53 protein-coding genes and 1 pseudogene (1 of these 54 running past the window's edge) are annotated in these 57,671 nt (G+C 32.7%); 6 read left to right on the top strand and 48 right to left on the bottom strand.

Annotated features, from left to right (window positions below; genetic code table 11):
• From rsmH to RWM24_RS03520, 20 genes are all read right to left on the bottom strand, one after another.
• On the bottom strand, positions 1-202 hold the beginning of the coding sequence (rsmH, locus tag RWM24_RS03615; RefSeq protein ID WP_314111648.1) for a 16S rRNA (cytosine(1402)-N(4))-methyltransferase RsmH. 740 nt of this gene lie to the left of the window's left edge; 202 of the gene's 942 nt are visible here — the first part of the coding sequence; it begins with the start codon at positions 200-202; the stop codon falls past the left edge of the window.
• Between the two features lie 18 nt (positions 203-220).
• Positions 221-652 carry a division/cell wall cluster transcriptional repressor MraZ gene (gene mraZ, locus RWM24_RS03610; protein WP_314111646.1) on the bottom strand — a complete coding sequence of 144 codons (432 nt, stop codon included), beginning with the start codon at positions 650-652 and terminating at the stop codon, positions 221-223.
• A gap of 314 nt (positions 653-966) precedes the next feature.
• Positions 967-1,332, bottom strand: a complete 366-nt coding sequence (locus RWM24_RS03605) for a DUF3397 family protein (protein WP_314111643.1) — start codon at positions 1,330-1,332, stop codon at positions 967-969.
• Between the two features lie 188 nt (positions 1,333-1,520).
• Positions 1,521-11,981, bottom strand: a complete 10,461-nt coding sequence (locus tag RWM24_RS03600; protein WP_314111641.1) for a DUF1542 domain-containing protein — start codon at positions 11,979-11,981, stop codon at positions 1,521-1,523.
• 562 nt (positions 11,982-12,543) lie between these two features.
• Positions 12,544-12,723: a 50S ribosomal protein L32 gene (gene rpmF / locus RWM24_RS03595; protein ID WP_006703042.1), complete on the bottom strand. Its 180-nt coding sequence runs from the start codon at positions 12,721-12,723 to the stop codon at positions 12,544-12,546.
• A 42-nt stretch (positions 12,724-12,765) separates the two neighbouring features.
• Positions 12,766-13,320 (bottom strand): YceD family protein, encoded by a 555-nt coding sequence (locus RWM24_RS03590; protein WP_314111637.1) that lies wholly within the window; start codon positions 13,318-13,320, stop codon positions 12,766-12,768.
• 171 nt (positions 13,321-13,491) lie between these two features.
• The gene (locus RWM24_RS03585; RefSeq protein WP_314111635.1) at positions 13,492-14,667 is read right to left on the bottom strand and encodes a nucleotidyltransferase; all 1,176 of its coding nucleotides are present in this window, start codon (positions 14,665-14,667) and stop codon (positions 13,492-13,494) included.
• 8 nt (positions 14,668-14,675) lie between these two features.
• Complete coding sequence (locus tag RWM24_RS03580) at positions 14,676-15,431, bottom strand: class I SAM-dependent methyltransferase (RefSeq protein ID WP_314111632.1); 756 nt, start codon at positions 15,429-15,431, stop codon at positions 14,676-14,678.
• On the bottom strand, positions 15,428-15,790 hold the full coding sequence (rsfS, locus tag RWM24_RS03575) for a ribosome silencing factor (protein ID WP_314111629.1): 363 nt from the start codon (positions 15,788-15,790) through the stop codon (positions 15,428-15,430). The genes RWM24_RS03580 and rsfS overlap by 4 nt, the downstream gene beginning before the upstream one ends.
• Positions 15,787-16,389: a bis(5'-nucleosyl)-tetraphosphatase (symmetrical) YqeK gene (gene yqeK, locus RWM24_RS03570; RefSeq protein WP_314111626.1), complete on the bottom strand. Its 603-nt coding sequence runs from the start codon at positions 16,387-16,389 to the stop codon at positions 15,787-15,789. Before yqeK ends, rsfS begins: the two co-directional genes overlap by 4 nt.
• On the bottom strand, positions 16,386-17,012 hold the full coding sequence (locus RWM24_RS03565) for a nicotinate-nucleotide adenylyltransferase (protein WP_314111623.1): 627 nt from the start codon (positions 17,010-17,012) through the stop codon (positions 16,386-16,388). The genes yqeK and RWM24_RS03565 overlap by 4 nt, the downstream gene beginning before the upstream one ends.
• A 1-nt stretch (position 17,013) precedes the next feature.
• Positions 17,014-17,340 (bottom strand): ribosome assembly RNA-binding protein YhbY, encoded by a 327-nt coding sequence (gene yhbY / locus RWM24_RS03560; protein ID WP_006703050.1) that lies wholly within the window; start codon positions 17,338-17,340, stop codon positions 17,014-17,016.
• Positions 17,341-17,355: 15 nt separating this feature from the next.
• Complete coding sequence (gene yqeH / locus RWM24_RS03555) at positions 17,356-18,471, bottom strand: ribosome biogenesis GTPase YqeH (RefSeq protein WP_314111620.1); 1,116 nt, start codon at positions 18,469-18,471, stop codon at positions 17,356-17,358.
• Complete coding sequence (locus tag RWM24_RS03550) at positions 18,464-18,994, bottom strand: YqeG family HAD IIIA-type phosphatase (RefSeq protein WP_314111617.1); 531 nt, start codon at positions 18,992-18,994, stop codon at positions 18,464-18,466. Before RWM24_RS03550 ends, yqeH begins: the two co-directional genes overlap by 8 nt.
• A gap of 16 nt (positions 18,995-19,010) precedes the next feature.
• Positions 19,011-19,901, bottom strand: coding sequence for a homoserine kinase (thrB, locus tag RWM24_RS03545; RefSeq protein WP_314111615.1), 891 nt, complete (start codon positions 19,899-19,901; stop codon positions 19,011-19,013).
• 2 nt (positions 19,902-19,903) lie between these two features.
• On the bottom strand, positions 19,904-21,124 hold the full coding sequence (locus RWM24_RS03540) for a homoserine dehydrogenase (RefSeq protein WP_314111612.1): 1,221 nt from the start codon (positions 21,122-21,124) through the stop codon (positions 19,904-19,906).
• 84 nt (positions 21,125-21,208) lie between these two features.
• Positions 21,209-21,439, bottom strand: coding sequence for a YkuJ family protein (locus RWM24_RS03535; protein WP_006703055.1), 231 nt, complete (start codon positions 21,437-21,439; stop codon positions 21,209-21,211).
• Between the two features lie 98 nt (positions 21,440-21,537).
• Positions 21,538-22,410 carry an NAD(P)-dependent oxidoreductase gene (locus RWM24_RS03530; protein ID WP_314111609.1) on the bottom strand — a complete coding sequence of 291 codons (873 nt, stop codon included), beginning with the start codon at positions 22,408-22,410 and terminating at the stop codon, positions 21,538-21,540.
• Positions 22,407-23,633: a glycosyltransferase family 4 protein gene (locus tag RWM24_RS03525; protein WP_314111606.1), complete on the bottom strand. Its 1,227-nt coding sequence runs from the start codon at positions 23,631-23,633 to the stop codon at positions 22,407-22,409. Before RWM24_RS03525 ends, RWM24_RS03530 begins: the two co-directional genes overlap by 4 nt.
• 486 nt (positions 23,634-24,119) lie before the next feature.
• Entirely contained in the window at positions 24,120-24,728 is a 609-nt protein-coding gene (locus RWM24_RS03520; RefSeq protein WP_314111604.1) for a superoxide dismutase, read from the bottom strand.
• Between the two features lie 199 nt (positions 24,729-24,927).
• Here RWM24_RS03520 and RWM24_RS03515 point away from each other — a divergent pair, with 199 nt between their 5' ends.
• A complete protein-coding gene (locus RWM24_RS03515) occupies positions 24,928-26,259 on the top strand; it encodes a DEAD/DEAH box helicase (protein ID WP_314111601.1) in 1,332 nt (443 codons plus the stop codon).
• Positions 26,260-26,297: 38 nt separating this feature from the next.
• Here the strand turns inward: RWM24_RS03515 and RWM24_RS03510 are convergent, their stop codons facing one another.
• Positions 26,298-27,086: a DUF1189 family protein gene (locus RWM24_RS03510; RefSeq protein WP_314111598.1), complete on the bottom strand. Its 789-nt coding sequence runs from the start codon at positions 27,084-27,086 to the stop codon at positions 26,298-26,300.
• Between the two features lie 191 nt (positions 27,087-27,277).
• On the opposite strand from RWM24_RS03510, the gene zwf reads away from it, so the two are divergent.
• Positions 27,278-28,738, top strand: a complete 1,461-nt coding sequence (zwf, locus tag RWM24_RS03505; RefSeq protein WP_314111595.1) for a glucose-6-phosphate dehydrogenase — start codon at positions 27,278-27,280, stop codon at positions 28,736-28,738.
• A 292-nt stretch (positions 28,739-29,030) separates the two neighbouring features.
• Here zwf and pepF read toward each other — a convergent pair whose 3' ends face one another.
• The 7 genes from pepF to trpX form a co-directional block, all read right to left on the bottom strand.
• Positions 29,031-30,818, bottom strand: coding sequence for an oligoendopeptidase F (pepF, locus tag RWM24_RS03500; protein WP_314111592.1), 1,788 nt, complete (start codon positions 30,816-30,818; stop codon positions 29,031-29,033).
• 137 nt (positions 30,819-30,955) lie between these two features.
• Positions 30,956-31,156 (bottom strand): cold-shock protein, encoded by a 201-nt coding sequence (locus tag RWM24_RS03495; RefSeq protein WP_006703068.1) that lies wholly within the window; start codon positions 31,154-31,156, stop codon positions 30,956-30,958.
• A gap of 240 nt (positions 31,157-31,396) precedes the next feature.
• Positions 31,397-31,678, bottom strand: a complete 282-nt coding sequence (locus RWM24_RS03490; protein WP_314111589.1) for a hypothetical protein — start codon at positions 31,676-31,678, stop codon at positions 31,397-31,399.
• Between the two features lie 52 nt (positions 31,679-31,730).
• Positions 31,731-33,278, bottom strand: a complete 1,548-nt coding sequence (locus tag RWM24_RS03485; protein ID WP_314111586.1) for a ClC family H(+)/Cl(-) exchange transporter — start codon at positions 33,276-33,278, stop codon at positions 31,731-31,733.
• 137 nt (positions 33,279-33,415) lie between these two features.
• Positions 33,416-34,201: an ATP-binding cassette domain-containing protein gene (locus RWM24_RS03480; protein ID WP_314111584.1), complete on the bottom strand. Its 786-nt coding sequence runs from the start codon at positions 34,199-34,201 to the stop codon at positions 33,416-33,418.
• Positions 34,202-34,211: 10 nt separating this feature from the next.
• Positions 34,212-35,102 (bottom strand): ABC transporter permease subunit, encoded by an 891-nt coding sequence (locus RWM24_RS03475; protein WP_314111581.1) that lies wholly within the window; start codon positions 35,100-35,102, stop codon positions 34,212-34,214.
• A 179-nt stretch (positions 35,103-35,281) separates the two neighbouring features.
• A complete protein-coding gene (trpX, locus tag RWM24_RS03470) occupies positions 35,282-36,322 on the bottom strand; it encodes a tryptophan ABC transporter substrate-binding protein (RefSeq protein ID WP_314111579.1) in 1,041 nt (346 codons plus the stop codon).
• Positions 36,323-36,773: 451 nt separating this feature from the next.
• Here trpX and RWM24_RS03465 point away from each other — a divergent pair, with 451 nt between their 5' ends.
• Complete coding sequence (locus RWM24_RS03465) at positions 36,774-38,267, top strand: flavocytochrome c (RefSeq protein ID WP_314111576.1); 1,494 nt, start codon at positions 36,774-36,776, stop codon at positions 38,265-38,267.
• Here the strand turns inward: RWM24_RS03465 and RWM24_RS03460 are convergent.
• A pseudogene (locus RWM24_RS03460) lies at positions 38,259-38,433 on the bottom strand (FanG protein). The gene RWM24_RS03465 and the pseudogene RWM24_RS03460 overlap by 9 nt on opposite strands.
• A gap of 28 nt (positions 38,434-38,461) precedes the next feature.
• On the opposite strand from RWM24_RS03460, the gene RWM24_RS03455 reads away from it, so the two are divergent.
• Complete coding sequence (locus tag RWM24_RS03455; RefSeq protein WP_314111573.1) at positions 38,462-39,076, top strand: CadD family cadmium resistance transporter; 615 nt, start codon at positions 38,462-38,464, stop codon at positions 39,074-39,076.
• A gap of 11 nt (positions 39,077-39,087) precedes the next feature.
• Positions 39,088-39,426, top strand: coding sequence for a Cd(II)/Zn(II)-sensing metalloregulatory transcriptional regulator CadX (cadX, locus tag RWM24_RS03450; protein ID WP_314111571.1), 339 nt, complete (start codon positions 39,088-39,090; stop codon positions 39,424-39,426).
• 152 nt (positions 39,427-39,578) lie between these two features.
• Here the strand turns inward: cadX and RWM24_RS03445 are convergent, their stop codons facing one another.
• On the bottom strand, positions 39,579-39,809 hold the full coding sequence (locus RWM24_RS03445; RefSeq protein WP_314111568.1) for a hypothetical protein: 231 nt from the start codon (positions 39,807-39,809) through the stop codon (positions 39,579-39,581).
• A 56-nt stretch (positions 39,810-39,865) separates the two neighbouring features.
• Positions 39,866-40,312: a flavodoxin gene (locus RWM24_RS03440; RefSeq protein ID WP_006703079.1), complete on the bottom strand. Its 447-nt coding sequence runs from the start codon at positions 40,310-40,312 to the stop codon at positions 39,866-39,868.
• A 196-nt stretch (positions 40,313-40,508) separates the two neighbouring features.
• Between RWM24_RS03440 and RWM24_RS03435 the strand changes: the two genes are divergently transcribed.
• The gene (locus tag RWM24_RS03435; RefSeq protein WP_314111566.1) at positions 40,509-41,387 is read left to right on the top strand and encodes a cation diffusion facilitator family transporter; all 879 of its coding nucleotides are present in this window, start codon (positions 40,509-40,511) and stop codon (positions 41,385-41,387) included.
• A gap of 7 nt (positions 41,388-41,394) precedes the next feature.
• Here the strand turns inward: RWM24_RS03435 and RWM24_RS03430 are convergent, their stop codons facing one another.
• The 17 genes from RWM24_RS03430 to RWM24_RS03350 form a co-directional block, all read right to left on the bottom strand.
• The gene (locus tag RWM24_RS03430) at positions 41,395-42,381 is read right to left on the bottom strand and encodes a LacI family DNA-binding transcriptional regulator (RefSeq protein WP_314111563.1); all 987 of its coding nucleotides are present in this window, start codon (positions 42,379-42,381) and stop codon (positions 41,395-41,397) included.
• A 14-nt stretch (positions 42,382-42,395) separates the two neighbouring features.
• Complete coding sequence (locus RWM24_RS03425; RefSeq protein WP_314111560.1) at positions 42,396-43,139, bottom strand: class A sortase; 744 nt, start codon at positions 43,137-43,139, stop codon at positions 42,396-42,398.
• 11 nt (positions 43,140-43,150) lie between these two features.
• The gene (locus RWM24_RS03420; RefSeq protein WP_314111557.1) at positions 43,151-43,759 is read right to left on the bottom strand and encodes a class I SAM-dependent methyltransferase; all 609 of its coding nucleotides are present in this window, start codon (positions 43,757-43,759) and stop codon (positions 43,151-43,153) included.
• A gap of 292 nt (positions 43,760-44,051) precedes the next feature.
• Complete coding sequence (locus RWM24_RS03415) at positions 44,052-44,321, bottom strand: GNAT family N-acetyltransferase (protein WP_314111554.1); 270 nt, start codon at positions 44,319-44,321, stop codon at positions 44,052-44,054.
• A 29-nt stretch (positions 44,322-44,350) separates the two neighbouring features.
• Complete coding sequence (locus RWM24_RS03410) at positions 44,351-44,779, bottom strand: Rrf2 family transcriptional regulator (protein ID WP_314111551.1); 429 nt, start codon at positions 44,777-44,779, stop codon at positions 44,351-44,353.
• Positions 44,780-44,789: 10 nt separating this feature from the next.
• On the bottom strand, positions 44,790-46,154 hold the full coding sequence (locus RWM24_RS03405) for an FAD-dependent oxidoreductase (protein WP_314111549.1): 1,365 nt from the start codon (positions 46,152-46,154) through the stop codon (positions 44,790-44,792).
• A 122-nt stretch (positions 46,155-46,276) separates the two neighbouring features.
• Positions 46,277-47,233: an HD domain-containing protein gene (locus tag RWM24_RS03400; RefSeq protein WP_314111548.1), complete on the bottom strand. Its 957-nt coding sequence runs from the start codon at positions 47,231-47,233 to the stop codon at positions 46,277-46,279.
• Positions 47,234-47,248: 15 nt separating this feature from the next.
• Positions 47,249-49,939, bottom strand: a complete 2,691-nt coding sequence (locus RWM24_RS03395) for an AAA family ATPase (protein ID WP_314111546.1) — start codon at positions 49,937-49,939, stop codon at positions 47,249-47,251.
• The gene (locus RWM24_RS03390; protein ID WP_314111543.1) at positions 49,923-51,137 is read right to left on the bottom strand and encodes a DNA repair exonuclease; all 1,215 of its coding nucleotides are present in this window, start codon (positions 51,135-51,137) and stop codon (positions 49,923-49,925) included. Before RWM24_RS03390 ends, RWM24_RS03395 begins: the two co-directional genes overlap by 17 nt.
• A gap of 102 nt (positions 51,138-51,239) precedes the next feature.
• Positions 51,240-51,578 (bottom strand): YlbF family regulator, encoded by a 339-nt coding sequence (locus RWM24_RS03385; protein ID WP_314111540.1) that lies wholly within the window; start codon positions 51,576-51,578, stop codon positions 51,240-51,242.
• A gap of 108 nt (positions 51,579-51,686) precedes the next feature.
• On the bottom strand, positions 51,687-52,271 hold the full coding sequence (gene mreD, locus RWM24_RS03380) for a rod shape-determining protein MreD (RefSeq protein ID WP_314111538.1): 585 nt from the start codon (positions 52,269-52,271) through the stop codon (positions 51,687-51,689).
• Complete coding sequence (gene mreC / locus RWM24_RS03375; RefSeq protein ID WP_314111535.1) at positions 52,271-53,119, bottom strand: rod shape-determining protein MreC; 849 nt, start codon at positions 53,117-53,119, stop codon at positions 52,271-52,273. The genes mreD and mreC overlap by 1 nt, the downstream gene beginning before the upstream one ends.
• 18 nt (positions 53,120-53,137) lie before the next feature.
• On the bottom strand, positions 53,138-54,145 hold the full coding sequence (locus tag RWM24_RS03370) for a rod shape-determining protein (protein WP_006703093.1): 1,008 nt from the start codon (positions 54,143-54,145) through the stop codon (positions 53,138-53,140).
• 126 nt (positions 54,146-54,271) lie between these two features.
• Entirely contained in the window at positions 54,272-54,835 is a 564-nt protein-coding gene (locus tag RWM24_RS03365) for a sigma-70 family RNA polymerase sigma factor (protein ID WP_314111532.1), read from the bottom strand.
• A gap of 423 nt (positions 54,836-55,258) precedes the next feature.
• Positions 55,259-55,912 carry an NAD(P)H-dependent oxidoreductase gene (locus RWM24_RS03360; protein WP_314111529.1) on the bottom strand — a complete coding sequence of 218 codons (654 nt, stop codon included), beginning with the start codon at positions 55,910-55,912 and terminating at the stop codon, positions 55,259-55,261.
• A gap of 72 nt (positions 55,913-55,984) precedes the next feature.
• Complete coding sequence (locus RWM24_RS03355) at positions 55,985-56,692, bottom strand: methyltransferase domain-containing protein (RefSeq protein WP_314111527.1); 708 nt, start codon at positions 56,690-56,692, stop codon at positions 55,985-55,987.
• On the bottom strand, positions 56,692-57,597 hold the full coding sequence (locus tag RWM24_RS03350; protein WP_314111524.1) for an aminoglycoside phosphotransferase family protein: 906 nt from the start codon (positions 57,595-57,597) through the stop codon (positions 56,692-56,694). The genes RWM24_RS03355 and RWM24_RS03350 overlap by 1 nt, the downstream gene beginning before the upstream one ends.
• Between the last annotated feature and the right edge of the window lie 74 nt (positions 57,598-57,671).

Genomic DNA, 57,671 nt, shown 5'->3' with positions numbered 1-57,671 from the left:
TAAAATTTTTCAAACGGATTTTAGCATTATCAATAGCATTCATATCTTGGTCAAAACAATATAAATGTCCTGTTGTCAATTGACTTAATAAATATTCACTATGTCCTGCCCCACCTAATGTACAATCTACATAAATCCCATCTGGTTTTACCTCAAGGTTGTCTACTGTTTCATGTAGCAATACGGTTACATGTTTAAACATTCTCTATTAATACCCTTTCTAAAATCCAAAATCAGCCATTTGTTCTGCTAATTCTTCAAAATTCTCTTCAGTTTCAGCAACATATGCTTTCCAACGATCTTCATCCCAAATTTCAATTCGGTCATTCACACCAATGACACGACAATTTTTTACTAAACCTGCATGTTCTCGTAGAGTTGGTGTGATATTAATTCTTCCTTGTTTATCAAATTCCACTTCGCTTGCAGCAGAATTAAAGAAGCGGGCAAATGCACGAGTGTCTTTTTTTGATTGAGGTAATTCACTTAACTTTTGACGAAGCAATTGCCACTGTTCAAGAGGATAGCCGTATAAGCAGCCATCTAGTCCACGTGTTACAACAAAAGTAAATCCTAAATCTTCGCGAAACTTCGCTGGAACAATCATACGTCCCTTAGCATCTATTGTGTGTTGGTATTCACCGATTAACATGCAGACTCCTCCTATCATTCATTAATTATCCATAGTTTACCACACTCCCCCACTTTTCACCACTTTTTTATTAAAAAAGTTAAAAAATATTTTATTTTCACCCCAATTTTTATCAAATTAGGTTTATCTTTCTTAACACATCGAACTAGGAAATATAACTGACATCATAGATTCAATGAAAAATGGTGTCATTTCATAAGCAACCAGTTTATAATAATTTAATATTTCAGAAGAGTTATTTGAATCCTATTTATAACAAAAAAACTAAAAGAGCCCACCGTATCATACGGCGAGCTCTTTTTCTGTTAAAATCTTTATTTAAAAATCAAGAAATAAATAAATTGACCTGCTAATATCAGATGACCAATCACTAAAATTAAAAATTCAATTGAACAAAATTGATACACAAATTGACGGATATAAAACTCTGGATTTTTCTTTTTCACTAATAATAAAAGCATTCCTGCTATACTACTGAATACAATCACCCAAGGCATTAATGATATACCTAAAATAAACTGACTAAATATTTCATAGCTTACAAATAAAAGAGGAAGCATCACTTCTCTTATTGTTAAAAAAAATGATTCTGAAAAATAAATTCTTGTACCAAAATAAAATTGTAAAATGAAATAAGATGCAATCGTAATAGTGATTAATAATAGGGATAATACTAACATTATTTTCTTCTCCTTTTCTTCTCACATTGTACACTAGAAAATCATAATCGTCCAATAACCAAGTCTATTGAAAAAAGCTCTCCGCATGCCGGAGAGCTTTTTTCGTACAAGATATTCGTAGCAAGCTAAGTTTATATTTTGAAAATGTACAAACTCTTTTCTCACTTCCTTAATCTCTTGCTTAATGATTATTCATCTTCTTTTTTCTTTGTTGCAAATACGCCTACTCCTGATAATAGAGCCGCAATTGCTGGAAGAACTGTTCCTAATGTAGATGTACCTGTATTAGGAAGTTCTTTTTGTGATGAATCTGTTGAAGCTTTCGCTGTTGAAGATTGAGCAGTTGTTTGATGATCAGCTGTTCTTTCTCCGCTATTGTCGTTTGTTGACAATTTAGCTTTGAACGCTTCGATACGTTTCACCATTGCATCCACTTCTGCTTGAGTCGCTTTTGGATTATTAAATACATCTTTAGCTTCTGCAAGTAAAGTTTGAGCTTCTTTTGCTTGTGCAGCATCTAATTTATCTAATTGAGAAGTGATTAAAGTATCCAAGTTATGAATTTCTGATTCTAATTTAGATTTATCTACTTTAGCATCAGTATTTCCTGCATTACCATCATATTGTGGTACATAAGGACGTTGTTTAAATGCATCATCTCTTGAAATTGCTAATACTTTACCATCTTTTGTTACGATAGTTACATTTCCATCTTTGTTAATGTTAACTGCTAAATCAGTCTTACCATCTTTCGTAACTTTCATATTACCATCTTTGTCGATTGTAATTTTCACTTTAGAATCTTTAGATGTGTAAACTGTATTTCCTTGTTCGTCTGTTTCTTTCGTGAACTCATCAAGATTGAATGCATCTTTAGAATTAATAGCGCCTAACATCATGAATTGGAATTTCGCTTTTTCTTCTGGAGTAATATTAGCAAGGTCTGCTACCTCTACTTTACTCAAGTCGATATCAAGATTATCTCCACCATGTTTAGATTTAGACACAGCTTCTTTATCTTTTACTAGTTGTTCTTTAGAAATTGTTACTGTAGAACCATCTGGCATTGTTACTGTTGCGTTTCCTTTGTCGTCCACTACTACAGTTGCGCCTGGGTTTACTGTTTCAATTGCTTTCTTGACAGCTTCTTTTTCAGCATCTGTTAAGTTTTCTTTATCTCCAACTAATGTACGGAATGCTGGTGTTTTCACTTTAGCATTTGTTGCTTCATCAGCTAATTTTTCAGCTGGGATTACTAAGTCTAAAGCTGGAATATTTAGAACTGTTCCATCACCTTTCGTTACTGTTGCATTTCCTTTTTCATCAACTACTACAGTTGAACCTGGGTTTACTGCTTGAACTTTAGCGATGATTTCATCTTTCTCATCTTTTGTTAACGACTCTGGATCTCCTACTACAGTTTTCGCTGCTGGCGTGTTTGCATCGTTACCACCATTAGGTTTGTTAGCATCATCTTCGACTTTAACTAAGTCTGTTGATGGGATAACTGAAGCATTACCATCTTTCACTACAGTTGCATTTCCTTTATCGTCTACTACTACAGTTGCGCCTGGATTTACTGCTTTAACTTTGTCTTCGATTGCTTTCTTCTCAGCGTCAGTTAATTGTTCTGGATTTGCTACTTTTGTCTTAGAAGCTGGTGTCACTGCATTGTCTTTCGCTTTTCCATCGTTCACATCTTTTTCAGATTTTGTTAAATCTGATGCTGGGATGACTGCTGTATTACCATTTTCTAATGTTACTGTTGCGTTTCCTTTATCGTCTACTACTACAGTTGAACCTGGATTTACTGCTTTAACTTTAGCTGCGATTGCATCTTTCTCATCTTGTGTTAATGAGTCTGGATTTGCTACTTTTGTCTTAGAAGCTGGTTTAACAATTTCATTTCCTGCTTTTGGTGCATTTTCTGCATCTGCATTCTTCGTTAAGTCTGCCGCTGGAATTACCGCTGTCTTACCGTTTTCTAATGTAACTGTTGCGTTTCCTTTGTCATCTACTACAACTTCAGCACCTGGGTTTACTGCTTTAACTTTAGCTGCAATTGTATCTTTCTCATCTTGTGTTAATAAGTCTGGATTTGCTACTACAGTCTTATCTGCTGGTTTAACTACGTCGTTTCCTGCATTTGGCTCTTTAGCTTGTACTTCTGTCTTCGTTAAGTCTGCTGCTGGAATTACCGCTGTCTTACCATCTTTCGTTGTTACTGTTGCATTTCCTTTATCGTCTACTACTACAGTTGAACCTGGATTTACTGATTCTACAGCTTTCTTAACAGCTTCTTTCTCTGCGTCTGTAAGTTGTTCTGGGTTCGCTACTACAGCCTTATCTGCTGGTTTGTTCACATTGTTTCCTGCTTCTGGTTTAGCTGCATCTGATTCTGTTTTCACTAAATCTTTCGCTGGAATTGTTGCTACTGCTCCATCTTTCGTTGTTACTGTTGCATTTCCGTACTTATCAAATACTACTTTAGCTTCTGGATTCACTTCTTGAATTTTCTTAGTGATAGCTTCTTTATCCGCATCTGTTAAAGTATCTGGATCTTTTACAACAACTTTATCAGCTGGTGTATTTACTTTGTTTGTAGCATTTGGTTTAGTTGCATCTTCTGGTGATTTCACTAAATCAGTTGCTGGAATTGTTGCTGATTTACCATCTTTCAGTGTAACTGTTGCATTTCCTTTGTCATCTACGAATACTTCTGCTCCAGGATTTACTGCTTTAACTTTTTCAGCAATTGCTTTTTTATCATCTTCAGTTAATTGATCTTTATCTTTTACTGAAACTTTATCAGCTGGTTTGTTAATATTATTTCCAGCTTTTTCGTTAGCAGCTTCTGCTTCAGTTTTCACTAAATCATCTTTTGGAATAACTACAGTCTTACCATCTTTAGTTGTTACTGTTGCATTACCTTTATCATCTACGAATACAGTTGTTCCATCTGCTGGTGGGTTAACAGCTCTTACTTTAGCTTCGATTTCTTTCTTCTCTTCTGGAGTTAATGAATCTGGATTTTTCACTAAAGTTTTATCCGCTGGTTTCTTCACTGCATCTTGTTTAGCTGGATCTAGTAAATCTGCTTTTGGTTTAACTAAGTCAGATACTGGAATTGTTGCAATATTACCTTCTTTAGTCTTAACTGTAGCATTTCCTTTGTCGTCAAATACTACTTCAGCATCTGGATTTACTTCTTTGATTTTCTTCTCGATTTCTTCAACTTCTTTAGCAGTTAATTTAGCTGGATCTTTCACTAATACTTTATCTGCTGGAGTGTTTACTTTGTTACCAGCATTTGCTGTATTCTTATCAGCTTCTGTCTTCACTAAATCATTTACTGGAATTGTTGCAGTTTGTCCATCTTTCGTTGTAACTGTTGCATTCCCTTTGTCATCTACGAATACTGTTGAGCCTGGGTTAACTGCTGCAACTCTATCTTTGATTGCTTGAATATCTTCAGGAGTTAAGTGTTCTTTATCTGCCACTAATTCTCTATCAGCTGGTTTATTAATTACGTTACCTGCTTTTGGATCAGTTAACACTTCATCTGCAGTTTTCACTAAATCATCCGCTGGAATTACTGCTGTTTTTCCTTCTGGAGTTGTTACAGTCGCATTTCCTTTTTCATCAACTACTACAGTTGCGCCTGGGTTAACTTCTTGAACCTTAGCTTTAATCGCTTCTTTTTCAGGTCCTGTTAAAGCATCTTTAGCTGCAACTACTGTTTGATCGATAGGTTTCTTAATTGCATCTTGTTTAGCGGCATTTTCTAAGTCTTCTTTAGCATTTGATTTCACTAAATCTGAAGCTGGAATTGTTGCTGTAGTCTTAGTGCCATCTGGATTTGTTACAGTTACTGTCGCATTCCCTTTATCATCTACTACTACTGTTGCTCCTGGATTTACAGATTCTACAGCTTTTTGAATAGCATCTTTAACATCTTTTGGTAATGTTGCTTTTGGATCATTCAATACTGCTGGATCTACAAGTGCTTTTTCAGCTGGAGTATTTACTTTATTTCCTGCTGATGGAGTTTCTTTAGCTGCTGGATCTTTCAATAAGTCTTCCACTGAAATTGTTGCTGTCTTACCAGCTGGTGTTGTTACTGTTGCGTTTCCTTTATCATCTACGAATACAGTTGCACCTGGATTTACTGATTCTACAGCTTTTTGAATTTTAGCTTTAACTTCGTCTTTCTTATCTCCAGTTAAATCTGCTGGTGTTGCTGAAACTTTATCTGCCGGTTTGTTAATGTTGTTTCCTGCATTTGCACCTTCAGCTTCTTTTGCAGTTTTTACTAAGTCTGATGCTGGAATTACTTCAGTTTTACCGTCTGGTGTTGTTACTGTTGCATTTCCTTGTTCATCTACAACTACTGTTGTGTTTTCTGGATTTACTTTTGCTACAGCTACTTTAATAGCATCTTTTTCTTCTTGACTTAATTTAGCTGGGTTCTTAACAAGTGTTTTATCAGCTGGTTTCTTAACTGCATCTTGTTTAGCTGGATCTGTTAAGTCATTATTTGTTTTCACTAAGTCTGATGCTGGAATTGTTGCTACAGCTCCGTCTTTTGTTGTTACTGTTGCATTTCCTTTGTCGTCAAACACTACTTTAGCATCTGGATTTACTGCTTTAATTTTCTCAGCAATTTTTTCCTTATCTTCAGTTGTTAATTCAGCTGGATTTGCTACTACTACTTTATCTGCTGGTGTATTTACTTTATTTCCACCATTTACTTCATCTTTAGCAGTTGGAGCTTTTACTAAATCTTCAACAGGAATTGTCGCTGTTTTTCCATCTGGAGTAGATACTGTTGCATTTCCTTTGTCATCAACAAATACTTTCGTTCCTTCTGGATTTACTTTAAGAATTGCTTCTTTAATTTTATCTTTATCAGTTTGCTGTAAATTATCTTTATTAGCAGTTACTTTGTCGGCTGGTTTATTGACATTATTACCTGCTTTAGTATTTTCTGCATCAGCTGCTGTTTTCACTAAATCAGCCACTGGAATTGTTGCTGTTTTACCATCTGGTGTTGTCACTGTTGCATTACCATTTGCATCAACTACTACTGTTGCATCTGGATTTACTGCTTTAACTTTTTCTTCAATCGCTTTTTTAGCAGCTTCATCAATATTTGTTGGGTCTGTTACTAATACTCTATCCGCTGGTTTATTGATGTTATTTCCTGCTTTTGCAGTTTCTTTATCTGTTTCTTTTCTTACTAAGTCAGCTTTAGGAATAACTACAGTTTTACCTTCTGGTGTTGTTACTGTTGCATTTCCTTTATCGTCAACTACTACAGTAGAATCTGGGTTAACTGCTTCAACTGCTGCTTTAATCGCATCTTTAGCCGTTTGAGATAATGTTGCGTCTGCATTATCTACCAACTCTGGATCAACTACGACTTTGTCTGCTGGTTTGTTTACAGCATCTTGTTTCGTTGGATCTGCTAATTCAGTTTTAGCTTTCACTAAATCTGTTGCTGGAATTGTTGCTACAACGCCATCTTTATTTGTTACGGTAGCATTACCATTTGCATCAAATACTACTTCAGCACCTGGGTTTACTTTAAGGATTTCAGCTTTAATCTTTTCTTTATCTGTATCGTTTAATGCAGCTGGGTTTTCTACTACTACTCTATCTGCTGGAGTATTTACTTGATTTCCACCACTTACATTTTCTTTATCAGATGAAGTTTTCACTAAATCAGCTACTGGAATTGTTGCTGTTTTTCCTTCTGGTGTTGTTACAGTCGCATTTCCTTTATCGTCAACGACAACTGTTGAACCTGGGTTTACTGCTTCAACTGCTGCTTTAATTCTAGCAAGTTCAGGCTCTGTTAATTCAGCTTTATCTGCTACTTGAACTCTATCTGCTGGGTTATTGATATTATTACCAGCTTTTGCAGTTGATGTTTCGTTTGGTTTTTTAATTAAATCATCTGCATCGATTACTGCTGTTTTTCCTTCTGGTGTTGTTACAATTGCATTTCCTTTATCATCTACAACTACAACTGCACCTGGGTTTACTGCTTCAACTTTTGCCTTAATCGCGTCTTTTACTTTAGTACGTTCTTCTGGGCTTAATGTTGCCATATCAGCTACAACAGTTTGAGCATTCGGTTTATTGATATCATCTCCACCGTTTACTTTACTTGCATCTTCTGGTGTTTTAAATAAGTCTGCAGCTGGAATTGTTGCAATTGTACCATCTTTAAGAACTACTGTTGCATTTCCTTCAGAGTCATATTTAACTGTCGCATCTGCACCATTTAATTTTTTCAGTTTTGCAGTTGCTTTTTCTTGATCAGCTGAATTTGTTGCATTACCCACTACTTTATCTGCTGGTTTAAGAATTCCTGCATTACCCGAACCATCTTTTCCTGCATCAGCTAATGTACGTACTAATTCTTTAGCTGGGAAACCTGCTGTATGTCCATCTGATGTTGAAACTGTTACTGTTCCTGCAGCATCAATTGATACTACAGCATTAGGGTTAACATCACGAACTGCTTTTTTGATTTTTTCTTTATCTTCAGGAGTTAACTCATCAGGGTTATTAACAATTACTTTATCTGTTGGACGGTTAATATTATTTCCTCCACCAGCTGTTTCTAAAGCACTCGCATCTTTTGTTAAGTCAACTTGTTTTAATGGTTCTGTTTTACCATTTGGTAATGTAACACTAGCACTTCCATCTTGATTTACAGTTACAGTTGCGCCTGGGTTTACTGCTTCAATAGCTTTTTTAAGTTTCTCTTGTTCTTCAGCATCTAGATTTGTTGGATTTTTCGCAACTAATTTATTTCCTGGTAAACGTGCAGAGTTAATAGCAGCAATTGCTGTTTCAGCTGCTTTTTTAGCTTTATCAACATTGGCATTTTTCTTAGCACCATTAATCGCTTCTTCTGATGCCTTTTTAATTTCATCTACTTCATCTTGAAGTTTTTTCTTAGCTTCTGATGATAATGCGGTATCGTCTTGGATTGATTGCTTTTTAGCTTCTGCAGCGTTTGTCACAGCTGTATTTGCTTCTGGTTTTTTCGCTGGATCTTTTGCTAAAGCTGTAATAGCCGCTGCTCCATCAGTACCTGCTGTATTGATTTCACCTTGAACTGTTCCAGCTTCTGCTTCTGTATCTGCATTATTTTTCTTAGCATTAATTTCAGCTTTTTTAGTAGCTGCAATTTCCTTAGCTTTATCTTTAACTTCTTTTTTCTCTTCATCAGTTAAGTCAGTACGAGCATCGATTTCTTTTTCTTTTTCTTTTAATGCTTCATCGATTTTATCTAATGCTGCTTGTTTACCGATTGGATTAATTTTACCGATTGCAGTCGTACCATCAGCTTTTCCAGTATCAACTGCTGTTTGTGCTGTTGTTGCTTCTGCTGGAGTTGGTGCAGTATCTGGTTGTTCATTAATTTTAGCAATTGCTTTATCTGCTTCTACTTTAGCAGCTGCTTTTGCATCTTCTTTTTCTTTTTGAGTTAAATCTTCACGCTCATCAAGTGCATCATTTTTAGCTTTTAATGCATCTGTAACAGCTTGTTTAGCAGCTTCTTTCGCTACTGGGTTTACTTTTGATACTGCAGTATTCCCATCATTTTTAGCTGTTTCAATTGCTCCATTATTTGTAGCTTCATCAATTTTACCTAATGCTGCTGTTTTATCTTCATTTACTTTAGCAATAGCTTTTTCTTTTTCAGCTGGTGTTAATGCAGTATTATTATTAATCGCTGTAATTTGGTCAGTTGCTTTGTTATTTACTGCATCAATAGCTGGTTGTTTATCTAATTTTACAACTTTATCTACTGGGATTGTATCTTTAGAACCATCTTTATAAGTTACTTCTAAGTTATCTCCTTTTTGAACAAGTGTATCAACTACTTTTGCAGCAGCAGCTTTGTCTACTGCTGTTCCTTTTTTATCCGCTAAGTTTTTATCTTCATTTTTCTTAGAGTATTCTAAAGGAATGTTCTCTTTAATTTTAGCTAACTCATCTGCTGGGATATTAGTTGTATCAGATACTACAATTTTGTTAGCTTCATCTAATTCTTTAATATCATATTTCTTTGTTTGAGATTTTAATACAATTGTAAATGCACCTGGGTCTGTTGCGTATGAAGAACCAGTAGCGTTATTTACTATTTCTCGTCCATCTGTATCTGTTGCTGTTGCGTAACGAGTGACTAAACGATATTCATCATTATCTCCTTTAGGGAATTTATCCGCTTTAAGACCTGGTGTTTCTTTCGTTACTAATCCACGAATTTTAACAATTGCAGGATTTTCAGCTGTCGCTGGAGTCTCCGCAGAAATCTTTTCTTCTGTCATGTCAAACTCATTATTTAAAAGATTAGGATTATCCTCATTTATTACTTTTAACGGTTGATTTCCTCCACCGTTAACAACAGCTGAGGCAATTTTCCCTGAGTCATCTGTATATTTAATATCAATATTAACATCTTCATTTGCATATACATATACATCTTTCTTACCATCTACAGAGTAAGGGATTTTTACTTCTGGAGCATTGTTTACACGAACTAATTCTGATAAAGGTTTTTTATCTTTTGAACCATCGGCGTATGTTACAACTACATTATCATCAGCATCTCTAGTAATTGATTGAATACGTGAAGGTTGTTCTTGTACATCCACTAATGTACCTTTTTTATCCGCTAAACGCTCATCTGGGTTATTTTGAGAATATTCTAATTTAATTTTCTCTTTAACTCTTGCAAATTCAGCATCTGTTACATTTGAAGCATCTGTTACTGCTACTTTATCTGCTTCTGCTGGAGTTTGAATATCGTATTTTAAAGTTTGAGGTTTAAGGATTACATTAACTGCAGTTGGGTCAGTAGCATCTCTACCATTGCCTCGTGCGTCTGCACCATCTTTATCAACAGCTTTCACAAAACGCCATCCTAATGGAGTTCCTCCATTTTGAATCGCAGCTTCAAATCTTTCTTTTGTAAAATTCCCTTCAGGTGCTGGCGTTCCAGTGTATGTAATTACTGTTGGATTTTCTTCTGTTGCAGGTGTTTCAGAAGTGTATTTATTTGCAGTGAATCCATATTCTGTATTTTGCTTAGTTGCATCTCCTGCTACATCTTTAAACTCTTGGTTACTTCCTCTTCTTAACTCAGCACTTGCAAGTTTGCCACTATCATCTTTGATTTTAATATCAAATGTATTAACTTCTGATGCGTAAACATATACTTCTTTTTTATTTGGTGCTGGGTCAGAATATTTAATTTCTACAGTTGGTTTCTCATTTGTACGTACAACACTTGAAATTGTTGCTGTATCTGTAGAATCATCGTTGTATGTTACAGTAATATTTTGTCCATCTACTTCAATATTTTTAACAACATCAGCTTTATTCTCTAATGCAATACCTTTTTTAGAAGTTAATCTTGCATCAGTACTTGTTTTAGAATATTCGATATTAATTTGGTCTTTAATTTTTTGAATATCTGCTGCAGTTAAGTTGTTAATATCAGCTACACCAATTTTATCTCCATTTAATTCTGGCTGTTGGATGCTGTATTTGTATGTTTGAGATTTAACAACTAAATTAAAATAACCAGGTTGATTTGAGCCATTACTAGGTGCCTCTACCTTTCCTCCTGAAGTATCTGTGATTACTAAATATCTAGCTCCTAAAACCGAATTTTGATCCTCACGTCTGTTGGTAGGAGTAAGACCTAAAAATCTCTCATTAGTCTTACCAGTAATATTCATCGTTACTGGACCAGCTGTTTCAGTTACAGTTTGTGTATAACTCCATCCAAATCCATCAATTTGAACAGCGCTATCTTTAGTTGCTTCATCAAGAGGTCTGTTACCTCCACCTCTAACTTTTACTGAACTAATATTACCAGCTGTTGAATTTACAGTGATACCAACATTTGTATCTTCTTGGTTATAAAGATAAATTTCTTTATTAGCATCATCAGAAAACTCCATAGTGTAACTAATGTTCCCTACTTTGTTTGTTGTTGCTTCATGCGTCGCAGCAGTTGCTTCTGTTCTAAACGCATTCTCCTTATCCAGCTCTTTCCCATTACGTGGATCTTTAGACCCTGTATTTTCGATTGAGTTAGAATCAGATTTCTTTTCTGTGTTTTCTGCTTTTTTACCGACAGTTTCTTTCCCATTAGTAGTGTCTATTGCTGGAGTTTCTTTTTTCTCTGTTGGTTTAGATTTTAATTTTGAACTTACAGTTGTTGCTAAACTATTGTAAGCAGCATTTAATTCTTTTTGTGAAGTTGCATTTACTACAGTTGTTTTAGCTGATTCGACTGAAGATTTTAATACAGATAAACTTTCTTCTGTTTTATCATTGTATTTTCCATCTGATAATTTAGTTTCAATTTCAGCAATTAAACGAATTAAAGCTGACTTATCTAAAGTTTCAGATTTTTGCTCTTCTTTTGGAGTCACTACTTCCCCTGTTTTAGGTTCAGTTCCTTCTACTACTCCTTCTTGTGCAGCATATACTGCGCCATTTCCCATAAACATTAAGTACGTTGCAATGGCTACTGATGCAGCACCAAAACTATACTTACGAATTGAAAATCGTTGAATTCGATTAAATTCATTATTTTGATTCTTTTTCTTCATTATAATCTCCTCTTCTTTTTTATTTCCATTTTATCTGGCTAATATAAATTAACATATTTGATATAAAAATTCAAGAAATGCAACTTTTAATTTCACAATAAATAAACTTTATTTTTATATATTTTTCTTTATATTTAAAGCAATTTCAGCATTCTAAAAATATAAAAATTCACAATCAACTCTTCTTATTTATATAATTTTTCCTATTTTCATCATTTTAATTCTACTAGGTGCACGCTTTCATTACTGTTAAATTAATTAAATAGAAAATACCTAAAATTAATAAGGATTTTTTTCACAAAACTTAACACTATTTCCCATTTTTGTTTTGTACACTTTTGCTGAAAATGTCCATTTTTAAACATTGTGGTTATACTAAATTATAGAAATCCATTTAGATTGAAAAAAGAATTTATTAACAATAGTTATCACAAAAAAGATTCCCTACAAACTTCACCAACAAAAGCTATAAGGAATCCTTATCAATTTAATTTATCAATTTGATGCAAGAACTAATGCAAATAAAAAAACCCACACAAAAGTGTAGGCTTGATTGTTAATATTATGCTTCTTGAGAAACAACTTCTTTTCCATCGTATTGTCCACATGATGGGCAAACATGGTGGCTTTTTCTTAATGAACCACAGTTAGGGCATGCGTTTAACCCTGGTACTTCTAATTTGAAGTGAGTACGACGTTTAGCTTTTCTAGCTTTTGATGTTTTACGTTTTGGTACTGCCATTTTGTACACCTCCTAATCAATCTTCTTTACATAAAATGCTTTTTACTTTTCAGTCTCATCGGAATCGAAGAAAGACTGTAGAGCCGCTAACCTTGGATCAATTTGTTGTTCTTTTGCGACTGTACGTCTCAAAGCCAACTCATCTTGAGAAATGACTTCCCAATCTTGACCACTTGGCATTCGGTCTTCACTCAATTCCTCTGGCGATAAGACTTGTAAAGGAATTGAAAGTAAAATATGATCTTCCACAGCAGGTTGTAAATCTATCCAATCAGTTTCTAACGGAATTACAATTTCTGTTAATTCCTGTTCTTCAAATGAAGTTCCTTTTGGAATATATCGTTCAACAATTTCTATTGACAATGGCACAACCACTGGCTCTAGAGACCTGGATGAAGGAAGTGTGATATCGACAACACATGTAAATTGCGCAATAACTGTTTCATTTTGATAGACAAGAAAACCTTTTGCTACAGCAGGAGAAACTGCTATTATCGTATCATCACGACTCTTTAAGTTATCTTCTACTCGCATTTCTTCATCAAAATAAACAGGCATTCCTTGAGAATTTTCAAGTTGTTTTAATGATATTTTCACATTTTTCACCCCTAAAGCAACATAGAGAATTATACTAAGGAATCTCTTGTTTGTCAATGTTTTCTACTTGACAATTGTATATTTCTCCATCATTTTATTTTATAAGCTGATTCTACAGATTTCTGACTCAGATTGCAATCATTTTTCAAAAACTAGTTTTTCATTTATCAACTATTTCATTACAGGTTTCATCTGCCGAGCAGAATGATACCCAGATGGATTCATTATATCATAAATGTTATCAAATTTCTTTTGTAATTCCAACGAAGGATGAGCATAATTTGTAATAAATACTGTTTCTTCTTCTCGTAAAGTTTTTAAATATTTTCTTCCTATTTCGTTAAATCCTAAAACAGTCACTTGTTTTGGCTCCCGAATACTTTCAAAATGTTGTTTTACTTGTTCTTTCGTAATCCCTAATAACACACAGATGCATAAGCGTTGTAATCTTGCCCAAGTCCATCGTTTATTTTTCAATAATTGAATGAATTCATTAAAAGAATTAGCCTGATGTATGAATTTTTTGAAACGATATTCAATCCCTTCATCCATTTGATAAATCATTCTTAATTCTTCCACACTACTTCGTTCTAATTGGTATTTCAACAAAGTCCAATACAGTTCCCATTCATTACGATATTCATTTGAAGAAACTTCTGTTAAATAAGGTAATTGAGAATACAACTGGTGATTTCTATCAACCTTTAATAATTGTCTTCGTAATGCAGTTCCACTAGCGAACTGTTTATCTTGGATTTTCGCATCTAAATGACCATTTCCTTTTCGTTCAACCATTAAAAATTTCATTGGTAAATTTCTCGTTAAAATTTCTTTTACATAAGCAAAACCTAATTGTTGATTCGGTTGTTGCATTAATCGATAGAGTGGACTATTTTCTCCAAATATTTCCTTTGAAATCAACGAAAGTCGATTTGCATAAGTGAGAGATTTTATCTCGTCATTTGTGACGTGTTCTTTGATTTGTGTTTGTAAGGTAATCCATTCCTCAAATGCTAATTGATAATCAATCGTTTTATCTTCTACTCCAAAAGCAATTTCCCGGCATTTAGCAGCATGCAAAATACCAACGCCTCCAGCAGCAAACCAATCTGTGGCTTGCGTGCTTGAAAGTGTTGGTAATTCTAATATTAGATCGGCTCCATTTTCTAGAGCCATTTTTGCACGATGCCATTTATTTTCAATCGACGGTTCGCCTCTTTGAACGAAATTCCCGCTCATCGCAACAACAATGACATCTGCATCTGTTTGCCTTCTAATTTGTTCGATTTGATAATGGTGACCTTGATGAAATGGATTATATTCTGCAATAATTCCACAAGCTTTCATTTAATTCCTCATTTCAATGCAATAAAAAACCAACGTGGTGAAGTCTCTTCAACTTCTGACTCACCAAAATCAGATTTTACCCATACTTTTTTAAACCCTACCATTTCAAGAGCTTCTTGATACCATTCCATAGGGAAAGTTTGTTCCACATGCACTTCTTGAAAATGCTCAAATAAGGCTTTACTCGTTTGAGATTCGTCACGGACAAACATATCAATGACATGTTCCACACTTCCAGGTTCGTCTAATTCATAACTTTGCCATAAAAATGCTAAATTTTCACTTGTATAATGATATTGATATCCTGGAAATACTTCTTGCATTTGATAGAGAGAATGCACATCAAATAAAAACAAACCATCCTCTTCTAAATGCTCATAAACAGTTTTAAAGACTTTAATAGTATCTTCAAACTCCGTTAAATAACAAAGTGAATCAGAATATAATGTAACGGCATCATATGTCTCTAATCCATCTAAATCACGCATATCTTTTTGAACCCAATCAATACTTGGGTACTCTTGTTGATATTTTTCTTTGGCAATATCTAACATTTCGTCTGATAAATCCACACCAGTCACTTGATAGCCTGCCTCTGTTAGGAGCGAAGATACTTCACCCGTCCCACAAGCTAATTCCATGACTTTTTGAATATTTCTACTCGTATACGCTTTAAAAGAATCTTTTGTAAAATTCACCCATAATTGGTATTGTTCATGATCCATTACTTCATCATATACATGTGCAAAGGTTTGATAGGTCATTCTTTTTCACTCACAATATTAACGATTGGTGCGTCATTCCATAATTTTTCTAAATTATAATATTCACGGTCTTCATAGTAAAATACATGTACAATGACATCATTTAAGTCCATTAAAATCCAACGTGCGTTGTCTTTTCCTTCGATACTTTTCACTTCAAAGCCTTCTTTATGTACTTCTTCTTCAATTGCATCGACAATTGCTTGTACTTGTTTTTCATTTTTCCCATGAGTAATAACAAAGTAATCTGCTACAGGTGTTAAGTGTCCCACTTCTAGTGCAACGATTTCTTGTGCTAATTTATCATCTGCTGCTCTTAATACTACATCTAATAATTGTTTACTACGATTTTCTGTCATACGTTTCCTCTTTCTATTACTAAATAATTATATACTTCTAATGTTCCAGGATAAATATATACTTCTTTTTCAATTAAATAGTGTAAAGTATGTCTGACTAAATATCGAACTGCTTCATCAATATTATGATGCGCAATCACTCTTGCTTCCTCTACTCCTGGATAATTTCTTCCATCTTCAATCGCATCTGCTACAAATAAACATTTGGATAACAGAGTCATTTTAGTTCCACCAATCGTATGTTCACGAATAGCGTCTAAAATTTCTTCATCTTGAATTTCTAATTCATCTTTTAAAATTTCAGCACCTACTGGTCCATGTAAAATTTCAGAAGATTGATTTTTTAGTTGATCTGACAACTGTTTTTTGACCACTAATTCTTGTAATTCTTCTAAGGGTCTTTCTTTTGCATAATCATGAATTAATGCTGCTAAAGAAGCTTTTGTAACATCTGCTCCATATAATGTTGCTAATTCAATGATTTTCTTTTCCACTCTTAAACAATGATCAAATCTTCTTTGACTCATTTGAGAGCGAACTTGATGTAAAATTTTTTCACGACTCAAAGAAGAATATGGAGAAAAATCTAAACCTGTCATTCTTGATACAGTCCTTTCTCAAAAATATATTCTTCTACACTTTCTGGAACAAGGTAACGAATACTTTGTCCCCATAACACATTTTTACGAATTTGTGTTGAACTAATTTCCATTTGAGGCGCTTCAATCCATAATACTGGATATGGAGTTTCTTTTGGATAACCTGGACGACAAACTCCAACAAATTGAACTTCATGAACTAACTCATCAATACGATGCCAAGTTGGTAAATAATCTACCATATCGCCACCAATAATAAAGTAATAGTCCACATCCGGATTCTTTTCTTTTAAGAGGTGAATCGTATCAAAACTATAACTTTTTTCTGGTCTTTCTAATTCAATCGTTTCAAGTTCAAAATGATAATTATCTCGTATCGCTAATTGCGTCATTTCTACTCGATAATTGGCATCTATCGTCTTCTTTTCATCTACATGAGGTGGAATATGGCTCGGCATAAAATAGATTTTATCTAAATTCAATTGAACTCTAGCTTGCTCTGCCATAATTAAATGTGCTACATGAGGAGGATTAAAACTTCCTCCTAAAATTCCAACACGCTTTTGTTTTCCACTAAAATCATTTTGTTTTACTTTTGGACAAAGCTTGATGGATTGCATCATATTATCGCCCTCTTTTTACAAATTCTGCAAATCGAATCGAAATATCACGATTTTTTGGGTTTCTAGCTTGTTTATATAATACAATTGTATGTCCAATCACTTGAATAATCGTGCTACCTGTTTGTTCTGCTAATACTTCAGCAGCTTCTTGAGGTTCTTCCATTGTATTTTGTAATAAACTCACTTTAATTAGTTCACGTTTTTCAATCGCAAATTGGATTTGTTGAATCATTTCTTCACTTAAACCGCCTTTTCCAATTTGAAAAATCGGTTTAATACTATGTGCTTCTTTTTTGAAAAATTGTCTTTCTTTTCCTTTTAATTCCAATCCAATCCCTCCTTCTTATATGATCGATGGACGTTTAATGACGTCTACTTCTTTCGGACTCCAAACTTCAATCGTCCCTGGTTTTTGAATCGTTACCCATCCTAAACCTGCAATCACAATATCTGATTTTTCTTTTACTGAAAAGACTGTCTTCTGTAGTGCTGGATATTGTTTAACATTATCTCCGGTAGGAGGTGTTAAAATCGTTCCATTGTGTCTTGCATAAAACTCATCTGCTTTTTCTAATTTTGTACGATGTAATTCAATCGTTTGTGGAGTATAAAATGTTAAGGAATTTCTTTCTCCTTTTGTATAATCCACTCGTACAAGTCCACCAATAAAAATCGTTTGTTCTGCATTTAATTGGAAAGTTTTTGGTTGTAATTCCTTTTGAGGTAATACTTTTTTCACTTCTTTTTCTGCTAAATAGTGTGCTATTTGATGACGGTGAATAATCCCTGGAGTATCAATTAAGCTTGATTCTTCATCAAATGGAATATCAATTTGTCCTAATGTAGTTCCTGGGAATTGAGAAGTCGTAATCACATCTTTTGTTCCGCCGATGCTTTGAATTAATTTATTAATTAAAGTAGATTTACCTACATTGGTTACCCCTACTACATACGCATCTTTCCCTTGACGGTATTCATTTATTTTATCCAATAATTCATCGATTTGAATGCGTTTATTCGCACTTACTAAAATCGTATCGACTGGACGAATGCCATATTCTTTTGCAAAACGCTCAATCCAGTTTTTCAAACGATTACGATTCACTGATTTTGGATATAGATCCACTTTATTAGCAACAAATAATACTGGATTATCTCCAATAAAACGTTTCAAGCTCGAAATCATACTGCCATATAAGTCAAATAAATCGACCACATAAACAACTAGTGCATCTTCTTCGGCAATCGAAGATAACATTTTTAAGAAATCATCATCACTTAAAGAAGCAGGTTGTAATTCATTATAATTTCTAAGTCTAAAACAACGTTGACAATATACGGGTTCTTCTTTTTCTAACATTTTTGTCAACACACTTGTTGGAGTATAGCCGATTTCTTCATGATTTTCTGTTTGAATCGTTGCGCCACATCCCATACAAAAGTAGTGGTTTTCAGTCATAGATTTTCTCCTCCCATTTCTCTGAGTAATTTTTTCCGTATATCATAGTTAAGATTAAATTTTCAAAAAATCGATTGATTCTTGTTTTCTTAGCATCTGATAACTTTAAAGGTTTTACAAGTATTGTTTGAATACCAAACGTTCCTGCTCCTAAAATATCTGTCAATAATTGGTCTCCAATCATCACAATTTCATCTTTTGTTGCAGTCGTTTGCTTCAACGCTTCTTTGAATCCTTTATGCAGTGGTTTTAATCCTGGAAAAACATACGGAACTCCTAATTGTTCAGCCACTCTTTCAATACGATTTTTACGATTATTAGATACTAATATAATTTGAATCTGGTTGTCTTTTAATTGTTGAACCCATACTTGTAAAGCTTCATTTGTATCTAATTCATCCCACTCCACTAATGTATTATCAATATCTGCAAAAATTGTTTTAATCGATTGTTTTTTTAAAAACTCAATGGAAATGGATAAATAATCTTTGATAAACCACGTTGGTGTTAGTTTAATGGACATATTTCTCCTCTATCTATTATATTTTTTCAACTCGAACGCCTACTTGATCGACGGTTAATACTTGAATTTTATATTTCCCTAATTTTTTCGGTAATTGTTCTTGTAAATAATGGGCAATACTTGGTGCATTTTCTTTTGAAGATAACACCATTACAGTTGGACCCGCTCCACTTAAGTACGTACCAATCGCTGCTTTTTCTTTTGCAAGTTTACGTACTGGTGTTAAAAATGGAATTAATGTTTCACGATAAGGTTCATGGAATAAATCTTTTTCTACGATTCTAGAAACATTTTCCCAATCTTCTTGCCATAGTGCTGCAACTAATACATTCGAACGGCTGCTCGCTTGTACTGCCTGAGAATAAACAAATTCACTAGGAAGAACTTGTCTACTTGCTTTTGTTGATAGTTCAAAATCTGGAATTAACGCAATCCCTTGAATATCTGAGTGAATTTCCTTTTGTAAATAATCTACTTCTTGACTTTCTTCATCGTAAGTTGCAACAACTAATCCACCTAAAATAGCAGGAGCTACATTATCTGGATGCCCTTCTAATTTAGTTGCCCACTCGACTTTTTGTTGCGGTGTTAAGTTTAAATTAGCTAATTGATTCGCTAATTCGATTCCTGCAACAATTGCACTAGAGCTACTTCCTAATCCTCTTGTCATTGGAATATCACTTTCACACACTAAATGATGAGGTTGTAATGTTGGGCAAACTGCTAAAGCTGTCTCAATGATTAAATTCTCTTCATTTGTTGGTACTGCTTCTCCAAATGGATGTTCAATTTTCCATTCACTACTAGGTTCTACAACTGTTAATATTAAATATAAATCAACCGCAATCCCAATGGAATCGAATCCTAGACCAATATTGGCAGTTGTTGCGGGTACAATAATTTTCATTTTTATGCCTCCAATACTGGATAGATTCTAACAGCTTTTACGCCATCTACTTGTTGATATGCTGACACTTTTTCTTCTAACTCAGCTTCTGAAATTTGAGTGAATCGTGTTAATACTGCTTGATTTGGTAACACAACACCGTCAAATTCTTCTGGTTTACTTGTTTCAATGACAACAACATAATCTTTTAATGGAGCTGTCGTTGTATGAATTTTCGTTGCTTGCGTTAATGGTTCAAATGGAACTACTTTAGCGTTACGATTTTGTTGTGTCGCAATCATCATGACATCAGCTACTACACTTGTTGCAGTTGGGTGTGAACCTGCTCCTTTTCCGTATAATAAAATTTCTCCTAAAGCATCACCTGTTACAGAAATGGCATTATTTTCATAAGCAACTTGAGCTAACAAGTGGTTTAAACTTACAAAATAAGGACGTACTTCTAAGTATACTTCTTCACCATTTGCGACAACACTTGCTAATAATTTGATTGTGTAACCTGCAAGTTTAGCTAATTGTAAATCTGTTTTAGTTACTTGTGTAATTCCTTTTTTAGGAATTGCATCGAATGAAACATTTGTTCCATATGCTAATCTTGTTAAAATAATTAATTTATAAGTAGCATCATAACCTTCTACATCACTTGTTGGATCTGCTTCTGCAAATCCTTTTTCTTGAGCCACTTTTAGAACTTCTTCATAAGACAATCCTTGTTGACTCATAGAAGTTAAAATAAAGTTCGTTGTTCCATTGACAATTCCGTAAATTGATTCTACTTCATTGCTTGCAACATGTTCTACTAATGGACGTAATACAGGAATTCCGCCCCCAACACTTGCTTCATAATATAAATACACATTATTTTCTATAGCAATTTGAGATAATTCAACACCATGTTTTGCTAATAAATCTTTATTCGCTGTTACTACATGTTTTCCTGATTCTAAAGCTTTCTTCACACAATTAAAAGCAAAATCCACTCCACCTAAAACTTCAACAACAATTGAGATTTCTTCATCATTTAAAATATAATCTACATCCGAAGTAAATGTAATTCCTGGAATTTTATCGGCAAATAATTCGGGTTCTTTTACAAGAGCTTTTTCAATTTGTAATGAAACTCCTGTTTTCTTTTCAATTGATGCTTGATTTTTGGTTAAAATATGATAGACTCCACTACCAACCGTTCCAAATCCTAATAATCCAATCTTTTCTACTTTCATCGTAATCCCCACTTTATCTTTATGTATAAATATTGAAAAACCACAGCACACATTTTATAGGCGCCGTGGTTTATCACAAAGTCATTAATCTTGTAATAGTTCAAAAATTTCAATTGCGACTAAATCGATATCATCAAATTGGAATGTTTGTTTTGTCTCACAATCTTCTAACTCAAAGCTATCTGCTTCTTGATTAAATGTCACAACACATTTTTCAACACCATCTTTTTCAAAACGACGAATTTCAATATCCGTGCTTTGATCCGCCATTGTTTGTAGACGTTGCACAATTGCAACTAGTTGTGAAGGTTTCATGTTGCTTTACCCCTTTCAGCTTTCTTAATTTCTATTCTACCATAAAACTTTTTTAGATTATATGAAAATCCCTTTAAAAATCATACTTTTTTATAAATTTATTCAGGAAGTGTCCAATATAAATGAATAAGTGCTTGTGTTCCTAAATCACCATAACCATCATCACAAACTGTTTCATATAGTTTTCTTGCTTGTAAAGTTGCTGGTAAAAACAATCCCATTCTTTCAGCTTCTTCCACTGCAATTCGTAAGTCTTTTAAGAAATGTTTTGCAAAAAAACCTGGACTATAATCTTTCTTCAAAATTCTTGGTCCGTAATTTGACAATGACCAGTTAGCTGCACTTCCAGCTCCGACTGTTTGAAGAACTTTTTCTAAATCTAATTCTGCAGCTTTTGCGTACACTAACATTTCAACTAAGCCTGTCATTGTACCAGCAATCATAATTTGATTCGCCATTTTAGTATGTTGACCAGCTCCATTTATTCCTTGTAACGTAACTGTTTTTGAAAAAGTCTCTAAAATTGGACGCACAGTTTCTAAAACAGACTCCTTACCTCCAACCATTGTAGATAAAGTTCCATTTTTTGCTCCTAAATCACCACCAGAAACGGGAGCATCTAAGGCATCACAGGAAAGTTTTTCAGCTTCTTCTGCAATCTTCTTCGCTAAAGAAGGCGTACTTGTTGTCAAATCAATCAGTACCATCCCCTCTTGTAATCCCTGAAAAATCCCTTGTTCACCAAAGTAAACTTCTTCAACATCTGTTGGATATCCTACAATCGTTAGCACGACATCAGACTGACTTGCTACTTCTTTTGGAGTATCCGCCCATGTAGCTCCGGCATCGATAACTGCTTGTGCCTTTTCTTTTGTTCGATTATATACTGTAACTGGATAACCAGCGTTTAATAAGTGCTTCACTATAGAAGAACCCATTACACCCGTTCCAATAAAACCTATTTTTTTCATTCTTCATCCTCCTTATCATCATCATAGATTTTGAAGAAATTCATCTTCTCTAACCAAGTTTTTGTATTTTCTTTATCATGTTGATAATTACTAATTGCATCTTGATAAAATGCTTCTACTCTTTTAGCAAAAGTAACAGAAGAAATCTCTTCTAATAATTGATTTTGTAATTCTTGAACTTGATGAGAAGATTGATCGCTACATTCTAAATATGCTAACACTCTAGAAGCAATATCCTCATCTCTTTCAAACAACATTCCTAATTCTGGTTTAGTAATAAATTGTTGTAAATAATCATTTTTCTTCGCAATCACTGGAATTTTATTCACTAATGCTTCTAAATAAGTTAACCCTTGACTTTCTGACTCAGAAGCATTCACGTATAAATCTGCCATTTGATAATATTGAGACACTTGATGATGCTCCACTTCACCTGCGAACTGTACATAAGGTGTAATCCCTAAACGTTCCACTTGTTTTTCAAGTTCTTCTTTTTCTGGCCCTCCGCCAACAATACAACATTTCACAGTTGAATCTTTTTCTAAAATTTCAGGCATTGCATCTAAAATTACAGCAATATTTTTTTCTTTAGATAAGCGACTTAACGATAATAATACTTTATCTTCTTTTGTATACCCTAACTTTTCACGTAACTCTTCTGCAACTTTTGGATTCATTTCTGGAATCTCAACACCTGTTGGAATCACACGAACTTCCTGAGTCACTCCATAAGATACTAATTTATCTTTTGTCATTTGACTTGGTGCAATCACGCCTCGAGTTTGATTACAAAAGTTTTTAGAAATATATGCCACATGACTTGGTCTTAAAATTTTACCATTTGCAATATAATGAAGATATTTTTCATACATCGTATGATAAGTATGAATGGTCGGAATCCCAAGCATTGCGCCTAAAATTTTTCCAAGTAGTCCTAAACTAAATTCTGTTTGAGTATGAATAATATCTAATTCATATTCTTGAGAAACTTTATAAGCTTCAATAAATCCTTGAACAGCAATTCTTCTTTCTTTAAATGAAAACAATGGAATACTTCCCAAGCGAACGATATTCCACTCAGGCATCGTAGCATTTGGATCGGTTGTTGTAAAAATAATAACCGTATGTCCAAGACGTTCTAATTCTTCTTTTAACACTCGAACAGACGTAGCAACACCACTGACTTGAGGGAAATAGGTGTCTGTAAAAATCCCTACTCGCATAAGTTCCTCCTTAAATCTATTTTTTATCTTTTAATGATTTCAAATAACTTTACACGTATCTCTATTATATACGATAGTCCAATATCTGTCACGAAGTACAAGAAAAAACCATTTTTAAAAGAATAAGATGATTAAATGTTAGTATCCCCACTACTATTCCAAATCAATATTTTACCCCTCACTTTGACCATCACTTTGAACCTCACTTTAACCATCATAATTACGATTAAATCATGAAACCTCGAATCTCATATGACACAAACCAAAGACTTCCCATAGTAGCTAAAGTAATAAAAGCCGATTTAGCTTTTATTACGGGAAAAATCGAGACCAAGGCTCGATTTTTAGCAATGAAACCGAAGGTTTGCTTGCGTCCCTAGCTACTATACCCAGGGAAGTCTATATAAAAAATAAAAACACTAAAAAAACTCTCCAAGCTTCCCCACTGGAATCTCAAAGAGTTAACAAATCAAAATTTCTTAAAAATTATTTTGCAGCTTCATAACGACGAGCTACTTCATTCCAATCAACTACATTCCAAAATGCTGCAATGTAATCAGGACGACGGTTTTGATAGTTTAAGTAATAAGCATGTTCCCAAACATCTAATCCTAAAATTGGAGTTTTACCATCTGTTAATGGGTTATCTTGGTTTGGAGTAGAAACAACTTCTAATTCACCATTTGAAACAACTAACCAAGCCCAACCAGAACCGAAACGAGTTGCTGCAGCTTGAGCAAAAGCTTGTTTAAACGCATCAAATCCACCGAATTTTTTATCAATTGCATCTGCTAATTCGCCAGTAGGTTGACCTCCACCATTTGGTGAAATTACTGTCCAGAATAAGCTATGGTTTGCATGTCCACCACCATTGTTACGAACAGCACCACGAATATCTTCTGGTACAGATGCTAAATCTGCTACTAATTCTTCCACGCTTTTTTCGAATAAAGCAGGGTGTTTTTCTACTGCTGCGTTTAAGTTTGTTACATAAGTGTTGTGATGTCTGTCATGGTGGATTTCCATTGTCAAAGCATCCACATGAGGTTCTAATGCAGAAAACTCATACGCTAATTTTGGTAATTCAAAAGTCATAATTGATTCCTCCTAAAATAGTACAGTTTTAATTACTGTTTGATATTTTAAGAATACCACTCTTTAATATGAAAACGCAATTTTTTTGCTTGCTTTTTTTAAGATTTTCCTTCTTATTATTCGTTCTCTTTTTAAAATCATCGAAAACTATGGTATAATAACAACGCTTCAAAATAGATTATAGAAAAGAGATGAATCCATGAAATTTACAGATTATCAATTACAACCATTTTTACAAACGGCATTAGAAAAATTATCATTTTCTACTCCAACTAAAATTCAAGAAAAAATTATTCCACTACTATTAAAAGGAGAATCTGTGATTGGGCAATCCCAAACAGGAAGTGGAAAAAGTCATAGCTTCTTACTACCACTGATTCATAAAATTGATCCAGATAAACAAGAATTACAATTAGTCATTACTGTTCCAAGTCGTGAATTAGCAGAACAACTAGTTCGAGTAACTGCTCAATTAATTGAAGAAGCTCCTACTCCTATTCTGTTAGAAAAATGTGTCGGTGGTACTGACAAACTTCGTCAAGTTCAAAAATTACAACAAACTGCCCCTCATATTGTCATCGGAACTCCAGGAAGAATTTTTGATTTAATGCGAGAAAATGCTCTACTTGTTCAAACGGCAACAATGATGGTTGTTGACGAAGCTGATATGACATTTGATTTAGGATTTTTAGAAACCGTCGATGAAATTGCTTCAAGAATGCCGAAAGATTTACAAATGTCCGTATTTTCTGCAACGATTCCAGATAAAATTAAACCATTCCTTAAAAAATATCTTGGAAATCCAAAAATTATTCATGTAGAAAATAAACAATTAGTTTCACCAACGATTACGAATCAATTATTAGTGACGAAAACACAAAATCCATTAGAAGTATTATTTGAATTGATTACACTAGGACATCCATACTTAATGTTAATTTTCGTAAATACAAAACAAAAAGCGGATGAAGTTACAGCATTTTTACGTGAGAAAAATTTAAAAGTAGCAACGATTCATGGAGACATTCCTGCTCGTGAACGTCGTCGTGTGATGAAGCAAATTCAACAAATGGAATATCAATATGTTGTAGCAACAGATTTAGCAGCTCGTGGTATTGATATTGAAGGTGTTTCTCATGTAATTAACTTAGAAATTCCTAGTGAATTAGAATTTTTCATTCACCGTGTTGGTCGTACTGGTCGAAATGGCTTAGCTGGACAAGCAATTACTTTCTACACTCCTAACCAAGAACAAGCCATCCAAACGCTTGAAGCTAAAGGAATTTCTTTTGAAACATTGGAATTAAAAAATGGCGAATTAGTGGAAAGTTATGACCGTTCTCGTCGTGAAAAAAGAAAAAATACCCAAAGTTCTGACTTAGATCCTCGCTTAAAAGGAATGATTAAAAAAGCTAAAAAAAATGTCAAGCCTGGATACAAGAAAAAACTAACTCATGAAATTAAACAAAAACAAAGAATTGAACGAAAAAAACAAAATCGTCAATCAGCTAGAAAGAAAAATAGTAAATAAAGACTAAAAAACTGGAGAACCAAAATTCTCCAGTTTTTTTATGATGGTCGATTGTTTTTTAAAAATTCTCGAATTCCTATCACCCAATTAAAAGTTGTTGCTAAAAAGATAAATTGTCCTGGTCCAATAAATTGAATCCCTAGTAAATCAATCATCGTATAAATCAATACAGGTAAAACAGCTGCTCCTAAAACTACTTGCCATCCAATTGGTTTAGGGAATCGAATAAACACTTTCATAAATAATACAGCTATTAGTTTTACGAAGAAAGAAACAATCCATAAAATAACAAATAAATATACCGAATTAAAAAGAAAATACAGAACAAAAACAATGAGTAAACTTAACCAACTCATTTGTTGGAAAGTCATTGCAATATCTTTGAAAAATGATTTATTCATCGTTTCTAACTGACTCAACTCAAGTTTTTGATGATTGATATTCGTTTCTAAATAAAATCCATCTTTTAATAGGGCAAATACAGGAATTGTAGCAGATGTTTCATTCAACAAATCTTCACTCGTTGTCTTCCCACTTTCATCAAAGACAAATATTAGACTATCTGTTTTATACACAAAGCCTTTATTTTTCTCTTGGGTTGTTAATTGATGATTTTTCACTTCAAATTCTGGTAATTGATGACTAATTTCTACTAAATCCTTCCCTAAAGAATGAAATAATGCAGCCATTTGAATCATCCCTGGCAACATCAATAATAGGGTTAATAAGAAAAATACACGTTTTGACGATTTCATTGGTTTCTCAATAATTTTCCATAATTGATTTGGGTTGAAAATTGTTAATCCCAAAAACTCTTTAAATGTCATTTGATACACTCCTAAAAATTGAACTGTTATATTTAATCTAACATATTTTACTTCCTTCTTGCAAGAAATGCCCTTTCTATCAACTTTATCTTTGCTCTTCAAAATTTAAATTTATTTTCAGATTAATTATTAGACATTTTCCATTTTATATTTTACACTGGAAAAGAAATCTGAACTAGGAGGCATTCATTATGCAAGAACAAAAAGTATTGATTACTTTTTTTGGTGCTACAGGTGATTTAGCAAGTCGTAAATTATACCCAGCACTATTTCGTTTATTTCAAAAAGGATTTATCCGCAATCATTTTGCGGTCATTGGTACAGCTCGTCGTGAATGGACGGATGAACATTTTCGTGAAGTTGTTGTAAAATCTGTTCAAAGTTTAACAGAAGATGTCACTCAAGCAGAAGAATTCGCTAATCACTTCTACTATCAAGCACATAATGTAACAGATACTCATCATTATGTTGTCTTAAAAGAATTATCAGAAAAATTAGACCAACAATATGGTATTGAAGGAAACAGAATTTTCTACTTAGCAATGGCTCCTTCATTTTTCGGAACCATTACTCAACATTTAAAAAACGAAGCTTTATTAACAGAAAATGGCTATAATCGTTTAATTATTGAAAAACCATTCGGGAAAGATTATGCATCTGCTCAAATTTTAAATGAACAACTACGTCATTCTTTTGATGAAAATCAAATTTATCGTATCGACCACTATTTAGGAAAAGAAATGATTCAAAACATTACTGCTGTTCGTTTTGCAAATCGTGTATTTGAAACAATGTGGAATCGCAATCACATTGACAATGTTCAAATTACATTAGCTGAACAAGTTGGAGTTGAGGAACGTGGTGGTTATTATGAAACAAGTGGCGCTTTACGAGATATGGTTCAAAACCATATTTTACAAATTTTAGCATTAGTCGCTATGGAGCCACCTCAATCATTTGAAGCAGTTCGTCAAAATAAAATTAATGTATTAGAACAATTACGTCACTATTCTCCTGAAGAAGTTTCCAAAAATTTTGTACGAGGTCAATATGGTCCTTCTTTAGATGGTAACTTACCTGGGTACCGTCAAGATCAAAATGTTTCGGATGATTCTAATATGGAAACTTATGTGGCTGGTAAAGTCTTTATCGATAATGAACGTTGGAAAGATGTTCCATTTTATGTTCGTACAGGTAAGAACTTAGATTCTAAAACAACTGTGATTGATATTGTGTTTAAAGAAGCAGATTCTCCACTATTCGAAAACGAAACAAAAGGAAAATGCCCTTCAAATCGAATTTCTATTCATATTACTCCTAAAGAAGGCTTCTGCTTTGTTATCAATTCAAAAGCTGTTGGAAATTCATACGGATTACAAACAAGTCATTTAGAAAAAATCTTTGATAAGAATTTTGGTTTAAATAGTCCAGAAGCTTATGAACGTTTAATTTTAGACTGTATGGAAGGCGATATGACGAACTTCACGCATTGGGAAGAAGTTGCTGCATCATGGAAATTTGTGGATCGTATTCGTCAAGCATGGGATAATGAAACATCTGTACAATTCCCTAATTATCCTGCAGGTTCATCTGGACCACAAGAAAGTTTTGACTTATTAGCTCAAGACGGACGTTGTTGGATACAAAAATAGACATGACAAAAAGAGTTAGAGGAAAATCCCCTAACTCTTTTTTAGTTGTTCAAATGTAGTGCCGGAGTACGAGCAAGAGACCGCAGAGCTGCTACCGTTCTAGTACTACCTCAGTCAAGTATATTTTTTTAACGCCCTCTCGTATGGTCACGTAAAGAACGAATGACTTGACGCCGTAGTACGAGCAATAGAATCTGTAGCTCAGATTCTATTGCAGGAAAAGTTGAGACCTTAGGCTCAACTTTTAGGCAAGAGACTCACACAGTGAGGCTACTGGCGTCCTAGTACTACCTTAGTCAAGTCTATTCGTTAAAGAAATTAATTCTTTTACATATTCTCCAATTGTCTCAATTGTATTTCTTAATGGCTCATCCGTAGAAACATCTACTCCTGCAGCCTTAGCAAGCTCTTCTGCAGTTTTAGAACCACCCATTTTAAGAACTTCTACCCATTCAGCTGCTTTATCCGGATCCTCTTCAATCATTTTAGCAACTTGAGTTCCGATGGTTAACCCAGCAGAATAAGTATAAGAATATAATCCCATATAATAATGTGGCTGTCTCATCCAAGTTAACTCTGCGCCCTCTGTTAACACAACAGAATCTCCCCAAAATTGTTCCAATGTTTGGCGATAAATTTGATTCAATGTTTCTGCATCTAAATTTTTACCTTCATCGACTAATCGATACACTTCTCTTTGATAATGAGCTTCTAATAAATGTGTCACAAAATTATGGTAATAAGTTTTACCAATAATTTGCGAAATAATCCAACGTTTCATTCTAGCATCTGTTGCATTTTGTAATAAATAATTCTCCACTAGTAACTCATTAGCAGTCGATGGCGCTTCAACAAAATACATAGATGGTCTAGATAATTGAATATTTTGATGTTGATGCGCTAATTGGAAATGTCCAGCATGTCCTAATTCATGTGCTAATGTCATTACATCATTCATACCTTCTGTAAAGAACATTAAAATAAATGAATTTGCCCCATATGGTGACGCACAAAATGCTCCTGTACGTTTTCCAATCGTTTCAGCATAATCAATCCATCTCTCATCAAATGCTCTCTTCATAATAGAAAGATAAGATTCCCCTAAAGGTTTTAACCCATCTAAAATATAAGCTTTCGCTTCTTCGTAGCTTACTTTTGGTGCAAAATGAGGATCTACTTCTAATTTTAAATCTTCATAACGTACTTCATCTAACTGATAAATTTTTCCAATTAATTGAGCATAGCTTCTCATAATCGGTGCTAAATGTTCCATAATTAAATCAATTTGACGATTATATAATTCTCTAGAAACTTTTTGGCGATCTAATAAATAATCAATGACTGAATCGAATCCTCTTAAAGTCGCCATTGTTTTTTCTTTTTGAACTTGAGCATTATAAGCTGAAGCTGTACTATGTTCATATTTACGTAATGTATTTGAAAATACTTCAAAAGCTTTTCTTCTGACACTTGTATCTTCATCTGACTCTAAGCGTTTTTCAAAACTATTGTACGTCATTTCAAATTCTTTTCCATCAACTTCAAAATTAGGGAATTGAATATCTTTGAATTTAATATCATTGTAATTTTGATAAGGGAAATCCAATGTATTTCCTAATGCTGCTAAGACTGATTCTACTTCTTTAGATAATAGATGTTGTTTATCTTCTAATAATCTTTCCAGATAAATTTTATTTTCTGGATTTTGTGAAGCCTCTGCTAATAAATCTTCCTCTAATTGACTTAATTCTGGAAAGAAGAAACTTAATGTTGCATCGCATTCTGCTACTACTTTTCTTGTTTGTGCTAAACGATTTTGTGCTTCTCTGTCTTTAGTATTCGCATTTACTGCTAAACTTGCATATTGAACAATTTTTCCACGTAATTCTAAAATTTCACGATAATCTGCCAAACTTTGATGAATCGCATCTACAGTGTTGATTTGATTTTCAAATGTTTTACAGAAATTTTCTACCAATTGTTTATAGAATTCAATAGACTTTTTATAATCCTCTTCTGTTTTGAATAATAATGTTAAATCCCATGTTTGTTCTACTGGAACTTCTGTTCTTTCTTTCATGTTACCACCTCTTTATAGAATAGTCCTATTTTAGACCGAATTAGAAGACCTGTCAAAAAAATAATTCCAGCAATTTGCTTATGAAACAAAAAAAATAGAGGCTAGGAAATTCCTAACCTCTTTCTTAATTGATAAAATTATAATTTTACAACATTAGCTGCTTGAGGACCACGTGCGCCTTCTTCAACTTCGAATTCAACAGCTTGGCCTTCGTCTAATGATTTGTAACCTTCAGATTGGATAGCTGAGAAGTGTACGAATACGTCACTTCCGTCTTCGCGCTCAATAAATCCAAAACCTTTTTCTGCGTTAAACCATTTTACTTTACCTTGTTCCATGAACATTTTCCTCCTTGTGCCATCAGCACGGTTATTCATATTTCTGCCTGTGGTTCAAAAAGGAGTTCTTACAACCCATTTATATCCCTAACAAAAACACTACGGTCAGTATAGCATAATTGTAAGCCTTTTACAAGCCTATTTCCGAACAAATTTAGAAAACCTCTCTATTAATTCCTTAATAAAATAATGAAAAGAGTGAAAAAATACGAAAAATTTTCACTCTTTTCATTAAAAATGTTATGGTTTTTCTGACAATAATTTGATTTTCTGCTCCAATTGTTCAATCTTCTGATCTTGCTGTTGTATATGATCTTTTAACTGAATGAACTCTTCTCGATAAGCTTCAATTGGTGTTTTTGTACGTTTAGAGACCATATTAAATAAATATACAACTCCAAATAATACAATAATGATGATGAATAAATAAAGCCAACTTGTATTTTTACGTGAATATTTTGCAAATGAATCCCCAAATTCTTTTAGATCATCACTTTGTGGATTTAGGTTATGTTTTGTCATTTCCTTCTATCCCCCTTCATTTCCATTTATCATAGGAAGTATACCATAAAGTTTAAGAAAACGGTAATTCCTTGGATAATTGTGTCATTGTTTCAAATCTTTCTCCTACTACTCCTTCATCACAAACTACTATTAAAATATCACCCGGTCGCAAGATAGTATCACCTCTTGTAATTTCTTCTTTTGCTCCTCTTCTTACAGTTGCAATCACAATATCTTTTGGCCATGGAATATCTCGAATCATTTTTCCAACTAATGGACTTTCCACCATTATTGGTACTTCAAAAGTTGTTCGTTTCCCTTTTGTTTCATGCGGATGTTCAGAGTCTAAACGTTCTGCTAAAATTTCATATATTGGACCCATCTTCATATAATCAGCAACAATATAAGCGGTCAACGTACAGATTCCCAGTGGCATTAATTGATTTAATCCTCCAACCATTTCTGTTACAAGTAATAAAGCTGTTAATGGAGCTTTCCCTATTGCTGCAAAATAACCCGCCATTGCAAAAAAAACAAAACTCACTCGTAAACTAGGATCTACTCCAAAAAATTGAATTAATACTTCTGCATAAACTAAACCTAGTAGTGCCCCAAGCGAAAGAATCGGTAAGAAAATCCCCCCTGGTAACCCTGTACCGTACGAAAGCATAGAATAAAATAAGCGAAGAATAAATAAAAATGCTAAAAATTGAACCGTATGATTTTCTTGAAGCAATTCTAAAATCATTTCCCCGCCTCCACCTAATACATGTGGATTCCATAATCCTAATGGGATAATCGCTATAAAAGCAACAATACAATAATAATAATTAGGGATAAATGGGAAAAATTTCCCATAAATTGCCGGTAATTGCAAAGTATAATGATGATAAATCCACCCAAATAATCCTAAAATAATTCCTAATAAAATAACATAACCATAATGATTCATTGGAAAGATTTGATTATTTCCTAAATTTAATGAAGGACGTGCTCCAAAAATATTTAATGATACGAAATTCGAAACGATAGCAGCTGTTAATGTTGTTAAAGCGACTAATGGACTAAATGTATGATGAACTTCTTCTAACACAAACATTAATCCTGCTATTGGAGCATTAAAAGCTGCAGCTAACCCAGCTCCCGCACCACTAGAAATAAAAATATTTTTTTGAACTCGATTACTTTTTAACCCTTCAGCTACTCCTTGAGCAACAGAAGCTCCTAATTGAATGGAAGGCCCTTCTCTTCCTAGTAATAATCCTGACCCAATCGAAATAGATCCTGCCACAAATTTTTTCCAACAGACAGACCACCAATTCATGTCCATCTTCCCTTGTAATTGTAGTTCTACTTGAGGAATCCCGCTTCCTTTAATATCTGGGTCACTTTTAACAATTTGTCCTAAAATGACAGCCATAACCATAGAAAATATTAACCATACTGGAATCCATTGAGGAGCTTCTTGTAAATAAGAATAAACTATCACGACTCCTTCTAATGTTTTCCCAAGAAATAAGCGGAATAAACTCACCGTTGTTCCAACAAGTATTCCAATAACAGCACCTATTGCAATATAACTGCTCTTTCCAAATTGTTTACTATTAAACAATTCCACTTTAAAACATCCTTTCGCTCTCTAATTATTATCATTATACCAAATTCCATTAGAATAAAAACTGCAAATCTAAAATGAAGATAAATTTCTATGCAAAAAAAGACAGACACTTGTTACGACTGTCTGCCTTTCTATTATTAAGCTTCTTGATTGAAATCTGCTTCATCTAATTCTGCCATCAATTGGTATAATTTTTCTTCTGTTAGTGCATCTTTTTCTTCTTTTTCAAAAACTCGAATAATTTTTCCACGATGCATCATCATTAAACGGTTTCCATATCTTAAAGCATCTGATAAATTATGCGTAATCATTAAAGCAGTTAACTGTTTTTCTTCAATAATTTCCTTTGTTAATTGCATAATTTTTCTTTGTGTTTTTGGATCTAATGCAGCAGTATGTTCATCTAGTAATAATAATTCAGGAGTTCGTAATGTTGCCATTAATAATGAAACTGCCTGTCTTTGCCCACCAGATAATAATCCAATTTCTGCATCTAATCGTTCTTCTAATCCTAATTGTAAAGGAGTTAATAATGCTTTAAATTGTTCTAATTCTTCAGCTGTATAGCCTTTTTTCAATCCACGTTTTAATCCTCTTCTTAAAGCTAACGAAAGATTTTCAGCAACGGTCATACGAGGCGCTGTTCCTTGCAATGGATTTTGGTAAACACGACTAATATATTTTGCTCGTTCGTATTCTGCTGTTTGTTCAACTGCTGCATCTCCCATATAAATATGTCCTTTATCTAATGGGAAACTTCCTGAAATGGCATTTAAAAAGGTTGATTTCCCTGCACCATTTCCTCCAACAATTGTAATAAAATCCCCTTTATGAATTGTTAGATTAATATCGATTAATGCATCATGACTTCTATTTGTATTTGGGTAAAATGTTTTATGAACATTTTCAATTCTAATATCCATCTTCTACCTCCTATTGTACACTTTTACGATGACTAATTTTATAAATCGCTTGTTTAATTTGTGGAATTGTTAAGCAAATAGCAATTAATGCTGCAGATAATAATTTGAAATCATTTGGATCAAAAATATTTAATCGTAAAATCGATGCTTGTAATAAACGATAAATAATCGAACCAAAAATAATACATACTAATCTTCCTACGAATGATTCATCCGCAAAAATCACTTCTCCAATAATAATCGCTGCTAACGCAATAACAATAGTTCCTAAACCGGAGTTCACATCTGCATAACCATTATTTTGGGCTAAAACAGCTCCCGCCATTGCAATTAACGCATTCGACATCATTAAGCCGAATACCGTCATTTGACTTGTATTAATTCCAAGAGAAATCGCCATTTTTTCATTATCCCCTGTAGCAATTAATGCTTGCCCAATTTCAGTTGCAAAAAAGACATACATCGCTACGATTAGAATCCCGACAAATACAATTCCGATTAAAATAATATCAAAATACTTCGGTAACTCCATTCCCTCTAAAAAACTAAAAATCGTTTTATAATTTAATAAGGATAAATTCGGGCGACCCATAATTCTTAAATTCACGGATAATAAACCTGTCATTGTTAAAATTCCAGCTAATAAGCTAGGTAATTTACAAACGGTAATTAAAAATCCTGTGACATATCCTGCTAACGCTCCAACAAACATGGCAATGAATGTAGCTAAAAGTGGATGTACCCCGTGTTGAATACACATCACACAAGTGGCTGCCCCTAATGGGAAGCTTCCCTCTGTTGTCATATCTGCAATATTTAAAATTCGAAAACTAATAAATAAACCTAATGATAAAATCCCCCAAAGTATCCCTTGAGAAATTGCTGAGATTACTAAATCCATATTTCCCTTCCTTTTCTATAAAATCTATGTATGTGAAACTCAATGACTACTATACCTTATTCCATCCATATTAGCTATCATTATGAGTATTCTTTTGAATAAATATTGAGGGTGGACAATTTTCTTGCCCAATCCCTCAATCATATATGTTTTTTCTCTAGACGACGTCTTACTATTTGTTATTTTTTAGCAGTAACTTTTTGTGCTTTTTGAGCAATATCTGCTGGAATTGTAATTCCTAATTCTTTCGCTTTTTCTTCATTTAAGTAGATGACACCTTCATTTGCTAATTTAATTGGTGTATCTGCTGGTTTAGCACCTTTTAATACTTCTACAACCATTTTAGCTGTTTCTACACCAATTTGGTATTGATCCACACCTAAACCTAATACTCCACCGTCAGCAACCATTGTATCAGCTGAAGGGAATACTGGAATTTTTTTAGCATCTGTTGCTTTTACAACTGTAGCCATTGCACTTGCAATTGTATTGTCGATTGGAACAAAGATTGCTTCTACTTGGCTTGCTAAACTTTCAGTTACTTGTTGAATATCGTTTGTGTTTGCAATTGTTGCTACTTTTACTTCTAACCCTAAAGCTTTTGCATCTTCTTCTGCTTGTTTAGCTTGTTTTACTGAGTTATCTTCACTTGATGTATATAAAATACCTACTGTTTTTAATGTTGGAACAACTTGTTTCATAATTTCTAATTGTTGTTTAATTGGTGTACGGTCACTAACACCTGTGATGTTGTTTCCTGGTTTTTTCTCATCTTTAATTAATCCTGCTTCTACTGGATAAGTAATCCCACCCATTACGATTGGAATATCTTTTGTAACATTTGCTAATGATAATGTCGCAGGTGTTGTAATCCCAACAATCACATCATTTTTGTTAGAAACTAATTTTTCACTCATTGATGCTAAGTTACTTTGGTCACCTTGTGCATTTTGGAAATCAATTTCTAAGTTTTTACCTGCTTCATATCCTTCTTTAGCTAATTCATCTTGAATACCTTTATAGATAGCATCTAATGCTGGGTGACTTAATAATTGTAATACCCCTAATTTTACTTTTTTATCTTGTGTTATTGTTTGTGCTGTTTGTTGTGTATTTGTTGTTTTTTGAGATGATTTTTGTACTGTATTGTAAACTAATGATCCTAATAATACGACTAATAATACTAATGCAAATCCTAAAATTCCTTTATTTTTTTTCATAAAAAATTCCTCCAGTGTAAATAAAACTTCTTTGAATGAACTCGATAAAGAAAAAAGAGACCGCTTTGGGTCTCTTTATTAATACAAAAAGACCACGTAGGTTCTATTTTATTAGATCTACGTGGTCGAGTTCATTCATGTTTAAATTTCCACATAGATACAATTTCACGTCAATGAAGGTTGTATCTATATGTACAAAATGTACGTTAAGAACAACCTGTATCTAGTGGCTTTGCCAACGAGTATTCAATTGTAAGACTAATACTTGATGCATGTTCCTAACTCCTTTTCGCTTGATGTGGTTATTATGCACTGATTTATATCAAATGTCAACAACTTTTTTTGAAAATGAAATATTTTTTGTAACACTTTTGTAAAATATTGTAAAAACATGAAAATTATGATAGGATATTTAAGGCAAAAATAATTTTTCACAAAAAGGAGAATAGAGATGAAGAAAAGTCTTATGGCTAGTTTAGCCTTCGCCTCAGTTCTATTATTATCTGCTTGCGGAAATAGTAGTACTACAAAAACAACAAAGGAGACAACTAAAACAGAAGCTGTTGCTAGTGCATCTGCTCAAAAATATGCTGATCCTTCAACATTAAAAGACAGCTATGATGTTGTAATCGTTGGTTCTGGTGGTGCTGGTTTATCAGCTGCTATCCAAGCGAAAGAAGCAGGTAAAAACCCAGTTATTTTAGAAAAAATGGCAACAGCAGGAGGAAATACAACTAAATCTTCTGCAGGGATGAATGCCTCTCAAACTAAATTCCAAGAAGCTGAAGGAATTAAAGATTCAAACGATAAATTCTATGAAGAATCTTTAAAAGGTGGACATGGAACAAACAATCCTGAATTATTACACTACTTAGTAGACAACTCTGCTTCAGCGATTGATTGGTTAGATTCTATGGGAATTACATTAAGTAACTTAACAACTACTGGTGGTATGAGCGAAAAACGTACTCACCGTCCTGCTGATGGTTCAGCTGTAGGTGAATACTTAGTTGCTGGATTATTACGTAATGCTTCAGAACGTGAAATCCCACTTTTCGTAAATGCTGTTGTAAACAAAGTGAACGAAAAAGATGGTAAAGTTACAGGTGTTAACGTTACAATCGATGGACAAGAAAAAACAATTGCTTCAAACGCTGTTGTTTTAACAACTGGTGGTTTCGGTGCAAATATGGAAATGGTTACTGAATACAAACCTGAATTAAACGGTTTTGTAACAACAAACCAAAAAGGTTCAACTGGTGACGGTATCGTATTAGCAAAAGAAATTGGCGCTGCAACTGTAGATATGGGAGAAATCCAAATCCACCCTACTGTTGAACAATCAACTTCAACATTAATTTCTGAATCAGTTCGTGGTGAAGGTGCTATCCTTGTGAACCAAGAAGGTAAACGTTTCTTCAATGAAATGGAAACTCGTGATAAAGTATCTCAAGCAATTATCGGATTACCAGAAAAATATGCATACTTAATTTTAGATAATGCATTAACTGATCGTGCTAAAGCTGTTAAGTTCTATGAAAAACGTGGTTTAGTAAAAACTGCTGATACTTTAGAAGGCTTAGCAAAAGAAATTGGTGTACCTGCTGAAAACTTAAAAGCAACTTTAGAAGCTTGGAACAAAGCTGTTGCTGATAAAAAAGATAGCGAATTTGGTCGTTCAACTGCTATGGATCACGACTTAACAACTGGTCCATTCCACGCAATCCAAATCGCACCTGGTATTCACCACACAATGGGTGGCTTGAAAATTAATACTAACGCTCAAGTATTAAAAGAAGACGGTTCAGTTATCAACGGATTATACGCTGCTGGTGAAGTAACTGGTGGAGTTCACGGTGCTAACCGTATCGGTGGTAACGCTGTAGCTGACATCATTATCTTTGGACGTCAAGCTGGAGCACAAGCTGCTGCTTACTTAAAATAATAGATTTACTCTATCTTTTTTAGATAAATCTATTATTTGGATATTGAAGTTAAGCCCTGCTATCATTTCGATGGCAGGGCTTTTTAATGTTTGGTACACCAACTTCTTATCTATATCTTGGTGGAGTTAAAGGTTGACATCTACAAAGTTTAATATTACAATACATTCAAAAATATATTTGAATGAGGTGTTTTATGATCCAAAATGTTATTACTTCAATAATCCTATATTCTGGGACAGCCGTAGACTTACTAATTATCCTAATGTTATTTTTTGCCAAAAGAAAAAGCAGAAGAGACATTATCAACATCTATTTAGGACAATTTCTAGGCTCTGGTAGTCTAATATTGCTAAGTTTGCTTTTTGCATTTGTCTTAAATTATATTCCTAGTAAAGAGATTTTAGGTTTACTCGGTTTGATTCCAATTTTCCTAGGTCTCAAAGTTTTGCTTTTAGGAGATTCTGATGGAGAAGCTATTGCAAAAGATGGTTTGCGCAAAGATAATAAAAACCTGATTTTTCTAGTCGCTATGATTACTTTTGCAAGTTGTGGTGCTGACAATATTGGTGTCTTTGTCCCATATTTTACTACCTTAAATTTAGCAAATTTGATAGTAGCTTTACTTACCTTTCTAGTCATGATTTATCTCTTGGTTTTTTCTGCCCAAAAATTGGCACAAGTCCCTTCTGTTGGAGAAACTTTGGAAAAATATAGCAGATGGTTTATTGCCGTTGTTTATTTAGGATTGGGGATATATATCCTGATTGAAAATAACAGTTTTGACATACTATGGACTATATTAGGCTAGGAGAAAATATTATGAAAAAAGATAGTATCTGCCAAGTGAATGTTATAAATCAGCAAAATATTACAACCGCAACGAACTACCTTGAAAAGGAAAAAGTCCAAAAATCACTTCGCATTTTAACAAAATTTACCGATAATAAACAGATAAATATCATCTTCTATCTTCTTGCTGTTGAAGAACTCTGTGTCTGTGATATAGCCTGTTTACTAGATCTCAGTATGGCATCTGCATCCCACCATCTTCGTAAACTAGCCAATCAAAACATCTTGGACACTAGAAGAGAGGGGAAAATTATATATTATTTTATAAAAGATGAGGAAATCAGGGATTTTTTTAATCAACTCGGATAACAACTATTTTTACTACTTTTCCATGGTTCTAGGGTGCTACTCTATGAAATTTTTTGATGAAAATTACTTACAAGAAATACCTACTTGTATCAAATGTTTAAGAAAAAAGTATAATTTAATCAAAAAAGGCTGCCTATCTTGGCAACCTTTTTTTAATCCTCATCCTTAATATCAATATCTTCTGGAATCGGCTCATCTAAGTATTTTTGATATTCTTCAATCATTTTTTGACGTTGCTTTATAAAAAAATCAAATTGAGATCGATTAATGAGGACTTCATCATCGACTGTAATCGTAGAAATTTGTTTTTCACGAATTAAATATAATACATACGCAATATCTACTTCTAAATATTCCGCAATCCCTTCAATTGTTTGATACATCTTTTTTTCTCCATAAATAAAAGTAACAGTTCTTTTCCAAACTGTTACCTTCTCTTCTATCCTAATTTTTCTACTAAACTTTTTGCAAAAGCTTCAATATTTTTCACATCTTCTTCTTCTGCATTTAAATCTACTAATACATTTTCTGCACCTTTTGTTGCACCTGTTTTAGCAAATTGTTCATCAAAATCTAATACTGATTGACAGAATTTATCATAGAATGTATCTCCAGAACCTAGTGCTCCATAGATTTTTCCTGATAAATCTTCCTCTTCTAATTCTTCATAAAAATCAACGATTTCATCTGGTAAATCACCATCTGTACCATAAGTGTAAGTTGCGACTACACAAATATCATAGTCATGAAATTCATCAGCTGTAGCGGAAGTACATTCTTTAATATCTACTTCTACTCCTTGTTCTTCTAATGATTCTGCTAAAATATCTGCAATTTCTTCTGTGTTTCCTGTTAAACTAGCATATACAATTAATGCTGTTGCCATTTACTTCACTCTCTTTCGTTTCGATTGATTTTATTATACCAAAAGAATTCCTTAAGAGATAGTCAAAATAAAAGATTTCTTATGTCATTTTCATCTATATTTTCATATAAAACTATCTTCCATAGCATTTAATTTTTATTTTCACTCTTTTTTTGTTATAATTTTATAATAACTTTTACAGAATGGAGGAAATAACATGAATGCTACTCAACGATTAAAGCAGGCAGAAAAAGGAGCTATCCTTAGTATTATCACTTATATCCTACTTTCATCTAGTAAATTAATAGTTGGAAAATTATTTTTCTCTCAAGCACTCTTTGCCGATGGATTAAACAACTTTACTGATGTCTTATCTTCTATTCTTGTATTCATCGGATTAAAAATTTCTCAAAAACCTGCCGATAAAAATCACCCATATGGTCATTGGAAATTTGAAACTTTAGCTAGTCTAATCACTTCATTTATGATGTGTATTATTGGATTAGAGGTAATTCGAGATGCATGGAATAACTTCATATATCCTGTCCAGGAACCCCCATCATTAATCACTGCTATTATTGGCGGGGTGTCAGCAGTTTTAATGTTTGGAGTATATCGTTATAATAATTCACTAGCTATAAAAATTAATTCACTAGGATTAAAAGCAGCTGCTAAAGATAATCTTAGTGATGCATTAACAAGTCTTTCTACTTCCATTGCTATTTTAGCAGCAAAGTTAAGTTTTACTTGGTTAGATGGTTTGATGGCATTGGTTGTTGGAATCATGATTTTAAAAACAGCATTTGATATTTTTAAAGAAAGTACCTTCCAATTAACAGATGGATTTGAACCAGAAGAAATTAAAACTTATCAATCGCTAATCCTTGCTCACCCAGAAGTAAAAAGTGTTGAAGAAATTAAAGCAAGACGATATGGTTCAAATATTTATATAGATTTAACAGTTTGTATGGATCCAAATTTAACTGTATGGAAAAGTCATGAAGTAACAGAAGAAATTGAAATCGAATTAGAAGAGTTGTTTGGCATTCAGTTTATTGATATCCATGTTGAACCTTATAAAAAAGCTAGAAATTAGGATTTCCCTAATTTCTAGCTTTTTTTGTACTGTCTCCTAATTTTACATGAGTAGGTATCATTGTTTTCATCTCACATGGAATGTTATGGATTAATTTTTCTAGAACTTTCATTGAAACTCTTCCAGCTTCTTTGAACTGATATTCGACAGTTGTTAATGTAGGATTCATAAATTGACCAATCTCATATCCACCAAAACCTGCAATCGCAACTTCTTCAGGAATTTTTCTTCCACACTGTTGTGCCGCCTTCATTAAAGCGACAGCAATATTATCAGTTGCAGCAATAACTAAAGGATGAGTTTCATCTTTAAACAAGTCCATTCCTATTTTTAATGCTTTTTGAGTGGAGAAATCTCCTTCCAACTGTTCCATTCGCTCAAATTGATGAACTTTTGCTCCTGAAAAAATCCCTTCTTTCCGAACAACTCCAACAGCATGATCTCTTTTTGAAACACCCACATACGTTAATTCATGATAACCAAGTTCAGCAAGATTTTCGACTAATTCAAAGCCTGCTTGGTAATCATCGTGAATGATACTATAAATTTCATGATGTTCTTGACCAACGATTACGACAGGAACTGGACAATTTTTAATCGTTTTAATATGTTCAGGTGTTATTTCAGTAGCAACTAATATAATTCCAGCAACTTTATTTCTAGCAAATTCTTCAATTGCTCGGATTTCTCTTTGGTTATCTTGTCTAGCATTATTCACAATCGAAATATAGTTTAATGTTTCAGTAATTTCTTCAATACCAATTAAAGTCTGAGCCGTTGCTGCAGAATCAACTCTTGGGACAATAACACCAATAATCGAACTTAACTTTGCTTTTAAACTACGAGCAAACGGACTAGGGATATAATTTTCTTCTTTTATTACTTTTTCAATTTTTTGTGCTGTTTCTACACTAATCGATCCGCCATTTAAAAATCTCGAAACAGTACTTTTCGTAACTCCTGCCTTTTCTGCGATATCCTTAATTGTTGCCAACGGATCCACCTTCTTTATAATGTTGTAAAGTCAATATTGAAAGCTTGTTTTACATCTTCAGTAACATCACTAATTGGTGTTTTTGAAACGAATTTTCCTTTAAAGCTGTAACGATGAGAAGCTTCTAAATCATCACATGTAATTAAAGTAATTTCAGTTTTTCCTGGAACATCATAAATGACTTCTACTTGATAAGCTTCCACTAAATCAATACTTGTAGTTTCATATTCATAGACATATTCCATATCTGTTAAATAAATTTTATCTCCAACTTTTAATTTAACTAATGGAGAGAATAATAAACGTTCATCTGAAAAATAGTGGTGACTTGCTAGCGCATAATTTCCTTCACCCATTTTTTGAGTTGGTTTTAAAGTTCCCGCACCAGCTAATAATACAGGATTGGAAATCCCTTTATAAATCGGTAAATTTAAATTAACACTTGGTACTGCAATGGCCCCTAATGTTAAAAATTTAGAAGTATCCATTTTAGCTTTTACAACTGCTTGTAAATCTAAAGCTTCTACTGTTGAAAAATCAAACTCTGCTTCTTGAGTTTCATTTTCTTTTACTTCAGCTGCAGTTACTTTACTTAATTGTACAGCATGTTCTGCTTGGAATTGTGCTAACATATACGAACGAATTGGTCCTGCTGCAAATAATACTCCAGCAATAATAAATAATAGTCCAGCAACCCATATTCTCCAATTGAATCCTTTTTTTCTTTTTTGCTTATTCATCTTTTCTGTTTTTGTCATAATAATCTCCTTTACATTTTTGTACTTACTAAAATCCAATATCCTTTATCCCACTGAATTCTTTCACAATTTCCAAATACTTCTTCCATTTTCTTTTGCGCACTTGGAGCTCCTTGTTTTTTTTGAATCACAATGACTAATTGACCATTTTCTGCTAAATAATCATAAGCTTTTTCTAAAATGGTATGCACAACTGTTTTTCCTGCACGAATCGGAGGATTACTAATAATGATTTCATATTGAGATTTTTTTACTGCATCATACAAATTACTTTCATGTATATCTACATTATGAATACCATTTTTATTGGCATTTTCTCTTGCTAATAATAAAGCACGTTCATTGACATCAATCATTTCGATAGATAATTCAGGATAAGCTTTTCCATAAGCAAGTCCCATGGTACCATATCCGCACCCAATATCCAATAAACTTGCTTTTTGAAACTGCTCAGGAATGTCATAAGACTCTATTAACAATTCGCTCCCAAAATCAACCGTATGTTTTGAGAAAACTCCATTATCACTTGTAAAAGAAAGAGTATTTCCTTTCAAACGATACGTCCAATGTTTTTGATGGCTAATGCTCTCTGGATTTTTTGTATAATAATGATTTTCCATAATTTCTCCTTAATTCTTATAATAATTAACTATACTATTTCTTTTCATAACTTCCAACACTTATGATTAAATTTTAATGATTCTGTAATGATTTTTACAACCAAAAAACCCGTTGCTATTTCTAACAACGGGAAAAGGTTAGGAGGGTTTACTAATAAAAAATGTTGGGAGTTCATTTTTTATTTGGGAGAAGTAAACCTTAGGTGTTTTATTGGGTATGTCTGTATAATAAAGGTCAATTATGAATTTTTTATGAATTTTTTGTGTTGTTTTTATGAAAAAATAACTTTTTTTATATTTTCACATCATGATATTCGTCATATTTTTTAAATAAATTAACGACATATGAACATGTTGGATGGATTTTCTTCTGATTTTCCCTTGCATAATCCGCTAATTTATCTACTAATAATTTTCCAATTCCTTGGCCTCTATAAGTTGGATCTACAAAAGTATGATCCGCAATGAACACATCATTTTCCACTTGAAATGTAATTTCTGCATCCACTTCACCTGAAGCGTTATAATGTCTAAAGGCATTTTCTTCTTTTACAAATTCCATTAAACTCACTCCTTAAAGATAATCCTAATCTAATTTTTTTCTGACTTTCTTTGTAATCTTTCAACTACATCTAGTATACTCTGTTTTTGATAAAATTCTAGTTGATTTTTAATTTGTTCGTCTTGCAAGTCTGAAAAAACTCCACAAATATGATTGGCTACGAGACAAACTTCATCCAAAGAGGATTGATATTGTTTTTTTAATCGTTTATCTTCTCCTACTAGAAGAAATAAATCTCCTAATAAAATCTCTTTTGGATCTGCTTGAATTTTATAACCACCATTAGCTCCATTTACAACATCTACATATCCTTTAGAAGAAGCTAAACTCATCACTTTTCTAACTATAACAGGATTACTACATGCATTATGTGCTAATTGTTGACTAGAAAATCTTCTATCATGATGAACAGATAAATACGTTAAACAATGGATGATAACTATAAAGTCGTTTCCCATTTTGATTCCTCTATTTGATTAATCCAAATACATCATTTAATGCTTCTGCCATTGTTGGGTGAGTGAAGATTTGATCACGTAATGCAGTATAAGGTAATTTTGCTTTAATCGCAGTAGCAATGATATTAATCACTTCATGAGACTCTTCAGCAAATAATGTTGCCCCAACAATTTCATTTGTTTCTTCATGTACTAAAACTTTGTAGAATCCTACTTGATTTCCTAAAATTTTTGCTTTTGGAACAGCAGCCATTGGTAACTTAGCAACTTTCACAGGAATCCCTGCTGCTTGTGCTGCTTTTTCATTTAAACCAACACTTGATAATGTAGGGCTAATAAATGTTGAAGTTGGAATTAATGAACGTTCTTTAGTTGAATATTCTTTATTTCCTGCTAAGAAGTTTTTCACGATTCTGAAGTCATCTAATGAGATAAATGTGAATTGAGGTCCACCATTTACATCACCTAATGCGAAGATATGTGGTTTATTTGTTTGTAAAAATTCATTTACTTTAATAGCACCACGTTCAGATAATTCAACACCTGCTTTTTCTAAATCTAAGCCTTGAATGTTTGGTTTTCTACCTGTTGCTACTAATACTGCATCTGCAACAAGTGATTTTTCTTCATCATTTTTAGCATAGTAAACTGTTGCTTTATTTCCTTCTGTTTCTACTTTTTTAACAGAAATTCCTAATTCAAAAGTAACTCCCATTTCTTCTAAACGTTCTTTAACTGCTGCAGCAACATCATCATCTTCACGAGGAATAAATGCATCAAATACATCTACTACTGTTACTTTTGAACCGAATTGTGCATATGTTGCTGCAAATTCTAATCCAATAAATCCACTACCAACAATTACAACTGATTCTGGGAATTCTTCTAAATCCATAATTGTTTCATTTGTGTGAATTGGTCCTCCAACTTTTAATCCTTCGATTGGTGGGATAAATGGAGTACCACCTGTATTAATGAAGATTCTTTCTGCTACATATTCTTCTACACCATTTGCTGTATCAACAGCAACTGTATGTTCATCTACAAAACGACCAAATCCATCTACAATTGTTACATTTGGAGCAGAATTAACTTTTTGGTAGTTTGCTTGATTTAAAGCTGCAATTAATGCTTTTTTCTCTTGAATAGATTTTTGATAGTAAACTGCATTGTCTACTTGGCTATATTTTTTGCGAGCTGCTGCAGTTGCAATTTTTTTAGTTGGGATACATCCAACATTAATACATGTACCACCATACATTACAGGAGATTTTTCAATTAAGACTGTTTCTTCTCCTTGTGTTCCTAAGTAAGCAGCAATTGTTTTACCTGCTTTACCAAATCCAATAATAATATTTTTAACGTTTTTTGACATATGAATCACCTTTCTTTAAATGTAATATTTTAAATTACAGTTAGTATCATATACCTCTTTTTTCATTTTGTAAATAGTTTTGCTCAAAAAAAATAAAAGTCTGATAAACAGACTTTTATTTTCTACTCTACAGTACGTGGTTTATAAAATGTTCGATTGTCCAGACCAAAAATTCGTTCACTAAATTGTCCTGGTTCTGTCTTTTGTAAAGCTGATGTAATCATTGTGACACTTGCATCCATCAAGTCTACATGATGTAAAATCTCTGCTTCTAATAATAATGGACGAACTGGAGATCCATATTCTAATTTACCATGGTGTGCTAATACTAAATGTTTTAATAAGATAACATCTTCATGGCTTTGATCAATATCTAACTCTTCACACGCTTTCGTAATTTCTTCATCCATTAGAACAATATGCCCCATCAATTTTCCTTTTAGAGTATATTCAGTTCCTACTGCACCTGACAATTCAATAATCTTCCCGATATCATGTAATAAAACACCTGATAATAATAATGAACGATTTACTTCTGGATACTGTTCCGCAATGGATTTTGCTAATCGTAACATAGATAAAGTATGATAACTTAAACCTCCTGCAAATGCATGATGGTGACGTTTAGCTGCTGGATACTCAAAGAAATCTTGTTGATATTTCCCTAAAATTTTATGTACGATTCTTCGCATTACTGGATTAATAATTTCAAATAAAATAGTATTTAATTCTGTTTCCATTTCTTCTCTTTTCATTGGAGCATGTTCTAAGAAATCTGAAACATCACTTGGTTCTCCCATTTCAGGTCTAGATAAACGTAGTCCTGTAATTTTAATTTGTGGCATCCCATTAAAAATTTCTCTTTTACCTACCAGATAAACAATACTACCTGATGAAAAACGCTCAATTTCTTCTGGAGTTGCAGACCAATATTTGCCATCCATTTGTCCTGACTTATCTTGGAATGTAAAAGCTAAAAATGGTTTCCCATTTTTGGCTAATCTTACATCGGCTGTTTTAATTAATAAAAACAACTCAAATGATTCATCTACTGCATAATCATATAATTTTTTTACCATGTATTCCTCTTCTTTCTATCTTAGTAACCTTATTAAACTAGCAGGTGTCTCTGCAATCATAAAAGGTTCCTCATCTAATGAAAAATAAACAACTTGTACTTTATGTGAAAGCTCTTTAATTAATTGTAACATAATCTTTTTACGTACACTATCAAAATTCACAAAACCATCATCAATTAGAATAGGCAATGAAATTTTAGAGGATAAATTTCTAATAAAAGCTAAGCGAATACTTATTAATAATTGGTCTAAAGTCCCTCTTGATAATTCACTAGCCAAAAACCATTTTTCATCCTGATTTTGTACTGCTATTTTCATATTTTTCATTTGAATCGTTTGATATCTACCTTGGGTTAAACGATTCAAATACTCACTAGCTACTTGTATTACTTCATTCGTTTGCGAAGGTAACTGTTTTTGTAAACTTTCTAAAATCCATTTTGAAGCATATAAATGACTTGCCCAATCTACTAGTTGTTCTTCCACCTCTGTCTTCCATAATTCAAACTGAATCAGCTGTTCATGATAAGTTCCATCTGTTACTAAATAATGAATCTGTTGCCCTAACTTAGCTTGCTCTTCTAATAAGAATTGATTTTTTTGAAGAAGTGTGAATAAAGATTGTTGAATAACTTCAATTTTACATTCTAAATCTTCTTCACTTTTTATCTCTTCTAATTTTTCTAAATAAGGTTTTAATTGCTGCTGTAACTGATGATATTCTTGAATCAACAATCGATTCCTTTCAAATACTGCTTCTTTTTCATAAAATTCTTCAGCTGTTTGAACATTTGCCATCTTAAAAAGTGTTGTCTTTTGAATTTCTAATAATTGCTTATCGCAATACAATTGTTGAATCTGTTCCTGTAATTTTAAGCCTTCATTCATTTGAAGAAGTTCTTTTTGATAAGAATTTTGAACTTCTTGAATCATCTTCTTCAATATTTTCCATTCCATTTCAATTGTATTTGGAATCGTTTCTTTTCTAACTTCAAAAACCCAACGCCAATTCGTCTGTAGCTGATTTATTTCACTTTCAATCTGTTGAAGTTTCTCTTCTTTTGTTTGACTTTGCTGAACGAAATATCGAAGTGATTTTAAAACATCTCCTTGGCATAGCTGTTCAACTGAAATTTTTGAATCAGCATACCCAAATTCTTTTTTCCAATGAGAAAATTCCTTTTTAATCTTTTCTACCTCTTCTTGATTTTGTTTACTTTGTAACGTATATCTATCTAATTCTTCTTGAATTTCTTCTAATTTTTTTGAAAAATAATTCTCCATTTGTTTTTCATGAATAAAATTCTTTCCATACAGCAAACTTGAACATCCTATAAGAAGTCCAATAATCATTCCGAACCCTTTTAGTAATGGATTTGATAGTAACATTAGAGATATAAGAATCGTTACTAAACCACTAATCATCAACAGTCCACTAGCATTAAACCTATTTTGTGTAGAATGTTTCCTATTAGAGTGATTGTTGAGCTTTTCTGCTTCCTGTTTTAGTCGATTCATTTGACTTTCTAATTCTAACTCTTTAAATGTCAGAGATTTTTCTTGATGAAGCATTTCTTTTAATCGTTCAATATCTCTATCCGTCATTTTTAAGGGAAGATTTTGATGATAAACATTCCACAGTTCTTCTTCTTTTTCAATCGTTTGTTTTAATTCATCCAATTCTATTTTTAAGTTCTTTCTGAGCAGAATTTTCTCTTCTATTTCATCTTCCATTAAAAAAAGATTTAGTAAACTTGACCATCTTGCATCTTCTTTTAATAATTGCTCACTTTGCTGTCTTTGTTTCCACAAATGATACTTCTGTTGTAATTCATGGAGTTGTTGTTCGTTCCATTCAAAATCTAATTGATTTCGCTCTAATTCATATTTCCACTCTGAATCCCATGTATCTTTCTGATTCATATGAATTTTATTCCTTAATTCTTTCCATCTTTCATAACTACTCCAATGAGAGTATAATAATTGGAAAACTCTATCATCTTCCTGATTTTTTTGTATCTTTTGCGAGTGATTTTGTATCTCTTTTTTTATATTTTCAGACTTTTGAATCATTTCTTCATATATTTCATTATTTTGTGCTAATTCTTCAATTTTTATCATTTGTAAATCCAATTGTTGTAATTGTTGATTCATCATTCTTTTAACAGCTTTAGGTGTAAAAATTGATTCTGCTTGTTTTTGTAAACTGGTAGATAATTTCATCCACTCTTCACTACCTGTTAAACTAACACTGTAAAGAAACTGATCCATTTCCTCCATTGAAGAAAAATGAAATTGATCTAATTGCTCTTTATTAAATCCAAAAACTTGTACATATTGTTTTTCATCCATTTGAAAAAGCAATTGTTTCCATCTTTCTTCAGATAAACTTTTTTCTGAAGTAGTTTCACATCGAAAACACAATTTTCCATTCTTAATATATCGTTCGATGACTAATGAACCTTCATCCGTTTCATCTAACCAAATTCTCCCACCCATTACTCCTCCATGGTGAGGTTCATATGGATATTTCCCAGCTACTTTCTTTGGAAAGCCAAACAATACATGTTGAATAAAGGAACGTAAGGTTGATTTACCTGATTCATTTTCCCCTTGAAAAATTTGAAGTTGTTGATGAAAATCCATTCTCACGTTAGACCATTTTCCATATCCAAAAATTTCTATCCGATTAATGTACATTCTCATCACCTACTTCCCTATTCATTTCGATTAATATTTTTGCTCTTTGAATGATTTTATGATGAAATTGATTGCTATTCATTTCCTTTGAAAAATATTTTGCTAACAATGTATGTTGCTGGGCAATCATTTGAATATCTTTCAAGCGCTTTTGATGGCTTTCTTCATCTTCTAGTAATTCAATACTTAGTTGACTATTAATTTTAACCTTTTTAAATTCAATCGTAATTTCTATTAAATTTAAATTTTTACACTTAATTGAAAGTTCTTTTTGCAACATCTCTTCAATTAATTTCAACCACGATTGGTTAAAACCTCTAGTTACTATTAAAATGAATTTTAATAAATAGGTCTTATCATCATTCCATTTTTGCTTTAAAATTTCGCTATACAGCTGCGACACAATTTGTTCTATTGAATAAACTTCCTCCATTAAAAATTCTAATTCCATCCATTCAATAGGATTACAGGAAATAAATTCTCGATTCATTGGTAAAGTTTTATTTAGAGTAACTACATAGAATCCTTTCTCTCCGAGTTCTTTAAAACTTCTCCCTTGAATCGTACCAGAGTAAGCTATTCTTCCATTAGAATTTAAATCCATCGCTCGATGAATATGTCCTAAAGCCCAATAATCATAATGAAGTTGCTCTAAGTCACTAATCTTAAAAGGAGCATATACTGTTGATGAATCAGCTGTTGTGCGAGTTTGTCCATGATACATACCAATATGATAATCTACAAATGAATTTCTCATTGGAAATTGTAACGCCATACACTCATTAATCCATCTTATATCATAACTAAACCCACTAATAGCAATACTTTCTCCAGATAAAGTTGTGAGTATTTCCGTTGAAACATCCCTTTTAAAAACTTTTACAAAATCATTATTCCACTCTTCATTAAACATTCCATAATCATGGTTTCCATGAATTAAATAAGTATAAATACCTTCTTGAGCTAACCGTTGAAATTGTTCTTTTAAAAAGTTTTTTTCCTGAATGTGTTGATGACTAGAATCAAAAATATCCCCCGAAATCAGTACAAAATCAACATGAAATCGAATGGCTGTTTCAATTAGGGTTAAAAAGGCTCTTTTAGTAGCTTCAATGGCTTGAAATGCAATTGAACTATTTTTTTGTTGAAGCCCTGTAAAGGGGCTCCCTAAATGTATATCGGCACAATGAATAAAGCGAATCATAAGAACTCCTTATCTATAAAATAAAACGGTCTATTCACTTCTAGTCCATTATGAATTTTATTCATAGGCTAAAAATCAATAAGACCGTTTCGATCAATATAATTATTGATATAATTCTTGTAATGAAGTCGTTAAAATGCGATTAATATCTTGCATCATCACATTTAAACGTTGTTCTGCTTGCATTAATGTTTGAATAGCTTCATTAGAACTTGCTTTTTGATATAAATCATTTGCATAATTCATATCTTCTTCAGTCAATTCTTCACCACTCATTTGTTTTTGTTGAAATTTTACATTCATATCACGGAACTCTTCAAATAAAGCTTTTGCTTCTTCAGATTGTTGTACTGCTTCAAATGCTACCTTCACTGCAGCAAACTCATCTGATTGACGAAGTTCACGTTCTAATTGATTCGCTGTATCATATAAATTGCTCATCATTATACCTCCTTTTTCTCTTTTATTATAGCACAACTAGAACGTTTTCTTCTAGTTTTTTCGTACATATGTTCGTACATAAAAAGCCGGCAAAATACCGGCCTCAGTTTAATGATAATGATAAGAATTCCCTTGATTTCTTCGAGTAGCTCGCAATGAAATTTTCTCATGAGAAATCCCAGATTGTACCCATAAAGCGAATTTTTTCAAAGGAATATATAATACATAATACAATACAATATTCAAAATTAAACTTGACGCTAATCGTTGAACTAAAAATTGTTGCACTGAGAGATGTTGAATTCCAATTAATGTATAAATGATATATACTCCTGTTTCAGTAATGGTTAACAAGAAAATTAAAGCTAATCCTAGTGTGAAAGGATTGATACTAATTTTCCCTCTAATATGACCAATGACTCGAATAATAACAGCAAAGATTGCCATATAAACTCCTAAAATACCAGAATAGTAGCTATCATACATAAAACCAACCATTACTGCAAACCAAAACATACTAGAATGGTCTATAATAAAAGTTAATAAGATTAATGTAATCACCACAATTCTTGGAACAAGAGTATATCCTGATTCAATTAAAAATACTGAAAAATGATTCATAATCACTCCGTCCAATAAAAAAGCAATTATCATCAAAATTGGTAACCAATAAATACGTTTTGAAGTATGCATTATTCAGTCCTACTTTCACTTGTTCGCTTCACCACTGTTACATAACGAACATCATTTGTATCTGCTGCTGGTTTAATACGAACTTCTTTATAAAGTCCAAAACGATCCATTGCTACTTCTTCAACAGTTCCTATATATAAAGAACTTGGAGAAACGCCACCTAAACCAGATGTCACAACTTTATCCCCAACTTTAATTTCTTGAGTTGCTTGAATTTGGCTCATAATTAAAATATTTTTTTCATGGTCAAATCCTGTCAATGTTCCATAAATGGATTCTTTTTCTCCTTGAATCATTGCTGCAACACGAACTAAAGTATTATCATTATTCGATAATAAAGCGACTCTAGCACTTGTAGGATTCACATCTAACACTTTCCCTACTAGTCCGTTATCACTCATAACAGACATTTGGGGAGTTAATCCATCGTTTGCTCCCTTATTAATAGTAACAATATCTCTCCAAGTATCTGGATTTCTTGCAATTACAGTTGCATTTATTAAAGAATATTCATTTAAAGTATCTTGTAACTTCAATGCTTCCTTCATTTTTTCATTATCTTTTTTTAAGTCATTTAATTGAACTTCTAATTCATAGATTGTTTCTACTTTTTGTTTTAACGTCTGATTTTCTTGATAAGTATTTGTTAAATTGGAAATACTTTCCATAAAATCATTGACACTATTGGCAGGATAAGCAAGCATGCGTCCTAAAATATTTGTCACATCATTGACACCTTGCGAAACAATATTACTACCAACAGTGAGTGAAAAGGTAATTAGTAATAGCGTTACAATTCCACCTAAAACCCAACCAATTAATTTCTTGTTCGAAAATATTGGATTCACTGTTCAGTCTCCTTTTCATTATTTTTTCATTAATAATGGATTTGCTAAAATTTTTCCCGTTCCTAATGCTACACAATCCAGAGGATCATTTGCCACAAATGCAGGTACTTGTGTATAGTCAGAAATGACTTCTGCTAAATTTCTTAACAAGGCTCCACCACCCGTTAATACGATACCATGATCAATGACATCAGAGGCAATCTCTGGAGGTGTTTGTTCTAAAACATCTCTTACTGCGTCTATAATTTGAGTTATAATTTCACTCATTGCTTCTGCAATTTCAACAGCTTCTACTTCAATAATTCTTGGTAAGCCAGAAACCATATCACGTCCACGAACTTGCATACTTCCATATGCAGATGATTTTTCTACCGAAGCAGATCCTAATTGAATTTTTAAATCTTCAGCTGTTCTTTCACCAATTAATAAATTATATTTTTTACGAACATGTAATACAATGGCTTCATTTAATTCGTCACCACCGATACGGATAGACTGACTATTTACAATTCCACCTAATGAAATTGTTGCTACATCAGTCGTTCCACCACCAATATCAACAATCATACTACCGGTTGGATCTTGTACAGGTAATCCTGCTCCAACAGCTGCTGCAAATGGCTCTTCAACCACATAAGCTTCTTTAGCACCAGCATATTTTGTAGCATCTAATACTGCTCTTTTCTCAACATCCGTAATTCCACTTGGTACACAAATCATAACAATCGGTTTAAAGAAAGAACGACCGACAATCGATTGTACAAAATATTTTAACATAGCAGTTGTTGTATTATAATCTGCAATGACACCATCTTTCATTGGTCTAACTGCCACAATATTTTCTGGTGTTCGTCCAATCATATCAAATGCATTTTGACCAACAGCTATAATTTCTTCAGTAACTATATTTTTTGCAACTACTGATGGTTCACGTGTAACAATTCCTTCATTTTCAAGATAAACAATTGTATTGGCTGTCCCTAAATCAATACCAATATTTTGTGCTCTTAAACTTAATGCAACCACAAACGGTCCTCCTTTTCGTGTCTCTTTCGACACCTAATATACCTTGTATAGTATATCATACAATAGGCTAATAATAAATATTAGTCCTCTTGTAATAATGGAGAAAGTTATAATGATTTTATTAATTTAATACTCTTTATTTTCTTGAATATTTTCGTAAAATAATTTAAATTTCTTATGGCAACGGTTAAAAGCACTTTTGATAGCTGGTATGGATTTATTAGATTTTTCTGCTATTTGTTCAAAAGTATATCCTTTTGTATAAAAATAGAATACAGCTTTTTCAAATGCTGATAAAGAATCCCAATATCTAGGAATTTCTTCTTTTAATAAAAATTCTTCTTCTACAGAAATATGATGTTTAAGATTAGAAATATCATATTTACATAAATACTTTTCTGGAACAACTCTTTCACGATGTTCATGTCGAATTAATTGAATAGCATAGTTTTTTAAAGAACGTTGAAAATAAGCTAAAAATGATTTTCCTTTTTTAAAATCAAATTTTTGAGCTGTATAATAAAGTAAAAAACTAGCTTCCTGCATAAAGTCTTCTAATTCAACACAATAATAAAAATGACGATAATACATATTATACATTAAAGGCTTTACTTTGTTTTCTAAAATAACAAAGGCTTCTTCTTCATCGCCATTTTGTATTCTCAATACTAATTTTTCTATGCTACACATATTTACCCCTCCTAATTTTTATTCAATTTCATTATAGAATAAAAATTAGGAGCATCAAGATTAATTCTTAGATTTTATAGAAAATTATTGCTTGAAAATAATTTTAAAACTATCAATAAAGAATAAATCCGATTTTTAATTTTCCATTCATTATTTTCATTACAATTTTTTTCTAGGTAAATCATAAATAATAAATATCATTGAAAAATGATGCAAATAATACTTTATTATATTAAAAATTCAATTTGACAATTAATCTAGAAATTTAATTTGTTAAGATTTGTTTAAAATTTCAAAACTCTTTTCTGAATAAAAGAAGCTCATCATTCAAAAAAATTTAATATAGAATCATGCACATAAAAACTGTTTAGTAAATCATAGCAATCCACTAAACAGTTTCAATAATATATTTGTATATACAGATTATTCAATTACCTCATAAATTGCTTCTTTATTCCAACGAAGTTTAGGAGTAATCTCTTGATCACGGTATCCAAAACTAGCCATGACTGATACACCAAACTCATCTGTGTTTAAGTAGCCTTTATCTTTTAAATAAGCTTCTACTTGTTTTTTGTTATATCCTTCAATCGGTAAAGAATCAATACCTAAAAGTGTTGCTGCAGACATCATATTTGCCATTTGAATATACGTTTGTTTACTAGCCCAGTCAAATAATGTTCTTTCATCATTTAATGCTGCATCGATTTCATGGAAGTTCTTCACACGAGCAGCAAATCGTGAAGTTGGATCATACTCACGATTTTTTACTTCCTTCATCAACTTTGCAACATACGGACTATCATAAGTAACGCCTTTTCGAGCAAGGAAAATAACAAAATGACTTGCAGCTTCTAAACTATTAATAGCTCCCCATGCCATTTCTTTCAAATCTTCTCTCATTTGCTTATTTTCTAATAGGAGCATTTTCCAAGGTTCAAAACCAAGAGATGATGGAGCTAAACGTCCTACTTCCACTAATGTATCCCAATCTTCATCTGAAATACGACGATTCGGATCATATTTTTTTACAGCAAAACGTTTATGTTGTAATTCTATAACTTCATTTCTGTTCATAAAACTTCTCCTCATATTTTCTGATAATCAAACTTTATCATACGTAATGGGTACTTACAAGAAAATATATTTCTATTCCTTCACTAGCCATACATGTTGTAAGAAACTAATATCTTTATACGGATACAAATTACATACTGCAAGTTCCATTTCAGTCATCTTTTCTAACCAGTTATCTTTCGTTTTTACTTCATTCATCTGTAAACTATAAAATGTACGGATAGCTTGATAGTTTTCCAATTTCATTTTTGACATTTCTAATAATTCATCAATGGTATACGTTGTTCCTTGAGAAAAAGAAACACTTCTAAATTCATCCCCATTTAATAAATCTAATGCTTGATCAACATCATTAGAAAAGACAACTGCTTGCATAATTTTGCCAACTTGATTATGTTTAATAATGGATAACTTCCCATTTCGTTTTAATACTCTCTTTAATTCAGAAAGATAGTTCACTCGACAATCTTTATCAATATACTCTAATACATTGTGACACAAAACAATATCAAAAGTTTCCGATTCAAATTTTTTAACTTGCTCTAAGCTGCCTAAGATTTTTTCATAACGATGATTTGAATAGGCAAATAACATTTCTTCCTGTGGTTCAATCGCAAAGACTTCATTATTTTGAGCTAAAAATTGACTTACTAAACCAAAACCTGAACCAAAATCTAAAATTTTCTTTCCTTTAATATGTTCTAATTGAGCAAAAGTAATTTCATATTGAATTTTCCCCCATGGCTGCTCTAACATTTGTTTATATTGTTGAATATTCATTAAAAAATACCTTCCTTTTCAAAATTATTTCCTTTATAAAACTTAGGAATTACTCGTTTAAAATCGTCAAACCAATCCAAAACTAATTTTGCCCTTTTAAGCATAATCTCTAATTGATTATCTCCAAAATTAATAGCCCAACGAATAGAGCCTACAACATCACAAGCCATATAATAAGCCATTAATTTCCAAAATATATCAGGAATCTTCTCTCCTTCAAAATATCCATTAACGAAACCAGTAGCAAACTCTTCAGATAATTGAGCATTCCAAATCATACGATTAAACTCTTCCATAGGATCACCAATCTCTAAAGAACCAAAATCAATAATAACGAGCTTCTTTGTTTCTAATTCAATCATCATATTTCCAATATGATAATCTCCATGACATAATGAAATGGGTCTATCTTTTAATAAAGATTTATGACTTTGGATAAAATTAATAAACGTTTCAATTTCTGCAAAATTCTTATTCAGTTTTCTAAAAAAATGAATCTTTTTCTTTGACTTCTGTATATAATATTCTTGCCAATTTACAGAAGATTCTTCAATAGAAAGCGAGTGAATCTTCTTTAGAAAAGCTCCAGCTTGCATAGCATATTGATAAAGTTCTTCTCCTGTTAATTTAGACGCATAATCTCTAATATCAACTCCATCAATCCATTCGTATAAACTTAAAATTGAATTGGTTTCAAACTTCATTTCTACTAATTTTGGAAATTTGATTTCTTTTTCTAAAGCTGAAATATACTTTACTTCTAATTCTTTCTTCTTAGTAAAAGATAAAGGAGAAATTTTTAAAAAATAATTCTTGTCTGCTTTGACTTTGTACTTCATCTCTTCAGAATATCCTTTTTGGATGAACTCCTTTGGATATTGTTCCAGTTCATCTAGTATTGTCATATTTAACTCCTTTAAAAATTGGTTCTATAATTTATAGGGTTGATGGAGAAAATCTACCAACCCTATTTTAGTGT

Source organism: uncultured Granulicatella sp. (assembly GCF_963516875.1).
Taxonomy (GTDB): domain Bacteria; phylum Bacillota; class Bacilli; order Lactobacillales; family Aerococcaceae; genus Granulicatella.
Note: the sequence above shows the minus strand (reverse complement) of the source record. Positions and strands in the feature narration are given on the sequence as shown.

Bases quoted from the DNA above. Each gene is read 5' to 3' on its own strand.
- mraZ (WP_314111646.1), bottom strand. From the start codon at position 652: ATGTTAATCGGTGAATACCAACACACAATAGATGCTAAGGGACGTATG.
- RWM24_RS03605 (WP_314111643.1), bottom strand. From the start codon at position 1,332: ATGTTAGTATTATCCCTATTATTAATCACTATTACGATTGCATCTTAT.
- RWM24_RS03600 (WP_314111641.1), bottom strand. From the start codon at position 11,981: ATGAAGAAAAAGAATCAAAATAATGAATTTAATCGAATTCAACGATTT.
- rpmF (WP_006703042.1), bottom strand. From the start codon at position 12,723: ATGGCAGTACCAAAACGTAAAACATCAAAAGCTAGAAAAGCTAAACGT.
- RWM24_RS03585 (WP_314111635.1), bottom strand. From the start codon at position 14,667: ATGAAAGCTTGTGGAATTATTGCAGAATATAATCCATTTCATCAAGGT.
- RWM24_RS03580 (WP_314111632.1), bottom strand. From the start codon at position 15,431: ATGACCTATCAAACCTTTGCACATGTATATGATGAAGTAATGGATCAT.
- rsfS (WP_314111629.1), bottom strand. From the start codon at position 15,790: ATGACAGAAAATCGTAGTAAACAATTATTAGATGTAGTATTAAGAGCA.
- yqeK (WP_314111626.1), bottom strand. From the start codon at position 16,389: ATGACAGGTTTAGATTTTTCTCCATATTCTTCTTTGAGTCGTGAAAAA.
- RWM24_RS03565 (WP_314111623.1), bottom strand. From the start codon at position 17,012: ATGATGCAATCCATCAAGCTTTGTCCAAAAGTAAAACAAAATGATTTT.
- yqeH (WP_314111620.1), bottom strand. From the start codon at position 18,471: ATGACTGAAAACCACTACTTTTGTATGGGATGTGGCGCAACGATTCAA.
- RWM24_RS03550 (WP_314111617.1), bottom strand. From the start codon at position 18,994: ATGTCCATTAAACTAACACCAACGTGGTTTATCAAAGATTATTTATCC.
- thrB (WP_314111615.1), bottom strand. From the start codon at position 19,901: ATGAAAATTATTGTACCCGCAACAACTGCCAATATTGGTCTAGGATTC.
- RWM24_RS03540 (WP_314111612.1), bottom strand. From the start codon at position 21,124: ATGAAAGTAGAAAAGATTGGATTATTAGGATTTGGAACGGTTGGTAGT.
- RWM24_RS03535 (WP_006703055.1), bottom strand. From the start codon at position 21,439: ATGAAACCTTCACAACTAGTTGCAATTGTGCAACGTCTACAAACAATG.
- RWM24_RS03530 (WP_314111609.1), bottom strand. From the start codon at position 22,410: ATGAAAAAAATAGGTTTTATTGGAACGGGTGTAATGGGTTCTTCTATA.
- RWM24_RS03525 (WP_314111606.1), bottom strand. From the start codon at position 23,633: ATGCGAGTAGGGATTTTTACAGACACCTATTTCCCTCAAGTCAGTGGT.
- RWM24_RS03520 (WP_314111604.1), bottom strand. From the start codon at position 24,728: ATGACTTTTGAATTACCAAAATTAGCGTATGAGTTTTCTGCATTAGAA.
- RWM24_RS03515 (WP_314111601.1), top strand. From the start codon at position 24,928: ATGAAATTTACAGATTATCAATTACAACCATTTTTACAAACGGCATTA.
- RWM24_RS03510 (WP_314111598.1), bottom strand. From the start codon at position 27,086: ATGACATTTAAAGAGTTTTTGGGATTAACAATTTTCAACCCAAATCAA.
- zwf (WP_314111595.1), top strand. From the start codon at position 27,278: ATGCAAGAACAAAAAGTATTGATTACTTTTTTTGGTGCTACAGGTGAT.
- pepF (WP_314111592.1), bottom strand. From the start codon at position 30,818: ATGAAAGAAAGAACAGAAGTTCCAGTAGAACAAACATGGGATTTAACA.
- RWM24_RS03495 (WP_006703068.1), bottom strand. From the start codon at position 31,156: ATGGAACAAGGTAAAGTAAAATGGTTTAACGCAGAAAAAGGTTTTGGA.
- RWM24_RS03490 (WP_314111589.1), bottom strand. From the start codon at position 31,678: ATGACAAAACATAACCTAAATCCACAAAGTGATGATCTAAAAGAATTT.
- RWM24_RS03480 (WP_314111584.1), bottom strand. From the start codon at position 34,201: ATGGATATTAGAATTGAAAATGTTCATAAAACATTTTACCCAAATACA.
- RWM24_RS03475 (WP_314111581.1), bottom strand. From the start codon at position 35,102: ATGGATTTAGTAATCTCAGCAATTTCTCAAGGGATACTTTGGGGGATT.
- trpX (WP_314111579.1), bottom strand. From the start codon at position 36,322: ATGAAAAAAAATAAAGGAATTTTAGGATTTGCATTAGTATTATTAGTC.
- RWM24_RS03465 (WP_314111576.1), top strand. From the start codon at position 36,774: ATGAAGAAAAGTCTTATGGCTAGTTTAGCCTTCGCCTCAGTTCTATTA.
- RWM24_RS03455 (WP_314111573.1), top strand. From the start codon at position 38,462: ATGATCCAAAATGTTATTACTTCAATAATCCTATATTCTGGGACAGCC.
- cadX (WP_314111571.1), top strand. From the start codon at position 39,088: ATGAAAAAAGATAGTATCTGCCAAGTGAATGTTATAAATCAGCAAAAT.
- RWM24_RS03445 (WP_314111568.1), bottom strand. From the start codon at position 39,809: ATGTATCAAACAATTGAAGGGATTGCGGAATATTTAGAAGTAGATATT.
- RWM24_RS03440 (WP_006703079.1), bottom strand. From the start codon at position 40,312: ATGGCAACAGCATTAATTGTATATGCTAGTTTAACAGGAAACACAGAA.
- RWM24_RS03435 (WP_314111566.1), top strand. From the start codon at position 40,509: ATGAATGCTACTCAACGATTAAAGCAGGCAGAAAAAGGAGCTATCCTT.
- RWM24_RS03425 (WP_314111560.1), bottom strand. From the start codon at position 43,139: ATGACAAAAACAGAAAAGATGAATAAGCAAAAAAGAAAAAAAGGATTC.
- RWM24_RS03420 (WP_314111557.1), bottom strand. From the start codon at position 43,759: ATGGAAAATCATTATTATACAAAAAATCCAGAGAGCATTAGCCATCAA.
- RWM24_RS03415 (WP_314111554.1), bottom strand. From the start codon at position 44,321: ATGGAATTTGTAAAAGAAGAAAATGCCTTTAGACATTATAACGCTTCA.
- RWM24_RS03410 (WP_314111551.1), bottom strand. From the start codon at position 44,779: ATGGGAAACGACTTTATAGTTATCATCCATTGTTTAACGTATTTATCT.
- RWM24_RS03405 (WP_314111549.1), bottom strand. From the start codon at position 46,154: ATGTCAAAAAACGTTAAAAATATTATTATTGGATTTGGTAAAGCAGGT.
- RWM24_RS03400 (WP_314111548.1), bottom strand. From the start codon at position 47,233: ATGGTAAAAAAATTATATGATTATGCAGTAGATGAATCATTTGAGTTG.
- RWM24_RS03395 (WP_314111546.1), bottom strand. From the start codon at position 49,939: ATGAGAATGTACATTAATCGGATAGAAATTTTTGGATATGGAAAATGG.
- RWM24_RS03390 (WP_314111543.1), bottom strand. From the start codon at position 51,137: ATGATTCGCTTTATTCATTGTGCCGATATACATTTAGGGAGCCCCTTT.
- RWM24_RS03385 (WP_314111540.1), bottom strand. From the start codon at position 51,578: ATGAGCAATTTATATGATACAGCGAATCAATTAGAACGTGAACTTCGT.
- mreD (WP_314111538.1), bottom strand. From the start codon at position 52,271: ATGCATACTTCAAAACGTATTTATTGGTTACCAATTTTGATGATAATT.
- RWM24_RS03365 (WP_314111532.1), bottom strand. From the start codon at position 54,835: ATGTGTAGCATAGAAAAATTAGTATTGAGAATACAAAATGGCGATGAA.
- RWM24_RS03360 (WP_314111529.1), bottom strand. From the start codon at position 55,912: ATGAACAGAAATGAAGTTATAGAATTACAACATAAACGTTTTGCTGTA.
- RWM24_RS03355 (WP_314111527.1), bottom strand. From the start codon at position 56,692: ATGAATATTCAACAATATAAACAAATGTTAGAGCAGCCATGGGGGAAA.
- RWM24_RS03350 (WP_314111524.1), bottom strand. From the start codon at position 57,597: ATGACAATACTAGATGAACTGGAACAATATCCAAAGGAGTTCATCCAA.